Source organism: Streptomyces sp. NPDC018019 (genome assembly GCF_044327805.1).
Lineage (GTDB): Bacteria > Actinomycetota > Actinomycetes > Streptomycetales > Streptomycetaceae > Streptomyces.
Genome location: NZ_JBIRGD010000008.1, coordinates 1 through 57,671 on the forward strand (window position 1 = coordinate 1; position 57,671 = coordinate 57,671).

Sequence of the window (57,671 nt, forward strand, 5' to 3'; positions counted from 1 at the left end):
GCGTCTCTGATTCACTCACGGACCGTGTAACGCCCAGATCCCCGAAGCGTCACCTGACCTGCAGAAAGAACTAAACTAGTTCAGTTAACGAGACGCTCTGCATGCCGTCGTCGAAAGGCACCGGTTCGAACGGTTCGCAGGTGAGGTCTACTACGAGGAGGTTCCGACACGGGCTGCCACGCTGCTGGAAACCATGGTGCTCCTGCGGCCGTTCGAGGATTACAACGGCATCATCGGCGCCGCGTGCGCCTGGACGTACATGGAGGATTCCGGCGAGGACATTGCGCCGCCCCCAGGCGCCATGTCGCAACTGGTACGCGATCTCCGTGAGAAGCGGACGGACCTGCTCGACGCCGCGCGGCGGCTGCGGAGCTGGAAGTCCTAGGAGTGGCGGCTCGCGCGGACAGTGACCGCGTGGGCCGCCGCGCGTAACGGGCCTATCGGGACAGTCGCTGTCCGATTCTTCCGTGGTGCTTGTGTTCATGGGCGGGGGCTCCATAGCGTGCTCGCGTTCGGATCCCGGACGCCCACCGGAAGGAAACCTCGCCATGATGTTTTCCCCGACAGGCCGCCACCGAGCCCCGCGTCGCCGCTGCGGCGCGGGGCGATTACTCACCCGCGCCTCGACCGCCGCGGCCACCCTCGCACTGCCGGTCGTCGGCGCGTCCGTCGCCTCCGCTGCGGACGGCGGGACGTACACCGTCGCCCCGGGGGACAGCCTCTCCGAGATCGCCGCGAAGCACGGGGTCAAGGGCGGCTGGACGAAGCTGTACGCGAGCAACCGCTCGGTGGTCGGCGGTGATCCCGACCTGATCAAGGCCGGTACGAAACTGAAGCTGAGCGGTACGGCCGCCACCCCACAGCGGCACACGTCCCGCTCCGCCGCCCGGTCCTCCGCGCGCGCCGCGGCCGGGGCCGAGGCCGTCCGGCCGGTCCGGGGCGGCACCCTCACCGCCGGGTTCGGGGCCGGCGGCAGCCACTGGGCGAACGGGCACACCGGGCAGGACTTCGCCGTACCGGTCGGCACCGCCGTGCGCGCCGCCCGCGGCGGGACCGTCGTCAAGGCCGGCTGGGGCGGCGCGTTCGGCTACGAGGTCGTCATCCGGCACCACAGCGGTTCGTACACGCAGTACGCCCATCTGTCGCAGATCCGGGTGCCGGTGGGGGCCACCGTCGGCGCCGGTGAGCGCATCGGGCGGTCCGGAGCCACCGGCAACGTCACCGGACCGCACCTGCACTTCGAGGTCCGGTCGACCCCCGCCTACGGGTCGGCCGTGGACCCGATGGCCTGGCTGCGCCGGCACGGCGCGTTCGACTGACCCGCGGGGAACGGCCGCGTCACCGCCTGCCCTTGCGGGCCGCCCGTACGTACTCCCGGTTCATCTTCGTGATGCTGAACAGCGGGATGCCCTTCGGGCAGGCGGTGGCGCACTCCCCGGTGAGGGTGCAGCCGCCGAAGCCCTCCTCGTCCATGGTGGCGACCATGTCCAGGACCCGCGTCTCGCGTTCGGGCGCGCCCTGCGGCAGGACGTTGAGGTGGTTGACCTTCGCCGAGGTGAACAGCATGGCCGACCCGTTCGGGCAGGCCGCCACGCACGCCCCGCACCCGATGCACTCGGCGTGCTCGAAGGCGGTGTCGGCGTCCGGCTTCGGCACGGGCGTGGCGTGGGCCTCGGGCGCGGCGCCGGTCGGCGCGGTGATGTAGCCGCCGGACTGGATGATCCGGTCGAAGGCGGAGCGGTCCACGACCAGGTCCCGTACGACGGGGAAGGCCGCCGCACGCCACGGCTCGACGTCGATCGTGTCGCCGTCCTGGAAGGACCGCATGTGCAGCTGGCAGCTGGTGGTGCGCTCCGGGCCGTGCGCCTCGCCGTTGATGACGAGGCTGCACGCGCCGCAGATGCCCTCACGGCAGTCGTGGTCGAAGGCGACCGGGTCGTCGCCCGCGAGGATCAGCTGCTCGTTGAGGGTGTCGAGCATCTCCAGGAAGGACATGTCGGGCGAGATGCCGTCCACGTCGTAGGTGGACATGCCGCCGTCGGCGTCGGCGTCGTGCTGTCGCCAGACGCGCAGGGTGAGCTTCATGCGTAGCTCCGCTGGGTGGGGTGGACGTACTCGAAGACCAGGTCTTCCTTGTGCAGGACGGGAGCGGCGCCGGTGCCGGTGAACTCCCAGGCGGCGGCGTAGGAGAACGCCTCGTCGCGGCGGGCGGCCTCGCCGTCCGGCGTCTGCGACTCCTCGCGGAAGTGGCCGCCGCAGGACTCTTCGCGGTGCAGCGCGTCCAGGCACATCAGCTCGGCCAGTTCCAGGTAGTCGACGATGCGGTTGGCCTTCTCCAGGGACTGGTTGAACTCCTCGCCGGTGCCCGGCACCTTGATGCGGCGCCAGAATTCCTCGCGGATCTGCGGGATGCGGTCGAGGGCCTTGCGCAGGCCGGTTTCCGTACGGGCCATGCCGCACAGCTCCCACATCAGCTCGCCCAGTTCGCGGTGGAAGGAGTCGGGGGTGCGGTCGCCGTCGACGGACAGGAGGAGGTTGAGCTGGTCCTCGACCTCTGCCACGGCCTCCTGGACGGCGGGGTGGCCGGCGGTGACCTCGTCGTGGTGCGGGTTGCGGGCCAGGTAGTCGTTGATCGTGGACGGCAGGACGAAGTAGCCGTCGGCCAGGCCCTGCATGAGGGCGGAGGCCCCGAGCCGGTTGGCGCCGTGGTCGGAGAAGTTGGCCTCCCCGATGGCGAACAGGCCGGGCACGGTGGTCTGGAGGTCGTAGTCGACCCACAGCCCGCCCATCGTGTAGTGCACCGCGGGGTAGATCCGCATCGGCACCTCGTACGGGTTCTCGGCGGTGATCCGCTCGTACATCTCGAAGAGGTTGCCGTACTTCTCCTCGACCGCCCTGCGGCCCATCCGGGCGATGGCGTCCGCGAAGTCCAGGTAGACGCCCTGGCCGCCGGGGCCCACGCCGCGCCCCTCGTCGCAGACGTTCTTGGCGGCCCGGGAGGCGATGTCGCGCGGGACGAGGTTGCCGAAGGAGGGGTAGATCCGCTCCAGGTAGTAGTCGCGCTCGTTCTCGGGGATCTCGGCGGGCGGGCGCCGGTCGCCCTTCGCCTTCGGCACCCAGATGCGGCCGTCGTTGCGCAGCGACTCGCTCATCAGCGTCAGCTTGGACTGGTGGTCGCCGGTGCGCGGGATGCAGGTGGGGTGGATCTGGGTGAAGCAGGGGTTGGCGAAGTACGCGCCGCGCCGGTGCGCCCGCCAGACCGCGGTGGCGTTGGAGTTCATGGCGTTCGTCGACAGGTAGAACACGTTGCCGTAGCCGCCGGTGGCGAGCACGACGGCGTCCGCGAAGTACGTGTCGATCCGACCGGTGATCAGGTCCCGGGCGACGATGCCGCGCGCCCGGCCGTCGATGACGAGCAGGTCCAGCATCTCGGTGCGCGGGTGCATCTCGACGTTGCCGGCCGCGATCTGCCGGGAGAGCGCCTGGTAGGCGCCGAGCAGCAGCTGCTGCCCGGTCTGGCCGCGGGCGTAGAACGTACGGGAGACCTGGACGCCGCCGAAGGAGCGGGTGTCGAGCAGGCCCCCGTACTCCCGGGCGAACGGCACGCCCTGCGCCACGCACTGGTCGATGATCTCCACGGAGATCTGCGCCAGCCGGTGCACATTGGACTCGCGTGCCCGGAAGTCGCCGCCCTTGACGGTGTCGTAGAACAGGCGGTGCACGGAGTCGCCGTCGTTGCGGTAGTTCTTGGCGGCGTTGATGCCGCCCTGCGCGGCGATCGAGTGGGCCCGGCGCGGCGAGTCCTGGTAGCAGAACTGCACGACGTGGTAACCCTGTTCGGCGAGCGTGGCGCCCGCGGAGCCGCCGGCCAGGCCGGTGCCGACGACGATGACGGTGTGCTTGCGGCGGTTGGCCGGGTTGACCAGCTTCGCCTGGAAGCGGCGGGTGTCCCAGCGCTCGGCGACCGGGCCCCCGGGCGCCTTGGTGTCGGCGACCGGCTCTCCGGTCGCGTACTCGGTGTACGGACGGTACTGGGTCATGGTCAGCTCACTGCTCCGGTCACGACGGCCACCGGTACGGCGACGAAGCCCGCCGTCAGCACCAGGGCGAGGAGGTTGGCGACGGTCTTGAGCGCGCGGTCGCGGGCGGCGCTGCCCACGCCCAGCGTCTGCGCGGCGCTCCAGAACCCGTGCCGGATGTGCAGGCCGAGGGCGAGCATCGCCACGATGTAGAGCGTGGTGACGGGCCAGCGGTCGAAGGACGCGATCAGGTTCTGGTACGGGTGTCCGGCCTCGGCGCGCGGGTTCACCGTCAGCGTCGTCAGGTCGAGGATGTGCCAGACGATGAACAGCGCGAGGATGACGCCGCCCCAGCGCATGGTGCGGGTGGCGTAGCTGGTGCGCGCCTTCTTGTGTACGTACTTGCTCGGCCGCGCCTTGATGTCGCGGCGGCTGAGCTGGAAGGCGGCCACCCCGTGCGTGATGACGGCGGCCAGCAGCACCACCCGTGCGATCCACAGGAACCACTCGTGGTGCAGGAAGGGTTCGCCGACGGTCCGCAGCCAGTGCGCGTAGCCGTTGAACTCGTCGGAACCGAAGAAGATCTTGAGGTTGCCCAGCATGTGCGCGACCAGGTACAGCAGCATCACCACGCCGCTGACCGCCATCGCGGTCTTCTTGCCGACGGTCGAGCGCCACAGCAGGCCCGCGAAGGACGGCCGTCGTTCCGTCCGGGTGTCCAGTGCCATGGGTCCCGACGGTAGGGACCGAGCGGCCCATCAGTCCAAGACATGGTACGGCTGATCTCCATAGGCTCTGCCTATCGACGCCTATCATCGGGGCCATGCAGCTCCAGCAGCTCCGCTACTTCGCGGCGGTCGCCGACACCCGCCACTTCACCCGCGCCGCCGAACGCGAGCACGTCGCACAGCCCTCGCTGTCCCAGCAGATCAAGGCCCTGGAGCGGGAGCTGGGCGCCGACCTGTTCCACCGGGCGCGCGGCCACATCACCCTCACCGACGCGGGCCGCACCCTGCTGCCGCTGGCCCGGCGCATCCTCGCCGACACCGAGACCGCGCGGCGCGAGGTGCAGGAGGTGGCGCAGCTGCGGCGCGGGCGGCTGCGGCTCGGCGCGCCGCCCAGTCTGTGCGCGAGCCTGGTCCCGGACGTCCTGAGCATCTTCCACGCCGCCTACCCGGGCGTGGAACTGGTCGTCCACGAGGACGGCTCGCAGGACCTGGTCCGCGTGCTGGCGGACGGCGCGCTCGACCTCGCCCTGATCATCACGCCGCTCCCGGAACAGGCCCCGGCGCTGGCCACCGCCGAACTGCTGCGGGAGGAACTGGTCGTGGTCTCCGCCCCGGACCGCCCGACCCCGGTGGGGCGGGGGCGCCGGATGCGCGTCGAGGACCTGCAGGGCCACCCGCTGGCGATGTTCCGGCGCGGCTACGACCTGCGGGAGTTCACCGTGGCGGCGTGCCGGGCGGCCGGTTTCGAGCCGGTCTTCACCGTCGAGGGCGGCGAGATGGACGCGGTGCTGGGGTTCGTCCGCGCCGGACTGGGCGTCGCGGTGGTGCCCAGCATGGTCGCCGCACGTTCCGGACTGCGCGTCACCCGCTTCGCCACCCCCGCCATGCACCGGGTGGTCTCGGTGGCCCACCGGGGGGACGTCTCGCCGCCGCGGGCCGCCCGCGAACTCCGGCGCATCCTGATGGCGCACCTCGGGCTGGAGGCGCCCGGCGGCCTCGACGGGGCGGAACGGACGCGGTGAGCACCCGGAGGACGGCGGGCCCGTGCCGAAGGCCCGGCGGGCTTACAGACCGAGCTTCGCCTCCAGCACCCTGGCCGTCGCGTCCTTGTCCCCGTCCAGCTCGACGCGGGCCGCCTGCTGCCGGCCGTAGACGAACAGCAGCAGCTCGCCCGGCTCGCCGGTGGCCGTGACGACGGGGGTGCCGCGGTGGCCCACCGCGGTCTGGCCGTTGGGGCGGCGCAGCACCAGCCCCACCGGCGACCTGCGCCCCAGCAGCCGCGCCATCTTCTCCAGCCGCGACCACAGCGCGTCCGAGAAGACCGGATCCAGCTCGCGCGGCGTCCAGTCCGGCTGCGCCCGCCGGACGTCCTCGGCGTGGATGTAGAACTCGACGGTGTTCGACGCCTCGTCGATCTGCTTCAGCGCGAACGGCGACATCCGGGGCGGGCCGGTCCGGATGAGCCGCAGCAGCTCGTCGTACGGCTTCTCGGCGAACTCCCGCTGCACCCGCTCCAGGCGGCTCGCCAGCGGCTTGAGGAGCAGGCCCCCGGCCGCGTCCGCGCGCCGCTCGCGCACCACCACGTGGGCGGCGAGATCCCGGGTGGTCCAGCCCTCGCACAGCGTCGGCGCGTCGGGCCCGGCGCCCTCCAGCAGGTCCGCCAGAAGCAGCCGTTCACGGTTCGCATGGGTCGACATGCGCCCAGCCTACGACCGGGGACCGGCGGGTGCCACGGTGCCGCGCGCCCGTCCGCACCGGGGCGCCGGGATCGCGTCACCTGGGGGCGCCGCGGCCGTACGCCGTCAGCTCCGCAGCAGCAGGACGGCGGCGACCAGCAGTCCGGCGACGAAGACCGCGAGCAGCACCACCGACGCGACCTTCGCCGTGCGATCGGCGTCCGGAGGCGGCGGCTGGCGGGTCATGGGTGCAGCATGCCGTACGCCACCCGGTCCGCGTGCGCCGCCGGGGAGGCACCGTCCGCGTGCGGCGCCGGAAAAGCACCGCCTGCGTACGGGTGCGCCGGGGAAGCCCCCGGCGCACCCGGCCCGCCCCGTACCCGGGCAGCGGCGGCGGACCCGCGCCGCGGCGCACGGCACAATGGAGCCATGAGCAGCCGCGTCCTGGATTCCCAGCTCGACCCCGCCGTCGCCGCCCGCCTCAAGCGGGACGCCGACGGCCTGGTCCCCGCCATCGCCCAGCAGTACGACACCGGCGAGGTGCTGATGCTCGGCTGGATGGACGACGAGGCGCTGCACCGCACGCTCACCACCGGCCGCTGCACGTACTGGAGCCGCAGCCGCCAGGAGTACTGGGTCAAGGGCGACACGTCCGGACACGTCCAGCACGTGAAGTCCGTCGCCCTGGACTGCGACGCGGACACGATCCTGGTCAAGGTCGACCAGACCGGCGCGGCCTGTCACACCGGCGCCCGTACCTGCTTCGATGCGGATGTGCTCCTGGAAGGGCAGTAGGCTCCGCGCCATGACCTCGGGAACCACCGGCACCGCCACACCGGACCTGGAGAACTTCCGTACGCTCGCGAAGGACCGCCGGGTCATCCCCGTCACCCGGCGCCTGCTCGCCGACGGCGACACCCCGGTGGGCCTCTACCGCAAGCTGGCCGCCGAACGCCCGGGCACCTTCCTGCTCGAATCGGCCGAGAACGGCCGCACCTGGTCCCGTTATTCGTTCATCGGCGTCCGCAGCGCCGCCACCCTGACCGTGCGCGACGGCCAGGCGCACTGGCTGGGCACCCCGCCGGTCGGCGTGCCCACCTCGGGCGACCCGCTCGCCGCGCTGCGCGCCACGGTCGAGGCGCTGCACACCCCGGCGACCTCGCGCGGCGCGGGCGGCGCCCCCACCCGCGACCTGTTCGAGGGCCAGGGCCTGCCGCCCTTCACCGGCGGCATGGTCGGCTACCTCGGCTACGACATCGTGCGCCGGCTGGAGAAGATCGGCGACAGCACCGCGGACGACCTCGGACTGCCCGAGCTGACCATGCTGCTCACCTCCGACCTGGCCGTACTGGACCACTGGAACGGCACGGTCCTGCTGATCGCCAACGCCATCAACCACAACGACCTGGAGACGGGCGTGGACGAGGCGTACGCGGACGCCGTGGCCCGCCTGGACGCCATGGCCTACGACCTGGCCCGCCCGGCCCCCGCCGGCGCCTCGGCCCTGCCGCCCTCCGAACTGCCCCCGTACACCGCGAAGTGGGGCGGAAAGTCGTACCAGGAGGCGGTCGAGACCATCAAGGAGCGCATCCGGGCCGGCGACGCCTTCCAGGTCGTACCGTCCCAGCGGTTCGAAACCGCCTGTACCGCCTCGGCGTTGGACGTCTACCGGGTGCTGCGGGCCACCAACCCCAGCCCGTACATGTACCTGCTCCGCTTCGAGGACGGCGTCGACGTGGTCGGCTCCAGCCCGGAGGCACTGGTCAAGGTCGAGAACGGGCAGGCCACGCTGCACCCGATCGCGGGCACCCGGCCGCGCGGCGCGACCGTGCCCGAGGACCAGGCGCTCGCCGACGAGCTGATGGCCGACCCCAAGGAACGTGCCGAGCACCTGATGCTCGTCGACCTCGGCCGCAACGACCTGGGCCGGGTCTGCGAACCCGGCAGCGTCGAGGTCGTCGACTTCATGTCCGTCGAGCGCTACAGCCACGTCATGCACATCGTCTCCACGGTGACCGGGCGGCTGGCGCCCGGCCGCACCGCCTTCGACGTGCTCACCGCCTGCTTCCCCGCGGGCACCCTCTCCGGCGCGCCCAAGCCGCGCGCGATGCAGATCATCGAGGAGCTGGAGCCGAGCCGGCGCGGCCTGTACGGCGGCTGCGTCGGCTACCTGGACTTCGCCGGCGACTCCGACACCGCCATCGCCATCCGCACCGCGCTGCTGCGGGACGGCACGGCGTACGTCCAGGCGGGCGCGGGCGTCGTCGCGGACTCCGACCCGGTGGCGGAGGACACGGAGTGCCGCAACAAGGCGGCGGCCGTGCTGCGGGCGGTGCACACCGCCAACGGGCTGGGAGTCTGAGCCGGGGGCGGGGGTACCGCGGGCGGCGGGCGGACGCGCCGCCTCCGTACAGTGGTAGGCGTGACTGCCGTAGACCACCCCCGCACCGGCGCGACCGCATCCGCGTCGGCTCCGCCGGCCAAGCCCGCGCGCCGCGCGAAGAGCCTGGCGTTCGCGCTGCTCTCCGGCGCGGCCGGCGCAGCCGTCGTCCTGCTGGCCTCCGGCCGCACCTGGGCCACGGCGACCGCCGTCGTCGCCCAGGGGCGGCTGCCGCAGACCGCGTCGGGCCAGGACGTGACGGGCGTGCCCGGCGCGCTCGCCATCGTCGGCCTCGCCGCCCTGGTCGCCCTCTTCGCGGTGCGCGGGGCGGGCCGGACGGCGGTCGCCGCGCTGCTCACCCTCAGCGGCCTGGGCACCGTCGTCAGCGCGTACCTGGGCATCTCCGACACCGCGGCGCTGCGCGAGAAGGCCGCCACCGCCACCGGACTGTCCGACGCCGGCGTGCAGGACGTCTCGCACACCTTCTGGCCCTGGGCCGCGGTCGTCGGCGGCCTCCTGCTGCTGGTCGCCGGGGTGCTGGCGCTGCTGTACGGGCGGCACTGGCCCGCGATGTCCGGGCGCTACGAGCGCGCCGGGGCGGCCCCCCGCGGCCCGCGCCGCTCGGCCTCCGCCGACCCGGACCGGCCGGAGGAGATGTGGAAGTCCCTGGACCGCGGTGAGGACCCGACCCGGTAGTGGCCGCCCCCCGGCCATCGGGGACAATGGACGCGAGGGATCACCGCGCCCCGACCCGGGCGCGAAAAAGCTACGAGGAGCACTCATGTCGAGCAGTGGCCACGGACACACTCCCGCCGCCTGGACCGGCGTCATCATCTCGTTCATCGGCTTCTGCGTCGCCGGCGCCTTCACCGTGCTGGCGAACGTGCCCGGGTTCTGGGCCGGCATCGTCCTGATCGGCCTGGGCGCCGTGGTGGGCGGCGTGATGAGCGCGGCCGGCATGGGCCAGTCGGGCAAGAAGGGCACGACGGCACGTGCCCAGGCCAAGGCCCGGCCCCAGGAGGGCTGAGTCCCTGCCGGGCCCGGCCCGGATCCTGTGACGGCGCGGCTTTCCGGCCCGTACGCGTGAGGTGCCCGGCACCACCCGTACGGCGGCCGGGGGGACGCGCCGTTTCCTGTGGGGCGGGGGAGAAGCCCGGGCGGCCCCCCCGGATGGCCGCCCATAAGCTGCGCCGTTGCCCGTACGGCGGCACCATCGGCACCGTGAGTGAACCGGTGGGCCCGGTCAGTGGGCCAGTTCCCGTACCCGGTCCGGTCCGGCGGCTGCGGGCACCGCTCGGCACCCTGGCGGCCGTCGTCGCCGCCTTCGCCTACGTGGGCGCCGTCGATCCCCACGAACCCGGCCACTACCCGGTGTGCCCCCTCCGCGACCTCACCGGCGTCTTCTGCCCGGCCTGCGGCGGACTGCGCAGCGCGCACGCCGTCGCGCACGGCGACCTGGCCGCGGCCGCCGGTGCGAACCTCCTCGCGGTCGTCGGTTATGCCGCCTTCGCCCTGTTCTGGGGAGTCTGGATCGTCCGGGCCGCGCGCGGCCTCTCCACGGCAGGGCCGCGGCTGCGAGCGGCCCACTGGTGGGCGCTGGGCGGGCTGCTGCTCGTCTTCACGGTGGTCCGCAACCTGCCGTTCGGCGCGGTGCTGACTCCGTAGAGCGGTGCGGGGCGCGGTGGCGCGCTGCGATACGGCGCCGACTGCGTGGACCGGTACGGCGCGGGTGGCGTGGGTGGTGCGGTCCGGTACGGCGCGGGCGGTCGCGGGGCCGGGCCGGGGAGGGGCGGCCTCCGTTTTCCGGGCCGTGGCGGGACGGTGTCCAGGGGCCCGGTGAGGCGCCTGGTCTGGGCGTGGCGAAGCCGCTTGCCGGGGCCGACAGAACGTCGCTGACCTGCTGTTTTCCGGTCGCTCCCGGACTCCGCCCGTCCACCTGGTGGGACCGTCGTCAACCGGATGTGAGACCTTTGCCCCTCGCCGGATACCATCGGAGAGCCTGACAGGGCGACACTGGTCCAGAAGGCGACTGTCACCCTCCACCGCTCAAGAAGGAGGCCGCTCGCGTGAGTGTGCTCGACGAGATCATCGAGGGAGTCCGCGCCGACCTCGCCGAGCGGCAGGCGCGCGTCGGCCTCGACGAGCTCAAGGAGCGGGCCCTCAAGGCGCGCCCGGCCCAGGACGGCGTCGCGGCCCTCAAGGGTGACAGCGTCACGGTGATCTGCGAGGTCAAGCGCTCCAGCCCGTCCAAGGGCGCACTCGCCGCCATCGCCGACCCGGCGGGGCTCGCCGCCGACTACGAGGCGGGCGGCGCGGCCGTCATCTCCGTACTGACCGAGCAGCGTAAGTTCGGCGGCTCGCTCGCCGACCTGGAGGCCGTACGGGCCCGGGTCGACATCCCCGTCCTGCGCAAGGACTTCATCGTCACCGCCTACCAGCTGTGGGAGGCCCGTGCGTACGGCGCCGACCTGGCGCTGCTGATCGTCTCCGCGCTGGAGCAGGAGGCGCTGGTCTCGCTCATCGAGCGCGCCGAGTCGATCGGCCTGACGCCGCTGGTCGAGGTGCACGACGAGGAGGAGGTCCAGCGCGCCGTGGACGCGGGCGCGCGGATCATCGGGGTCAACGCCCGCAACCTGAAGACCCTTGAGGTCGACCGCGGGAACTTCGCGCGGATCGCGCCGGAGATCCCCGACCACATCGTCAAGATCGCCGAGTCCGGTGTGCGCGGGCCGCACGACCTGATCGCCTACGCCAACGAGGGCGCCGACGCGGTGCTGGTGGGCGAGTCGCTGGTCACCGGCAAGGACCCGAAGACCGCCGTCGCCGACCTGGTCGCGGCCGGTTCGCACCCCGCCATCCGGCACGGACGGGGCTGACGTCCTCCCATGGCCTCCGCCCGCCTCCACCGCCCCGGCCCGGGACCGCTCCCGGGCGCGGCCGGCGTGCTCGCCGCGGCCGGTGCCGCGCGTGATCCGCACGCGGCGCTGGGGCGCGGGTGCCGGCCGCGCGGCTGCCGCGCGCCGGCGCGCCGGGTGCGCGGGCGGCGGGTCAGGTATCACATCGGCGCGGAGCCGGGCCAGATCAACGGCCGGCGATGGCGTCGTAACGGCGCGCTGTAGCCGCTCCTTGCCGGGTGCGGGTGATTGATCCCCTCGTGGGGCTTCCGTCCGTTCCGTCCCCGGCGTCGGCTCGTTCACGCCGTGTCGGCCTGTGTGCCGTTCCGTCCCGCTCCCTGCCGTCCCGGCGGGGTGTCCCGAACGGTCCGCCCACCGGCCGTGGCGTGCGCAGCGCTCCCGCAGCCCCGCCTTCCCCGCCACCTCGCCGTACGCGTGGTACGTGCGCTGTGCGCACTACCTGCGATACGCGCGTGACATGCGAAGGGGTTCACCGGGCCCGTGGGGCGCACCGCACACCGTGATGCCCGTATATCCATACTTCCGGGGCACCTGCCCCGATCGAGGAGTACGTCGGATGTCTTCTGAATTCTTCATCCCGGACCCGGAGGGTCAGGTCCCCAGCGCCGGAGGGTACTTCGGCGCCTTCGGCGGCAAGTTCATCCCCGAGGCGCTGGTCGCCGCGGTGGACGAGGTGGCCGCCGAGTACGAGAAGGCCAAGGCGGACCCGGCCTTCGCCGCCGAGCTGAACGACCTGATGGTCAACTACACCGGGCGGCCCAGCGCCCTGACCGAGGTGCCGCGGTTCGCCGAACACGCCGGCGGCGCCCGGGTCTTCCTCAAGCGCGAGGACCTGAACCACACCGGCTCGCACAAGATCAACAACGTGCTGGGGCAGGCGCTGCTCACCAAGCGCATGGGCAAGACCCGCGTCATCGCCGAGACCGGCGCGGGCCAGCACGGCGTGGCCACCGCCACCGCCTGCGCCCTGTTCGGCCTCGAATGCACCATCTACATGGGCGAGGTCGACACCGAGCGGCAGGCCCTGAACGTCGCCCGGATGCGGATGCTCGGCGCCGAGGTCATCGCCGTGAAGTCCGGCAGCCGCACCCTCAAGGACGCCATCAACGAGGCGTTCCGGGACTGGGTCGCCAACGTCGACCGCACCCACTACCTGTTCGGCACGGTCGCCGGACCGCACCCCTTCCCGGCCCTGGTCCGCGACTTCCACCGGGTCATCGGCGTCGAAGCGCGCCGGCAGCTCCTGGAGCGCACCGGACGCCTCCCGGACGCCGCGGTGGCCTGTGTCGGCGGCGGTTCCAACGCCATCGGCCTGTTCCACGCGTTCCTCGCGGACGCCTCCGTACGGCTGATCGGCTGCGAGCCCGGCGGCCACGGCGTCGAGACCGGCGAGCACGCCGCCACCCTCACCGAGGGCACCCCCGGCATCCTGCACGGCTCCCGCTCCTACGTCCTCCAGGACGAGGACGGCCAGATCACCGAGCCGTACTCGATCTCCGCCGGCCTGGACTACCCCGGCATCGGCCCGGAGCACTCCTACCTCAAGGACACCGGCCGCGGCGAATACCGGGCCGTCACCGACGACGCGGCGATGCAGGCGCTGCGGCTGCTGTCGCGGACCGAGGGCATCATCCCGGCGATCGAGAGCGCCCACGCGCTGGCGGGCGCGCTGGAGATCGGCCGCGAACTGGGCGAGGACGGGCTGATCCTGGTCAACCTGTCCGGACGCGGCGACAAGGACATGGACACCGCGGCCCGCTACTTCGGGCTGTACGGGGCCCCCGCCGACGCCACGGTGGAGGCCGACGACACCGACGCCACGGACACCGCGCTCGGCGCGCACGACGAGGGGAGCAAGTGATGGCGGGCAACGTCGGACTGCTCAGCAGCACCCTGGCCGCGGCCAGGGCGGAGAACCGGGCCGCGCTGGTCGGGTACCTGCCGGCCGGCTTCCCGACCGTGGACGGCGGCGTACGGGCGGTCTCGGCGATGATCGAGGGCGGCTGCGACATCGTCGAGGTCGGGCTGCCGCACAGCGACCCGGTCCTGGACGGTCCGGTCATCCAGACCGCCGACGACATCGCGCTGCGCGGCGGCGTCAAGATCAAGGACGTCATCCGTACGGTCGGCGAGGTACACGCCGCGACCGGTGCGCCGGTGCTGTGCATGACGTACTGGAATCCGGTGGACGCGTACGGGGTCGAGCGCTTCGCCGCCGACCTGGCCGCCGCGGGCGGGGCCGGGTGCATCCTGCCCGACCTGCCGGTGGAGGAGTCCGGGGTATGGCGCGCGGCAGCCGAACAGCACGGTCTGGCCACCGTGTTCGTGGTCGCGCCGAGCAGCCGGGACGCACGCCTGGCGAAGATCACCGAGGCGGGCAGCGGGTTTGTGTACGCGGCCTCGCTGATGGGCGTCACGGGCACCCGCGAGTCGGTCGGCCGCGAGGCGCAGGACCTGGTGCGGCGCACCCGCGCCACCACCGATCTGCCGGTCTGCGTCGGCCTCGGCGTCTCGAACGCCGAACAGGCCGCCGAGGTCGCGCAGTTCGCGGACGGCGTCATCGTCGGGTCGGCCTTCGTCAAGCGGCTGCTGGACGCCGGTGACGACCTGGAAGCCGGCCTCGCGGGCGTCCGCGAGCTGGCCGGCGACCTGGCGGCGGGCGTGCGCAAGCGCGGCTGACGTACGGGGTCCACGGCGTGGGGACTCCGGCGCCGGCCGGGGCACGTGTCCCTCGTTAGGACGAAGAACGCGGCGGAGGGGTGCGAGGGCACCCCTCCGCTTCGTTGTTCAGGGGCGTGAGCGAGAACAATCAAGACAAAAAGAGCAGCGCCCGTGAGCGGCTCCAGGCCCAGCGCGCGAAGGAGAAGGCCCGCGAGCGCCGCGGCCGGCAGCTGAAGGTCGCCGGAGCGGTGGTGGCGGTGCTGGTCGTCGCCGGTGGCATCGGCGTGTGGGCGGCCTCCTCGGGGGACGATTCGGGCGGCGGCAAGGTGGCCCTGCCCAAGGGCGCCCAGGACAGCGACAAGCCCGCGGTGCCCGTCGGCAAGAAGGAGGCCCCGTCCACGCTCACGGTGTGGGAGGACTTCCGCTGCCCCGCGTGTGCCCAGTTCGAGAAGGGCTTCCGCGACGCCATCCACGAGCTGGAGGACGCCGGACAGCTCAAGAGCGACTACCACCTGGCGACGATCATCGACGGCAGCATGGGCGGCAAGGGGTCGGTCACCGCCGCCAACGCCGCGCTCTGCGCCCAGGACGCGGGCCGCTTCCGCGAGTACCACGACGTGCTGTACGAGAACCAGCCGCCGGAGCAGCAGGACCGGTTCGCTGACAAGAAGTACCTGATCCAGCTGGCCGGAAAGGTAAACGGGCTGGTCAGCGACACCTTCACCCAGTGCGTCGACAAGGGCACGTACACGGACTTCGTCTACAAGTCCAACACCGCCTTCACCAACTCCGGTTACCGGGGCACCCCGACGGTCCTGCTGAACGGCAAGAACCTCGCGGAGGAGAAGAACCTCACCCCCGACGGGCTCAAGCAGAAGGTGCGGGACGCGGCCAAGGACAAGAAGGCGGGCGGCGGGTCGTCCGGCGACAAGCCGTCCGGTGCGCAGTCCGGCAGCGGGGCGGCGAAGAGCGGGCCGGCGGGCGTCTCGGCGGGCAGCGCGGCCGGGCACTCCGCGGGCGCGGGCACCACCGCAGGGGCGGGCCACAGCGCCGGGGCCGGACAGGGCGCCGGAACCGGACACGGGACCGGGCACGGGACCGGGCACGGTGCCGGAGACGTGGCCGGGGCCGGTACGGGACACAGCGCCGGGGCCGGTGCCGGGCACTAGGGCGGGAGCGCGGAGGGCCGGGCCCCCGCACCCGTGACGGGCGGGGGTGAGGGGATGATGTGGCTGCCGGGCCCGGTAGGGCAGCGGCTTTGCCCGTTCGCGTAACCGACCGCCGACAGTGACGGTCGTTACACAGCCGTAGCCGGGTGGGTTGTCGCCGTGCCCACCTGGCGCGGTAGCGTCATCCCTGCCATGGACCTCGCATTCATTCCCAGCCCCTCGACGGGTGTCGTACACCTCGGCCCGATCCCCCTGCGCGGCTACGCCTTCTGCATCATCATCGGCGTCTTCGTCGGCGTCTGGCTCGGCAACAAGCGCTGGATCCAGCGCGGCGGCCGCTCCGGGACGGTCGCGGACATCGCCGTGTGGGCCGTGCCCTTCGGGCTCGTCGGAGGCCGCCTCTACCACGTCATCACGACGTACGAGCCGTACTTCGGCAAGGGCGGCCACCCCCTGAACGCCTTCAAGGTCTGGGAAGGCGGCCTCGGAATCTGGGGTGCCGTCGTGCTCGGCGCGGTGGGTGCCTGGATCGGCTGCCGCCGGCGCGGCATCCCGCTGCCCGCGTACATGGACGCGCTGGCGCCGGGCCTCGCGCTGGGCCAGGCGATCGGCCGGTGGGGCAACTGGTTCAACCAGGAGCTGTACGGCCGCGCCACCGACCTCCCGTGGGCGCTGAAGATCAGCGACGACCCGTCCATCGGCCGGGTCGGCGGCACCTACCACCCGACGTTCCTGTACGAGTCGCTCTGGTGCATCGGTGTCGCGCTGCTCGTGATCTGGGCGGACAAGCGCTTCAAGCTGGGACACGGGCGGGCGTTCGCGCTGTACGTGGCGTCCTACTGCGCCGGCCGCGCCTGGATCGAGTACATGCGGGTCGACGAGGCCCACCACATCCTGGGCCTGCGCCTGAACGTGTGGACCGCGCTCATCGGCCTCGTCCTGTCCATCGTCTACATCGTCGTCTCCGCGAAGAAGGTGCCGGGACGCGAAGAGGTCGTCGAGCCGGGAGCGCAGGACGCGGCCGAGGACGGCGCCGACGCGACGAAGGACGGCACGGGCGCCGAGCGCGCGGAGGAGAAGAGCCGCAAGGAGGCCAAGACTCCCAAGGCCGCGGGCAGCGGCGAGGAGACTGCCGCGAAGGGCGCCGCGAAGCTGACGAAGGACGCCGGGTCCGGGAGCCGGAGCGGCAAGGAGTCCTGACGCACGGCGGCGTACCGCCCGACCTGCACGGAGGCCGTCCGGACCCAGCGGGGTCCGGGCGGCCTCCGCCGTGTCCGGCGGGCTCATCGGCCGTCCCCGTACCGGGGCCGGCGGGCCGCCAGCGCGAGGGTCCGGCGGGCGTCGGCGACCACCGCCGGATCGACGAAGCGGCCGTCCGGCAGGGCACAGGCACCGGGCTGACCGGCCGCCGCCCGCACCGTCTCCCCGGCCCGCTCGACCTCTTCGGGGGTGGGCAGATAGGCCCGCTCGATCACCGGCAGCTGGCGCGGATGCAGCGCGGCCCGGCCGAGGAAGCCCAGGGCCCGGCCGCGCGCGCAGGAGGCCGCCAGTGCCCCCGTGTCGCGCAGGTCGGGGAACACCGACTGCGGCGGGGGCGGCAGCCCGGCCGCGCGGGCGGCGACGACCGTACGGCCGCGGGCCCAGCCGAGCCCGTCCTCGTCCCGTACGCCCAGCTCGGCCCGCAGATCGGCCTCGCCGAGGGAGATCCCGCACAGGGCCGGATGCGCGGTGGCGACGGCGAAGGCGTGCTCCACGCCGAGGGCGGATTCGAGGAGGGCGTACAGCGGTGGCACCTCTTCCGGGCGCCCGGAGCCGGCCGCGGCGGCCCAGGCCGCGGCACGGCCGATGTCGGCGGCCCCGCTCACCTTGGGCAGCCGGAGCCCGGCCAGCCCGGGCAGTGCCGCCAGCATCCGGATCTCCGTCGCGGAGCGTGGACCGGTGAGCGCGTTCACCCGGACATGGAGGGCCGGGGCCGGAGCGGGGCCGACCGGTCGTGGTGCGGCGAGCAACTCGGCGGTGGCCCGCAGGGCGTAGGACTTGCGGTCGGCGGCCACCGCGTCCTCCAGGTCGATCACCACCGCGTCGGCCCCGGAGGCCAGCGCCTTGGCGACCACCGCGGGACGGTCTCCGGGCACGTACAGCCAGGTCAGGGGCGGTACGGCGGCAGGAGACGCGGCCGGCGACGCGGTGGCCGTCATACGGCACCGGCCGCACGCAGCGCGGCGATCCGTGCCGGGGACAGGCCGAGCAGACCGGACAGCACCGCGTCCGTGTCCGCGCCGTGCGGGCGGCCCGCCCAGCGGATGGCGCCGGGTGTCGCCGAGAGGCGGAAGAGGACGTTCTGCATCCGGACCGTGCCCAGCTCGTCGTCCGGCACTTCGGTGATCGAATCCAGCGCCCGGTACTGCTCGTTCTCCATCACCCCGCGGATGTCGCAGACCGGCGCCACCGCCGCCTCGGCCCGCTCGAACGCGGCCACCACCTCGTCCCGGCCGTGGCGCGCTATCCAGCCGCCCACCGCCGCGTCCAGCTCGTCGGCGTGCCGGGCCCGCCCCGCACCGGTCGCGAACCACGGTTCGGAGATGAACTCCGGGCGGCCGACCAGGCGCAGCAGCCGCTCCGCCACCGACCGGGTGGCGGCGGAGACGGCCAGCCAGGTGCCGTCGGCGGTGCGGTAGGTGTTGCGCGGCGCGCTGTTGGCGGAGCGGTTGCCGGTACGCGGCTGGACATGGCCGAGCTGGTCGTACCAGAGGGGCTGCGCGCCGAGGACGGTCAGCATCGGCTCGATGATCGCCAGGTCCACGACCTGCCCCCGGCCGGTGGCCGCGCGCCCGTGCAGCGCGGCCATGACGGCGTACGCGGTGGTCAGCGCGGCGACGGAATCCGCGAGCCCGAAGGGCGGCAGCGTCGGGGGGCCGTCCGGCTCGCCGGTGAGCGCGGCGAATCCGCTCATCGCCTCGGCGAGGGTGCCGAAGCCGGGGCGGTGGGCGTACGGCCCGAACTGGCCGAACCCGGTGACCCGGGCCAGCACCAGCCCCGGATCGGCGGCGGCCAGCTCCGCCGGGCCCAGACCCCACTTCTCCAGGGTGCCGGGCCGGAAGTTCTCGATCACCACATCGGCGGTCGCGGCCAGGCCGAGGAGAACGTCCCGGCCGCCCGGGGTGGCGAGGTCGGCGGTGACGGTCTTCTTGTTGCGGCCGAGCAGTTTCCACCACAGCCCGACGCCGTCCTTGGCGGGGCCGTGCCCGCGTGACGGGTCGGGCCGCCGCGGGTGTTCGACCTTGATGACCTCGGCCCCGAAGTCCCCGAGCAGCGTGGCGGCGAGCGGCCCGGCGAACAGCGTGGCCAGGTCGAGCACCCGCAGCCCCGCGAGGGGACCGGGAACGGGATCAGCCGGGGCGGAGGAGGTGGAGGGAGGAGTGCTCTCGGACGGTTGTTGCTGCATGGTGTGCCTCGCTGTTCGGAACTGGGTGGGTGCCTCGCTGTACGGAACTGGTGGGAGCCGGGCCGGGGAGGGAAGCGGTCAGCGGCCGTCACCTCCTGGTGATGGGCGGGCGTCTTCTGCCGATGGGTGGGTGCCTTCTGGCGATGGTCGGGCGCCTCCTCGTGAGGGACGGGCGCCGTGGCCGACGGCCAGTTCCGTGGTCCGCTCCGCGAGGGCGTCGAAGCCGATGCCGTTCAGATCGCTGACCGTGGTGGTGAGCCGGTTGCGGAGCGGCGCGGTCCAGCGGGCGGGCAGGGCCTCCGGCGCGCCCGCGAGGAGACCGGCGAGCGAACCGGCCGTCGCGCCGTTGGAGTCGGTGTCCCACCCACCGGACACCACCCGGCACACGGAGCCGGTGAAGGAGCCGTCCGCGTGGGTGAGGGCGGCGGCGAGCAGGGCCGCGTTCGGGAGGACGTGCACCCAGTGGTGGTGTCCGTACGCCCGGTGGAGCCGGTCGACGACATCCGCGAAACCGGCGTCCGACCCGGTGGGTTCGGCGCGTGCCGCCTCGATGCCGGACCGTACCGCGCGGGCCAGACGGGACCGTTCCGGTACGACGGCGAGCCCGGCCCGCAGACAGCCGTGCACGTCGGTGTGGCCGCCCGCCGCCGCGGCGATGGCGGCCGCCGCGAACATCTCGCCGTACACGCCGTTGGCGGTGTGGGTGAGCGTCGCGTCCCGCCAGGCGGCCTCCGCGGCGCCGCCCGGATCGCCCGGGCGGGTCCAGCCGAAGACGTCCGCCCGGATCAGCGCGCCGATCCACTCCCGGAAGGGGTTGCGGTGGGTCGCCGTGTGCGGCGGCTCGATGCCGTCAAGGAGGTTGCGGTAGGCCACCCGCTCCGCGGTGAACGTCCGCCCGGCGGGCAGCTCGTCGAGCCAGAGCCGGGCCACGTCGGCGGTGCGGAAGCCGTGGCCGTGGCGCTGGAGGAGGAGCAGTCCGAGCACGGGGTGGTCGAGGTCGTCGTCCTCGGGCATGCCGTCGATGTTCTCGGCGAGCGAGGTGGTGCCGCTGCGGCCGTGCCACGGATACCGGGCGGCGACGGCGGGGTCCAGACCGGCTTCCGTGAACCACTCGCGCAGCGGCCAGTTGCCGGTGGCGCGGGCGAGGGCCCGGATTCCGGCGAGCGGCAGCGTCTCGACCGGCTTGCCGAGCAGACACCCGGCCGCCCGCCCCAGCCACGCGGCCTCCAGGCGGGGACGCAGCGATCCGGGCGCGGGCAGGGGACCGGGCACGGCCGGCCAGGCGGGGCAGGCCGCCTTGATCGCGGGGAGGTCGGTGGGCTCGTCATCGGCCAACGGGGAGGGGAGCGCGGCGAGTTCGTCCAGCAGCTGGACGGCCAGAGCGCGCAGGTACGGGGTCGCCGGGCGCGGGGAGGCACCGGCCCGGTCGGGGGCCGGGTGGCCGCCCGCCGCGCGCCAGCGGTTCTCCACGGACGAGGCGTCGCGCCCGTCCTCGGCGGCCTGCCGCAGTTCGTGTCCGATCAGGTCCTCGGGCTGCACCCAGGTCAGACGCAGCGCCGCGGGCCGCTGGTCCGGGGACTCGGCCGGCTGCCGGCGGGCCATCACACACCCCCGATCGCGGCGAAGGCGTGCTCATGGTCGAGCCGTCGCCGTCGGTCCCGGGCGAAGACCTCGCGGGCGACCTGGGCGAGGGCCGTGCCCGGCGTGCGCAGGTCGAGCCGGCTCGCCCGGGAGACCTCCGCGCCCCAGTCCCCGGGGACGGCACGCTCGCCGTGCAGGGCCCCCGCGACCGCGCCGCCCATGGTGGCGATCGAGTCGCAGTCGCGGCCGTAGTTGACCGAGCCCAGCACCGTACGGCGGAAGTCGCCCGCGCCGACGAGCAACATGCCCAGGGCGATGGGCAGTTCCTCGATCGCGTGCAGCCGGGAGGGACGCCGGGCGCCGAGGGAGGGCTCGCGGTAGGCGGGACCGACGGTGTCGAAGGGCGCGACGGCCGTACGCAGCGGCTTCAGCGCGGACTCGAAGTCCGTGTACCGTCCGGCCACCGTGCAGACGGCCTCTATGGCGGCGCGTGTCCCGTCCTTGGCGAGACCCAGCACGTCCTCGACGACGGAGGCGGGTGTGGCCCGTGGCTTGAAGGCGGCGGCCACCGCGGCCGCGAAGACGCCCGCGGCCTCCCGCCCGTACGAGGACTGGTGGGCACCGGCGATGTCCACGGCCTCCGCGTAAGCGCCTGCGGGGTGACCGGCGTTGACGATGCCGACCGGGGCCATGTACATCGCGGCACCGCAGTTGACGATGTTGCCGACGCCGGCCTCGCGCGGATCGACGTGCCCGTAGTGCAGCCGGGTCACGAGCCACTTCTCGGCGAGGAAGAGGCGGTGCAGCGGAAGTGCCTCGGCCTCCAGCTCGGGGATCCAGCGGGGCGCGCCGATCAGGTCGGGCACCAGGTGCTCGGCGACGGCGTAGGCGTCCAGGTGGTCGCGGACCTTCTCGTAGACCCGTACCAGCGCATGGGTCATGAGGGTGTCGTCGGTGACGTGCCCGTCGCCCTTGTGGTACGGCGCGAGGGGCCGCGCGGTGCGCCAGTCCTCGTGGAAGGGGCCGACGATGCCGGTGACGCGGCCGCCGTGCCGGGCCACGATCTGCTCCGGGGTGCAGCCCTCGACGGGACCGCCGAGGGCGTCGCCGACGGCGGCACCGAGCAGACAGCCGACCGCGCGGTCGTCCAGAGCGGGGCCGGCGGGCGCTGAGTCGGCGGGGGCGGAACCGGTGGGCGCCGGGGCGGCGGGCGCCGGGCGGGCGGCTGCCGGGCCGGGCGTGGGCTCACTCGGCCGGTCCGGTCGTGGGGTGGGGGGGACGGGTTGGGGCATGGCCGGTCAGTCCTTCCAGGATTCGGGGTCTGACGTGCGGGAATGGTGCGCGGTCGGTTCCGGGGCGGTCAGTTCGGTACGGGCCAGCCGCGCGGCCAGGCCGACGAGGTCGGTGCCGGCCAGCCGGGGCAGTGCGCAGCCGGAGAGGGTCCGGCAGGCGTCGCGCCAGGTGCCCGGGACACCGGACGCCCCGCCGAGCGCGCCGGTCAGCGCGCCGGTGAGAGCGGGGGCCGAGTCGGCGACGCGGGAGAGACAGGCGGCGGCGGGCACCGCCTCGGCCAGCCGGCCGCCACCCGCGATGGCGAGGGCGAGCGCCACGGGAACCGTCTCGGCCGCGGCGATGCCGTAGCTGTAGACGTGATCGACGATCTCGTGCTCCAGGGTGGGCACGAGGACGAACGCGTTGCCGGGGCGGCTGGGGTGGTCGGGGCGAGCGGAGCGATCGGGGTGGCTCGGGTGGTGCGGGTGGCTCGGAGGAGCGGGGGCTGTGCTGAGACCGGAGACGTGATCGGAGTGCGGGCCTTGGCCGGTGCTGGGGCCGGAGTTGTGGGCGGGGCCGGAGCCCGCGCCGGGGCCGGAGCCCGCGCCAGGATCGGAGCCGTGGCCGGGGTGGCCGGTGGTCACGGTGCGGGCGAGGCGCACGGCGTGCAGGGCGTTGCGGCGGATTTCCGTGCCCTCCGGCAACTGGGTCAGTGCCACCTCCGCGCAGGCGTCCGCCGGGGCGCCGCCGAGCGCCGCCGCGACCGCCGCGGCCATGGCGCGGGCGCCGTACACTCCGTCACCGTCCTGGGTGTAGCGCGCGTCGAACTCGGCCAGCTCCGCGGCGGCGAGCGGGTTGCCGGGGTGCACGACGGCCAGGACGCAGGCCCGTACGCATGCGGCGTCGTCGAAGTAGTGCGGATTGTCATGGCCGGTGGCGGGCGGGCGCAGCCCGGCGGCGAGATTGCCGAGCCCGGCCCGTACCGAGATGCGGGCGCGCAGCGGGAGCACCGCCGACTCCACCTCGGGTGCCCGCTCGGCGGCTGCGGCGATCTCGTCGGCCAGCGCGTTCCACGCGAGGTCGAGGGCGGTACGCAGCCGGCGGTCCCGGCCGAGGTCACTGAGCGGCGCGCCCGCGGCGGTCAGTACGGCCTCGGCGGTGAAGGCCGCCCACTCGGCGTCGTCCGACGGGCCCAGGCGCAGCGGCTCGGGCGGCTGGTTGAGCGCGATGGGCACGGGCAGGGTGGTGGTCGCGTTCTGCTCGGCGAAGGTGTCCAGCTCGCGGGTCAGCCGCCGCGTCCACTCGGGCATCCGCGCGGCCCGGTGCCGGGCGGCCGGCCACCCGGCGGCGTCCCCCGCGGCCAGCCCGAGCAGCAGCCCCTCGATACGGCGGGGGTCCGCGGCGCCGTCGGGCGGGGGACCGGTGGCCCGGCCCCTGGCGGCACACCGAGCCGGAGCGTCGCCGTGCGCCGCCGCAGCGGGCCGGGCGCGGGGTGTCGGCGGCTGCGAGCTTCCGGGTGTCGGAGGCTGCGTGCTCCCGGGTGGGGGAGGCGGCGTGCTTCCGGACGGGGGCGGGTGGGCGTCGGGTGGTTGTACGCCGGGTGGAGTCGCTGAGCGGTGCCACCGGTCGACGGCAGCTGCCGTACGGGTGCGTGGTGCCGTAAGTGCGGTGTCCGCGACGGCTGTTGGGTGTGCGCGCTCCCGGGGCGGGAGAGGGCCGCCGGTCGGGAGGGGGCCGGGCATCGGGAGTGGTTCGCGGGTCATGATGCCGTCACCTCGTCGGACAGGGGAGTGAGCAACTCGGCGATGTCCAGGACGTGGTAACCCGCCATGGACGGGAGGCAGCTGCCGCGGGCCGGGCCGATGGCCCGGGCCCAGTGGTCCGGGACGGCACCGGCGCCGCCCAGCGCACCCGCCAGCGCACCGGCCACCGCCGCCGTCGTGTCGGCGTCCCGGCCCATGTTGACGGCGGTCAGCACCGAAGCGGGGAAGTCGCCGCGGGACGCCGCGAAAGCGCCGAAGGCCAGGCCCACCGCCTCGGGTGCGAGGTCGGTCCACGGATAGCCGCCGATGACGACGGCGGAGCGGACCGCCCGTTCGGTGCCGAGCCGGGTGCTGCCCGGGGTGAGCCGGGAACGCTGGGCGGCGGCCACCGCGCGGCGCAGTGAGCGGGCGGTCCAGGAGTCCTCGGGCACCACGGACAGCGCCGCGGCGATGACGGCGTCCGTGGACCCGGACACCATGGCGGCGGCGACCCCCGCGGCCACCGCCCGGCCCCCGTAGATGCCCTCGCCGTCGTGGCTGACCGTGCCGTCCACGGCGACCAGCCGGGCGGCCTCGGCGGGGCGGCCGGCGGCGAAGACGCCGAAGGGGGCGGCGCGCATGGCGAGGCCGTCGCTCCAGGCGTGCCGGTGCTGGGCGGAGATCGGGGCGGCCAGGCCCCGGCGCAGGTTCTCCAGGGTGCCGCGTTCGCTGAAACCCGCGCCGCGGAACGGGCCCTCGTCCAGGTCGGCGATCCACTGGTGCCAGGCCGCCTCGACATGGGCCACGGTGAGCGACGAGCCGTGCTCGGCCAGCATCAGCCCGGAGAAGATGGCGTACTCGGTGTCGTCCGTGCCGACCGGGTCGTCGGTCACGAAGCCCTCGATGCGGCCCCAGCGTTGCCGGATCTCGGACGGTTTCATGTTCTCCGCGGGAGCGCCGAGGGCGTCCCCGACGGCGAGACCGAGCAGCGCGCCGCGCGCCCGCTCCCGCAGATCGGCGGAGCACCCCGCGGGCCGGGACGGCGGGACGGTGCGCAGCGGCGGACGCCGGGCGGACGGGGGGCTCGGGAGCGGGAGGTGCAGTGCGCTCATGTGGGTGCCGATCTGTTGATCCGAGTGCGTGCGGGTGCAGGCGCAGGTCGGTGGAAGCGTGAGTCCGGGGCGCGGGTTGCGGGTTGCGGGTTGCGGGATGCCGAATGGCGGGTGCGGGGGTGCGGGGGGCGGGGGGGGGCGGGCGCGATACGCGGGTGTCCCAGGCGGCCGGGACCGGTGGCCCGACGGCGGTTCAGGCTCGTCCAGCCGCCATGCCGGCCCGGTCCCCGGTCACCCGCCATGCCGGCGCCCGGTCGCTCCGCATGCCGGCCCCCGGCAGGCACCCCGCAGGCCGGCCCTCGGCACCCCGCAAGCCGGCCCCCGCCCACCCCTCATATGGAGGCGGCAGCCGGTGCCGAGGACGCGCGGACCCTCAGGCGCGGCATGACGGTCTCCCGGCGGGCCGGGGCGCGGGGTGCGCCGACGGGCCCGCGCAGCCGGTCCAGCAGCATGCGGGCGGCTGTCCGGCCGCGCTCGGCCGAGCCGAGGTCCACGCTGGTCAGCGGCGGCCAGCCGGCGCGGGCCAGGACCGTGTCGTCCATGCCCACCACCGCCACGTCGTCCGGGATGGACCGGCCGCGCGCGTGCAGCGTCTGTGAACCGCCCAGCGCCAGCTGGTCGTTGGCGCAGAAGACGGCGTCGATGTCGGGCCGGGCGTCGAGCAGGCCGTGCAGTGCGGCGGCGCCCGCCTCGACGGTGAAGTCCGTGGTCGCCGTCAGCTCGGGCTCGGGGCGGAGACCGCAGGACTCCAGGGCCGTGCGGTAACCGAGGGCGCGGTTGCGGCCGGGGACCGTGTCGGCGGGGCCGTTGACGAACGCGATGCGGCGTCGGCCCGTCTCGACGAGGTGGCGCACCGCCATCTCGGCACCGGTCACGGAGTCGGCGCGGACGCTGTCCACGAGCGGGCCGTGCGGCATGTCGTCGGGGAGCGAGCCGATGACGACGACCGGGCGCGCGGCCCGGGCGAGGGCGTCCAGATGCCGGGGTGTGATGCGGATCGGGCACAGGACCAGCCCGTCGCTCGTACGGTCCGCGAGGCTGTGCAGGACGGCGAGTTCGTCCTCGACGACGGCGTCGGTGGAGTGGAGCAGCAGGCGGTAGCCCGCCGGTTTCATGACGGCCTGTATCTCGCGGACCATGGAGACGTACGCCGGGTTGCCGATGTCCTGCATGGCGAACGTGACCTGCATGGCGCGGCCGCCCTTGAGGGACCGGGCCACCGCGTTGGGGACGTAGCCCAGCTCGGCGGCGGCCCGCTCGACGCGGGTGACCGTGTCGGGACGCGCGCCGTGCCCGTTCAGCACCCGCGACACCGAGGCGATGGACACACCGGCCCGCACCGCGATGGTCTCCACCGTCGGCGCTCCGCCGGGCCGCGCATCCGCACCACCGCCCAGCGCCCCGCCCGTACCACCGCCGTTCCCCGCAGCGGATACCCGACCGCCTCCCGTCCGGCTTCCGTCCACCCCGCTTCCGTCCGCCCGGCCCCCACTCGCCCCACCCCTGCCCGCCCGCTTCCCCATCCCCGGTCCCATCTCCGCCGCCCCCTCACGCATCGGCTACTGAAAACGTTTACAGAATCCCGCCTCCGTACCCCCGCCGCACTGAGGTTTTCCGCAGTTTTCTGTACGGCTTTCCGCACCCCGCCCCGTCCCCGCGCTGTGATCCACCCCTCACCCGCCGCCACCGCATCCGCAAAACCGCAGGTCAGCGGGGTAAGTTCGGCCTTCCTTGCTAGCGCGGCGGGGCAAGTGACGCATAGCGTCGAGGTGTTGGAGGGGGAAGCGCCGAGATCGGCCCACACCTCGCAAGAAGGGAACGGGTCCCCACATGTCCGTCATGGAAGTCATGGACGCCTCGGCGCCCACGCACATCGCCCACCGCGACAATCACACCCACCGCGACGTGAACGGCGGCTGGCTGCGCCCCGCCGTCTTCGGCGCGATGGACGGGCTGGTGTCGAATCTCGCGCTGATGACCGGCGTGGCGGGCGGCGCGGTCTCGCAGCAGACCATCGTCATCACCGGCCTGGCGGGCCTGGCGGCCGGTGCCTTCTCGATGGCGGCCGGCGAGTACACGTCGGTGGCCTCCCAGCGGGAGCTGGTCCTCGCCGAGCTGGACGTGGAGCGGCGCGAGCTGCGCAAGCACCCCACGGACGAGCTGGAGGAGCTGGCCGCGCTGTACGAGTCGCGCGGTGTGGAGCCGGAGCTGGCCCGCGAGGTGGCCCGGCAGCTGTCGAAGGACCCGGAGCAGGCGCTGGAGATCCACGCCCGCGAGGAGCTGGGCATCGACCCGTCCGACCTGCCGTCGCCGATGGTCGCCGCCGTCTCGTCCTTCGGTTCGTTCGCGCTGGGCGCCCTGCTGCCCGTGCTGCCGTACCTGCTGGGCGCCTCCCGGCTGTGGCCCGCGGTGCTGCTGGCGCTGGTGGGGCTGTTCGGGTGCGGTGCGGTCGTGGCCCGGGTGACGGCCCGGTCCTGGTGGTTCAGCGGGCTGCGGCAGCTGGCCCTCGGCGGGGCCGCGGCGGGTGTGACGTACGTCCTGGGCGCACTGTTCGGTACGGCCGTAGGGTGACGCCCGGTGCAGCGCTATGCGGGTGCTCGCATAATTAAAGTGTTACTTGGCGGTTTCATGCCGCCGGGGGCCGGGCATAAGGCCCAGGCGCTGCGGGCAATGTCGCCTGCTCGGAAACGACGCGCACGGCGCCGGTGGTGGCCGATCCGTCCGCCCGCGCCATCGATCCACCGTCACGAGCGGTGTCCGCATGCTGGAAGGCTCTATCCGCTTTTCGAGAAGCGAGCCATCCTGTAACCTGCACGAAATTTCGCGGAGGGCCAACGTCGTCCCTCGGCACCAGACATGCCACGACGACGTTGGGAGAGCCGATGCGTTCCGCGTCCACGCACTCCGCGACCACCGGCAGCGCCGGCGCCGCCTGGTCGCCCATGGACGGGCGCCCCGCCCCGCAGGGAATGTACGACCCCCGCAACGAACACGACGCCTGCGGCGTCGGCTTCGTGGCGACCCTCACCGGTGAGGCCGACCACGCGCTGGTCGAGCAGGCCCTCACCGTCCTGCGCAACCTGGAGCACCGCGGTGCCACCGGCTCCGAGCCCGACTCCGGTGACGGCGCGGGCATCCTGCTCCAGATTCCGGACGCCTTCCTGCGCGAGAGCGTCACCTTCCGGCTCCCCGAGGCCGGCGCGTACGCCGTCGGCATCGCCTTCCTGCCGTCCGTGGCGGAGGACGCCGCGGCCGCCGTCTCACGGATCGAGACGATCGCGTCCGAGGAGGGCCTGGACGTCCTCGGCTGGCGGGTCGTCCCGGTCGCCCCGGAGCTGCTCGGCAACGGCGCCCGCGCCACGATGCCCGCCTTCTCCCAGCTGTTCGTCGCCGACCGGCACGGCAAGGACACCGGCCTGGCCCTGGACCGCAAGGCGTTCGTGCTGCGCAAGCGCGCCGAGCGCGAGGCCGGGGTCTACTTCCCGTCGCTGTCCGCGCGCACGATCGTCTACAAGGGCATGCTGACGACCGGGCAGCTGGAACCGTTCTTCCCGGACCTGTCCGACCGCCGCTTCGCGACCGCCATCGCGCTGGTCCACTCGCGCTTCTCCACCAACACCTTCCCGAGCTGGCCGCTGGCCCACCCGTACCGCTTCGTCGCCCACAACGGTGAGATCAACACCGTCCAGGGCAACCGGAACTGGATGCGGGCCCGCGAGTCCCAGCTCGCCAGCAAGCTCTTCGCGGACGCCACCGGCAACAGCGACAACCTGGAGCGCCTGTTCCCGGTCTGTACGCCGGACGCCTCCGACTCGGCGTCCTTCGACGAGGTCCTGGAACTGCTGCACCTCGGCGGCCGGTCGCTGCCGCACTCGGTGCTGATGATGGTCCCGGAGGCGTGGGAGAACAGCCCCTCCATGGACCCGGCCCGGCGCGCCTTCTACGCGTACCACTCCACGATGATGGAGCCCTGGGACGGCCCGGCCTGCGTCACCTTCACCGACGGCACCCAGGTCGGCGCGGTCCTGGACCGCAACGGCCTGCGCCCCGGCCGCTACTGGGTCACCGACGACGGTCTGGTGGTGCTCTCCTCCGAGGTCGGCGTGCTGGACATCGACCCGGCCAAGGTCGTCCGCAAGGGCCGCCTGCAGCCCGGCCGGATGTTCCTGGTGGACACCGCCGAGCACCGCATCATCGAGGACGACGAGATCAAGGCGCAGCTCGCCGCCGAGCACCCGTACCAGGAGTGGCTGGACGCGGGCCTGATCGAGCTGGCCGACCTGCCCGAGCGCGAGCACATCGTGCACACCCACGCCTCGGTCACCCGCCGCCAGCAGACCTTCGGCTACACGGAGGAGGAGCTGCGCGTCATCCTGGCGCCGATGGCCAAGGCCGGCGCCGAGCCGATCGGCTCCATGGGCACGGATTCGCCGATCGCCGCCCTCTCCGAGCGCCCGCGGCTGCTGTTCGACTACTTCACCCAGCTGTTCGCGCAGGTCACCAACCCGCCGCTGGACGCCATCCGCGAGGAACTGGTCACCTCGCTGATCTCCTCGCTGGGCCCGCAGGGCAACCTGCTGGAGCCGACCGCGGCCTCCTGCCGCAGCGTCATGCTGCCCTTCCCGGTGATCGACAACGACGAGCTGGCCAAGCTCATCCACATCAACGCCGACGGTGACATGCCGGGCATGAAGGCCGTCACCCTGTCCGGCCTGTACCGGGTCTCCGGCGGTGGCGAGGCACTGGCCGCCCGGATCGCCCGGATCTGCGCCGAGGCCGACGCCGCCATCGAGGACGGCGCCCGCCTGATCGTGCTCTCCGACCGCCATTCGGACGCCGAGCACGCGCCCATCCCGTCCCTGCTGCTGACCGCCGCGGTCCACCACCACCTCATCGGCACCAAGCAGCGCACCCAGGTCGGCCTGCTCGTCGAGGCCGGTGACGTGCGCGAGGTGCACCACGTCGCGCTGCTCATCGGGTACGGAGCCGCCGCCGTCAACCCGTACCTGGCCATGGAGTCCGTCGAGGACCTGGTCCGCGCCGGTACGTTCCTGCCGAAGGACACCGACCCCGAGGCAGCGATCAGGAACCTGATCAAGGCGCTCGGCAAGGGCGTCCTGAAGGTGATGTCCAAGATGGGCATCTCCACCGTCGCCTCCTACCGGGGCGCGCAGGTCTTCGAGGCCGTCGGCCTGGACCAGTCCTTCGTGGACGCCTACTTCCACGGCACCACGACGAAGATCGGCGGCGCCGGCATCGACGTCATCGCCAAGGAGGTGGCCGCCCGGCACGCCAAGGCGTACCCGGCCACCGGCATCGCCGCCACCCACCGCGCGCTGGACATCGGCGGCGAGTACCAGTGGCGCCGCGAGGGCGAGCCGCACCTGTTCGACCCGGACACGGTCTTCCGCCTCCAGCACTCCACCCGCTCGCGTCGCTACGACATCTTCAAGCAGTACACGGACCGGGTGAACGAGCAGTCCGAGCGCCTGATGACGCTGCGCGGCCTGTTCTCCTTCAAATCCGACCGCCCCGCGGTGCCGCTGGAGGAGGTCGAGCCCGCCTCCGAGATCGTCAAGCGCTTCTCCACCGGCGCGATGTCGTACGGCTCCATCTCCCAGGAGGCGCACGAGACCCTCGCCATCGCCATGAACCAGCTGGGCGGCAAGTCCAACACCGGTGAGGGCGGCGAGGACCCGGAGCGCCTGTACGACCCGGCACGCCGCTCCGCGATCAAGCAGGTGGCCTCCGGCCGGTTCGGCGTGACCAGCGAATACCTGGTCAACTCCGACGACATCCAGATCAAGATGGCGCAGGGCGCCAAGCCCGGCGAGGGCGGCCAGCTGCCCGGCCACAAGGTTTACCCGTGGGTGGCGAAGACCCGGCACTCGACGCCGGGCGTGGGCCTGATCTCCCCGCCGCCGCACCACGACATCTACTCCATCGAGGATCTCGCCCAGCTGATCCACGACCTGAAGAACGCCAACCCGCAGGCCCGCATCCACGTGAAGCTGGTCTCCGAGGTCGGCGTCGGCACGGTCGCCGCGGGCGTCTCCAAGGCGCACGCGGACGTGGTCCTCATCTCGGGACACGACGGCGGTACGGGCGCCTCCCCGCTGACCTCCCTGAAGCACGCGGGCGGCCCCTGGGAGCTGGGCCTGGCCGAGACGCAGCAGACGCTGCTGCTCAACGGCCTGCGCGACCGCATCGTCGTACAGACCGACGGCCAGCTCAAGACCGGCCGCGACGTGGTCATCGCGGCCCTGCTGGGCGCCGAGGAGTACGGCTTCGCGACCGCGCCGCTGGTGGTCTCCGGCTGCGTCATGATGCGGGTGTGCCACCTGGACACCTGCCCGGTCGGCATCGCCACCCAGAACCCGACACTGCGCGAGCGCTTCAGCGGCAAGGCCGAGTACGTCGTCAACTTCTTCCAGTTCATCGCGGAGGAGGTCCGCGAGCTGCTGGCCGAGCTGGGCTTCCGGTCGCTGGACGAGGCGATCGGCCACGCCGACCTGCTCGACACCTCCAAGGCCGTGGACCACTGGAAGGCGCAGGGCCTGGACCTGGCCCCGCTGCTGCACGTGCCCGAGCTGCCCGAGGGCGCCGTACGCCACCAGATCGCCGTCCAGGACCACGGCCTGGAGAAGGCGCTGGACAACGAGCTGATCAGGCTGTCCGCCGACGCGCTGGCCGCGGACACCGCCGAGGCCGCGCAGCCGGTACGGGCCCAGGTGGCGATCCGGAACATCAACCGGACCGTCGGCACCATGCTCGGCCACGAGGTGACCAAGAAGTTCGGCGGCGCGGGCCTGCCCGACGACACCATCGACATCACCTTCACCGGCTCGGCCGGCCAGTCCTTCGGCGCGTTCCTGCCGCGCGGCATCACGCTGCGCCTGGAGGGCGACGCCAACGACTACGTCGGCAAGGGCCTGTCGGGCGGCCGGATCGTGGTCCGCCCGGACCGCGGCGCCGACCACCTGGCCGAGTACTCGACCATCGCGGGCAACACCCTCGCCTACGGCGCCACCGGCGGCGAACTGTTCCTGCGCGGCCGGGTCGGCGAGCGGTTCTGCGTCCGCAACTCCGGTGCCACGGTGGTGTCCGAGGGCGTCGGCGACCACGGCTGCGAGTACATGACCGGCGGCCACGCCGTCGTCCTGGGCGAGACCGGGCGCAACTTCGCGGCCGGCATGTCCGGCGGCATCGCGTACGTGATCGACCTGGACCCGGCCAACGTCAACCCTGAGCTGACCGCCGCGGTGACCACCGAGCTGGACGCCACGGACCGGCAGTGGCTGCACGACGTCGTGCGCCGCCACCAGGAGGAGACCGGCTCCACCGTCGCCGCCAGGCTGCTGGCCGGCTGGGACGCCGCGCTGACCCGCTTCAGCAAGGTCATTCCGGCCACCTACCAGGCAGTGCTCGCCGCCAAGGACGCCGCCGAGCGAGCCGGGCTCTCCGAGTCCGAGACCCACGAGAAGATGATGGAGGCGGCGATCAATGGCTGACCCCAAGGGCTTCCTGACCACCGGCCGCGAGGTCGCCAAGACCCGGCCCGTCGCCGAGCGCGTCAAGGACTGGAACGAGGTCTACGTCCCCGGTTCGCTGCTGCCGATCATCAGCAAGCAGGCCGGGCGCTGCATGGACTGCGGCATCCCCTTCTGCCACAACGGCTGTCCGCTGGGCAACCTCATCCCCGAGTGGAACGACTACGCCTACCGCGAGGACTGGACGGCCGCCAGCGAGCGGCTGCACGCGACCAACAACTTCCCGGAGTTCACCGGTCGCCTGTGCCCGGCCCCGTGCGAGTCGGCGTGCGTGCTGGGCATCAACCAGCCGCCGGTGACCATCAAGAACGTCGAGGTCACCATCATCGACAAGGCGTGGGACAACGGGGACGTCACCCCGCAGCCGCCCGAGCGCCTGTCCGGCAAGACCGTCGCCGTCATCGGCTCCGGCCCGGCCGGCCTGGCCGCCGCCCAGCAGCTGACCCGGGCGGGCCACACCGTCGCCGTCTACGAGCGCGCGGACCGGATCGGGGGACTGCTCCGCTACGGCATCCCCGAGTTCAAGATGGAGAAGCGCCACATCAACCGCCGTATCGAGCAGATGCGGGCGGAAGGCACCAAGTTCCGTACGGAGGTGGAGATCGGCCGGGACATCGACGCCGCCAAGCTGCGCAAGCGCTACGACGCCGTGGTGATCGCGGCCGGCGCCACCACCTCCCGCGACCTGAAGGTCCCCGGCCGCGAGCTGAACGGCATCCACTTCGCGATGGAGTACCTGCCGCTCGCCAACAAGGTGCAGGAGGGCGACCTGACCGTCTCCCCGATCACCGCCGAGGGCAAGCACGTCGTGGTCATCGGCGGCGGCGACACCGGCGCGGACTGCGTCGGCACGGCGCACCGCCAGGGCGCGAAGTCCGTCACCCAGCTGGAGATCATGGGCAAGCCCGGCGACGAGCGGAACCCAAACCAGCCGTGGCCGACCTTCCCGATGCTCTACAAGGTCACCTCCGCGCACGAGGAGGGCGGCGAGCGGCTGTACTCGGTCTCCACCACCCACTTCGAGGGCGACGAGGACGGCAACGTGCAGTGGCTGCACCTGGTCGAGGTGGAGTTCAAGGACGGCCGCCCGGAGCCGAAGCCGGGCACCGAGCGGAAGATCCCGGCGCAGCTGGTCACCCTGGCCATGGGCTTCACCGGCACCGACCAGGAGAACGGCCTGGTCGAGCAGTTCGGCCTGGAGCTGGACGCGCGCGGCAACATCGCCCGCGACGCCGATTTCGCCACCAACGTCCCGGGTGTGTACGTTGCCGGTGACGCGGGCCGCGGCCAGTCGTTGATCGTGTGGGCCATCGCCGAGGGCCGCTCCGCAGCGCGCGGCGTGGACCGCTACCTCGCGGGTGCCAGCGCGCTGCCCGCCCCCATCAAGCCGACGGACCGCGCACTGACCGTGTAACCGTCCCCGGCTCACAGATGTCCCGCACAACGGTGTGCGGAACACCGCGGCGCCTGTCCCCCTCCCCGACCGGAGGGCAGGCGCCGCATTCCTTTCCGTGTCCGCGCACTACTCGCCCACCTGCGTGATCCGGTCGTCGCCCAGCCGTGCCTGTACGTCCTGGAGAAGCAGCTTCAGCAGCTCCCTGAGCTGAGACTGCTGGTCCGGCGTCAGGCCGCTGACCAGTTCCGCCTCCCGGTGCAGTACCTGGTCCACGGTCTGTTCGACCAGTTCGTGGCCGGCCGGGGCCAGTTCCACCCAGACCGTGCGGGGGCGGCCCTCGCCCGCGCGGCGTACCACCAGCCCCTCGCGCTCGGCGCGCGCGACGCGCTGGGAGATCGCGCCGGCCGTCACCATGGAGCGCGCCGCCAGCTCGCGGGTGCTGAGCGTGTACGGGTCGCCGGCCCGGCGCAGCACGCTGAGCAGGTCGAGGGTGGCGGTGTCCACCCCGGCGCGGGCCAGTACCCGGCGCCGGTCGTCGCCGAGCAGCTTGGCCAGCTGCCAGACCGGCGTGACGATCCCGATGGCCGAGACGGGGGTGCCGGGGCGCTCGCGTTCCCAGGCGTCGGCGATCTCCTGGACGGGGTACGGGGCGTCCGTACTTGCCATGGGCCCTCCTGACGGTGTTACGTTTAGACCTAAATTTAGACCTGAATGAATGACGTCGGGAGCTACCTTATGTCACGCACCATCCTGGTCACCGGCGGCGCCACCGGTATCGGCCTGGCCGTCGCCCGCCACTTCGCCGAGCAGGGCCACGCGGTCACCGTCACCGGCCGCCGCCCGGCGCCCCTGGAGAAGGCCGCCGAGGAGACCGGCGCCCGCGCGGTCGTCTGCGACCACACCGACCCCGCCGCGCTGGCCCGCCTCCTGGCCGAACTGCCCGAGTCGATCGACGTCCTGGTCAACAACGCCGGCGGCAACACCGACCTGGACGACGCGCCGGGGGACGACCTGGCCTCCTACGCCCGGGCCTTCCGGGCCAACCTGGACGCCAACCTGCTCACCGCCGCCCTCACCACCAAGGCCGTCGAGGCCCGGCTCGCCCCGGGCGGCGCCGTGGTGCACATCGGCTCGATCGCCGCGGACCGGGGCGCGGGCTCCCTGGGCGCGTACGGCGCGGCCAAGGCCGGGCTGACCACCTGGAACCTCGACCTGGCGAACGCGCTCGGCCCGCGCGGCATCACCGCCAACGTCGTCTCGCCCGGCTACATCGCGGATACCGAGTTCTTCCGGGACCGGCTCCCCGACGAGCGCCGCGCGCAGCTGGTGGAGGAGACCGCGACGGGCCGCGCGGGCCGGCCCGAGGACATCGCGGCGGCCGTGGCCTTCCTGGCGTCCGAGGGGGCGCGGCACATCACGGGGCAGGTGATCGGCGTCAACGGGGGCGCGCACAAGACCCGTTGAGCGGGCGGGCGGACGCGGGCCCGGGGCCGGCCAGGGGGTCAGTTCCCGGCCTCGTCCGCCCGGGACGTGCCGCCGCCGGTGTCCCCGTCCCGGTCCTCCTCCTCGGCGAGGCGGGCCGGGAAGCCGCCCGTGGCGATCGGCCCCCACCGCAACGGCGTCACCCGGATCAGCGACTTGCCCTGCTTGAGCATCGCGGCACGGTACTCGTCCCAGTCCGGGTGCTCGCCCGCGATGTTGCGGTAGTACTCGACCAGCGGTTCGACCGAGTCCGGCGCGTCCACGACCTCCGCCTCGCCGTCCACCTGCACCCAGGGGCCGTTCCACTCGTCGGACAGCACGAGCACGCTCACCGAAGGGCTCCGGCGGGCGTTGCGCACCTTGGCGCGCTCCGGGTACGTCGCCATCACCAGGCGCCCGGAGTCGTCGACGCCGCACGTCAGGGGCGATGCCTGCGGGGTGCCGTCGGAGCGGCGGGTGAGCAGGACCGCGCGGTGCCGCGGGCGGACGAACTCCAGCAGGCGGTCGAGATCCACACGGGTGTTGGTGGCGATGGAAGGGCTCATACGGGCGAGCTTAGTGCTGGACCGCGGGGAGGCACCGGGCTGCCTCGGCCGGTGGCGACGGCTCGGGCGGCGGTCTGTCGTGTGCGTGCTATTGACTAAAAGTCAGTCCGCGACGACGCTGCTGGGCAGCCGTCGTAGCCGCATCCCGGGAGGACCGGTGGGTACAGACCCAGGTACAGACGCACGTGCCGGCGCGGGCCCCGACTTCCCGGCCCTGCGGGAACTGGCCGAAGCGCTCGGCGCTCCGCCGCCGCCCGGCCTCGCCGCCGCCGCACCCGCGGAACTCGCCCTTCTGGCACGCGCGGTGCGCACCCGCCGGGAGAGCCACGCCGCCGGTCTCAACGACGCGGCCGAAGAGGCGCTGAAGCTGGTGCCCGCCCTCGCCCGCGGCCCGGTACGCCGCATCCTCTTCCGCTAGGTCCGCCGGCTCCGCTAGGGCCGCCAGCCCCGCCGTTTTCCGCAGCTCCGGCAGCTCCGGCAGCTCTGCCAGCTCCGCCAGTCCTCCTGATTCCGCCGACCGGACGGTGACCCCGATGGACACGCTCAGCAACCGCGCCGAGGCGCAGAAGATCGCCCAGCTGCTCGACGTCCTGCCGGAACAGCTGGACTTCCTGCACGGGCTGCCCGCCGAGGACGTACGGCAGCTCCGTGCCCGTACCGTCGACGCGCTCTTCGACGACGTACCGGACATGCTCGACCGCATCGCCGCCGCCACCAAGCTCGTGCCGGCCGGGGTCGCCGCCGCGATCTCACAGAAGGCGCTCGGGCCGCGGCTCGCCGCCTCCGTGGCCGGGCGGCTGGAACCCGGGCGCGCCGCCGACATCATCGAGAAGCTGCCGGTCGCCTTCACCGCCGAGTCCTGCGGCCACCTCGACCCCCGCCGCATCGCCGGAATCGTCGACCGGCTGGACGAGGACCTGGTGGTCCGCATCGCCGTCGCGCTCGCCGAGCGCGGTGACCACCTGACGATGGGGCGCTTCGTCGGCCATCTGCGCGAAGGCGCACTGGAACGCATCCTCCGGCTCATCGACGACGGCGTGGTGCTGCGCGTCGGGTTCTTCATCGACATGCCCGAACGCCTCGACGCCATCCTCGACCTGATGGGGGAGGAGCGGCTGGCGTCGGTGGTGGCCGCGGCCGGGGACGGCCGGTGGCCGGAGGCGCTGGCGGTCGCCGGGCTGGCCGGGCCCGAACGGCGCGCCCGGATAGCGGCCCTGGCCGCCCGCCAGGACCCCGTACGCCTGGACGGACTGGTCCGCACCGCGCACGAACAAGGACTGTGGGAGGCGCTGCTGCCGCTGGTGGCGCTGCTGTCCGAGGAGGACCGGCGCGCGGTCGCCGCGCTGCCCTCGCTGCGCGACGCCCAGGTGCTCGGCGCGGTCGTGCGGGCGGTGGTGGCGACCGGGCTGTGGGCGGAGTTCCTGCCGCTGGTGGACGTGCTGCCGCCGGAGTCGCGCAAGGCGGTGGCGGACGCGGCGGGTACGCTGCCGGACGCGGAGCTGGACGCGATGGTCCTGGACGTCGAGAAGCGGGACCTGTGGGACGCGGTGCTCCCGCTGGTGGAGCTGATGGACGAGCCCGCCAAGGAGCGGGTGTTCGCGCTGCCGGCCTTCCAGGAGCAGGGCCGGGACCGGTAGGAGAGCAGGGCGGCAGGGCCGGACCAATCGGCCCGGCGGTGCGGCGCGGGGCGTTCGCTGTGTGCTCAATACGCCCTCGGCGCAAAGCGGATGGCCTCGCGGGGCCCGCCCGTTAGCGTCCGTGTCATGGATGCCTCTCCGGACACCACAGCGCCCACGGCCGCCGCCCCCGATGCTTCACCCGACCCGTCCGACACCGGCCCCATACCCATCACTCCGGACATTTGGCACGTGCCGTTTCCGGTGGGCCACGTCTATCTCGTCCGGCTGTCCGGCGGCGGCTACGCGGCCGTCGACACCGGCGTACCGGGCTCGGCCCCCGCGATCCTGGACGCTCTGGCCCGTATCGGCGGACGGCCGGACGCGCTGCGGCAGATCGTGCTGACCCACTACCACGTCGACCACATGGGGTCCGCCGCCGACCTGGTGGCCGCCACCGGCGCCCGCGTCCTGGCGGGCGCGGCGGAAGCCCCGTACATCCGCGGCACCGCCTGCGAGCCGCCGCCCGAGCTGTCCCCCATCGAACAGGCCCTGCACGAGCAGGCCTTGGCGGCACTGGCCGCGGCGGGCACACCGCCGCTCCAGTCCGTACGGGTGGACACCGAACTCCACGACGGCGACACCCTCGACGACTGGCCGGAACCGGCCCGCGTCCTGCACGTTCCGGGCCACACGCCGGGCAGCACCGCGCTTCACCTGCCGACCGCGGGAGTGTTGTTCACAGGTGACAACATCTGCGTGGGTCCGGACGGCCGGGTTCTCCTGGGCCCCTTCAACGTCGGCCGGGACCAGGCCATCGCCTCCTTCCGGCGGCTGGCCGCGCTGCCCGGCGTGGACACCCTGTGCGTACCGCACGGCGCCCCGCTCCGTACGGGCGCGGCGTCCGCCCTCCAGGCGGCCACGCCGGAGACCGACTGGCTGTGAGGCCGGGACGGCGCCCGGCCGCCTTCGCCGGGGGCGGGCGCCGAAGTCCGCGGGGGCAGGAGGACAGAATGGGGCCGGTGCGCTGCCCGAACCGCGGCGCCGGACACGACAGAAAGGCCCCGCCATGCAGTTGCACACCCACGAGTGGGGAACCGGCGACCGGGTCGCGGTCCTGGTCCACGGCATCATGTCGGACCACCGCACCTGGCGCCGGGTGGGCCCCGAGCTGGCCGACCGCGGTTACCGGGTCATCGCCGTCGACCTGCGCGGCCACGGCGCGAGCCCGCGTGGCCCGTACGGCGACACGCTCTTCGCCGACGACCTGGTGGAGACCCTGCCCGCGGAGGTGGAGCTGGTGCTGGGGCACTCGCTCGGCGCGATGGCGCTGTCCCTGGCGGTGGAGCGGCTGCGTCCGCGGCGCGCCGTCTACTCGGACCCGGCCTGGACCCTCGGCAACACCGAGCTGCCGATGGACCCCGCGCTGTTCGTCGAGTTCAAGCGGGCCTCCCCGCAGATGCTGCGCAGCTTCAACCCGCGCTGGGAGAAGGCCGACATAGAGCTGGAGCTGGCGACGATCGACGCCTGGGACCCGGCCACCGCGCTCGCCCTCTCCGGCAGCCACTTCAAGGAACGCATACCGGAGCGGGCGGTGGTGCCCTCCCTGGTGCAGGTGGCCGGGGAGGGCTTTCTGTTCACGGAGGGGGACAAGGAGCGGGTGGCGGCGCGCGGCTTCGAAGTCCGTACGGTCGAGGGCGCCGGGCACACCATCCACCGTGACGATTTCGAGGGCTTCATGAAGTCGCTGGACGGCTGGATCTAGCCGGCCGGCGTGCCGCGGCGCCGGGGGAGTCCGCAGCGCCTGCCGGAATTGCCGCTGAATGTTCAAAGTTGCACCACTTGGCGTATGGCCGGAAGTGGTGGCGGGGCACCGGTGTGGTGCCGGGGTGTTTTGCCGCGCTCGGCGACGGCTGATTAGGGTGTGGTCCGTGGTAGTGGCAACCACCCGCCCCGGCCTGCGGACCGGCGTCCCGAAACCCCCTGAGGCAGCACGACGATGACCGAACCGGCGACATCGGCCCGATGCCCTGCCGCCGCGCCGGAGCGCCCCGGACCGGTCTCCCCGCCGCCCACGCGGCCGTTCCCCGAGGACCGCATCACCAGCCTCGTCCTGAGCTACCGTCAACCGCTGTTACGGTACGTCACCGGCCTGCTGCCCGCCGATCCGCAGCGCGCTGAGGACGTCGTCCAGGAGACGCTGCTGCGTGCCTGGCTGGAAAGCGACGTCTCCCGCGTCCGCGACACCCGGCGCGAGGCCGGGTGGGAACCGGGGCTGCCCTGGCTGTTCAAGGTCGCCCGCAACGTTGTGATCGACTGGAGCCGGCGCGACAGCTCCCGGCCCGTGGTCCCGACCGGGCTGCCGCCGGAGACGGCCGGCCCGGCCGACGAGGTCGCACGCGTCGTGGAGCGGACGCACGTCGTCGAGCTGCTCGCCCAACTGTCCCGCCCCCATCGAGAGGTTCTGGTGTACACATACCTGCTCGGCTGTTCCGGCCGCGACACGGCGCACGCGCTGGGCATACCGCCCGGCACGGTGAAGTCCCGGCTGCACCACGCGATGCACCACCTGCGGCGGGCCGCCGCGCCCGAGGTCGGGGAGCGCGGATGAGCGGCGCGGGCCCCGCGGCGCCGCCGGGCACGGCGGCCGTCCCGGCACCGGCGCAGTCCCCGGTGCCGCTCGCCCTCGGCATGCCGGACCGCACCTCGTGGCTGATCCTGATCGGCTTCCTCGTCGCGCTCATCCTGATCCTCTGGCTCATCGGCCGCGCCGTGCGCAAACAGGGCGGTTTCCGCCGCACCTGCCGCCGGATCGGCTGGGAGGTCCGGATGACCGCGCGGGCGTTCACCGCGCCGCTGCGCGCCTACCTGCGCCACCGGCGCTGCGCCCGGACGCTGGCCGCGTACTTCGCCGACCCGGCCGCGTACGACACCTCGCGTGCCGCGCTGGACCGGGCGGACGCGGACGCGGGCGACGGCTGCTACGCGCCGACCGTCCAGCTGGCGCAGACCCGCGACCGGGTGCGCGTCGTCGTCGCGGGCCGCGACCCGGCCGGTTCCGCCGGTCCGGTCCTGCCCTGGGCGGACGCGGCGGACGAGCCGGGGGAGTGGACCTGGTCCGCACCGGCCGACGCGGTACGGGGACGCCCGGCGGGCCACGGCCGGGCCGTACGGCTGCCGCTCGTCCTGGGCGTGGACCGCAAGGCGCCGGGCGTGGTGCTCGTCGACTGGCTGCGCGGGCCCGCCGCGCTGGGCGTCGAGGGCGACCCGCGGGTGTCCCGCAGCGTGCTCCAGGCGCTGGCCGCGCAGGTGGACCGGCTGCCGGACGGGCCGCCGGTCCTGGTCACCGCCGGTGTCCACCCGCGCTTCCCGGGCCGCTCGCTGGACGACGTCCTCGCGGAACTCGCCGCACGTCCGGAACCCGAGGTCCCGGACGGGGTGACGGTGCCGGTGGTGGTCTGCTGGGCGCCCACGCCCGAACAGGCGGCACGGCTGGCGGAGCTGTGCGCCCGGGGACGGGCCCGCGCGCTCGTCGGCGGCCGGCTGCCGGGCGCCTGCTGGGTCCTGCACGCCGAGCCGGACGGGCGGCTGCTCGGCCCCGGGCCGCGGGTGGACGTGGAGTCGCCCGCACTCGGCCGGGCCGTGGCCCGCGCGGTACGGCGGCGGCAGCCCGTGCCGTACTGCGTGCTGCCGGGTGCCGGTACGGATACGGGCACGGACCAGGGAACGGCCGCCGGTCCCGGCACCGCGGCCCGGCCCGTACGGGAACCGGCGCCCGCGCAGCCGGACTTGCGGAAGCCGGAGCCTGCCCCGGCGACGCGCACGCCGGAGCCCGCGCCGGACCCGCGCACGCCGGACCTCGCGCCGGACCCACGTACGTCGGCCCCCGTGCCGGACTTCAGTGAGCCGATGCCCGCCCCGGGCTTCGGCGAGCCGATGCCGCAACCGGCGGCGGCCGCCCGCGCGCCCGAGCCCGGCCCCGCCGCGGCGCCCGCGCACGCGGACCACGGCGGCGACCGGACCCGCGCGGACGACGCGCCCCGCGAAGCCGCCGCCCCGAACGCCGACTTCACCGAGCCCGAGCCGGACACCGCCGCCCAGGCCCCGGCCTCCGCCCCGGCCCCGGCACCCAAGGCAGCCACGCCCGCCCCCCGCCCGGCCGACGCCCCGGCACCCCCCTCCGGCACCGCCGGCGCCGACTTCGCGGAGCCGGACCTGGCCGAGCCCGGGGCCGCCGCGCCGCCCGGCCTGGCCGGGGTGTCCGCCGCCTCCGGCACCTCCGACGCCGACTCCGACCCCGCCGCCCCCGGCGATCCCCAGGAACGGACTCCTCGTACCCCGTGAGACTCTTCGTCACCATCGCTCCGGCCGCCCCGGAAGCTTCCGCTCCGGCCCGGTCCGGCTCCCCGCACGCCGCCCCGGAGCGGCGCGACCTGGTCCTGCACACCCCGGGTTCGACCACCGTCGGCGCCCTGGCCGCACGCCTCGCCGGGCGGCCCGCGACCGATGACGCGCCGCCCGCGCTCTTCCTCGGCGACCGCGAACTGCCCCCCGAGCTGCCGCTGTCCGCCACCGGCATACGCGACGGCGCCACCCTCGGCCTCGGCGGTCCCGTACCGCCCGAGCCGGACGGCGGGCACGGCCCCGAGCGCCACGAGCTGCCCCCGCCGTCCCGCTCCGCCGACGGCGAGCGGCTGCCGCGCCCACCCCGCGTGGAACTCCAGCTGATCGGCGGACGCGGCGCCGGACGCGTCTGGCCGCTGGACCTCGGTACGCACACCATCGGCCCGGCCGCGGGCAGTTCGGTGCGCCTGACGGGCCGCGACGTGCCCGCCGCCGGCATCCGCGTCACGGTCCGCCCGGACGGCACGGTGCTGCTCGACGCCGGCCCGGCGGCCCGCAAACCCGCGGAGCCCGACGGCGCGGCGCCCGGCGGCACCGCCGCCGCGTCCGCACACCGCACCGACGTGAGCCTGTCCGTGCCCGAGCCGCCGCCCGCCCGGCCCCGCGCCGACGCCGCCCCGCTGCCGCCCCCACCGCCGCCCGAACTGCCCGACCCGTACGCCGACACCCACCAGCCGCTGCCCGAGGGCTGGGTGGAGTGGCCGCTCGGCGGCGAGCTGCGGCTGGGCGAGTTCCTGCTGCGGGTGGCCGAGCCGACCGAGGCGGACGCCGCCGTGACGGCCTCCGAGGACGGCGCCCACCTCGACTTCAACCGGCCGCCGCGGATCGTGCCGCCGCTGGTGCCGGAACGGTTCACCCTGCCCTCGCCGCCGGTACCGCCGCCCCGGCGCACCATCCCGCTGCTGGTGGTGATCGCGCCGATGTTCATGGGCGTCGGCATGGTCGTCTTCCTGCACTCGTACTTCTACTTGATGTTCGCGTTCTTCAGCCCGGTGCTCGCCATCGGCAACTGGATCAGCTCCAAGCGCAGCGGCTGGCGCGACTTCCTGACCTCGGTCGCCAACTACCGCGCCCGCCGCGCCTCGCTGGAGCAGGACGTCAAGGGCATGGTCGACCGCGAACGCGGCCTGCGGGTCGCCGCCGGGCCCGACCCGGCCGCGGCCGGCATGTGGGCCGTCGGTCCCGGCGCCCGGCTGTGGGAGCGCCGCCGCGGCCACCCCGACCATCTGCTGCTGCGCGTCGGCACCGTCCGCCAGGCCTCGCTGCTGACGATCGAGGACAGCTCCCGCGAGGACAACCACCGCTCGGTGAACTGGCAGATCCCCGACATGCCGATCGGCGTGGACCTGTGCGGGGACGGCGTCGTCGGCATCTCCGGCGAGACCGACGCGGCCCGTGCGCTGGCCCGCTGGACGGTGGCACAGGCCGCGATCCTGCACAGTCCGCGCGACGTACGGATCACCGTGCTCACCGACGCGGCGGGCGCCCGGGCCTGGGAGTGGGTGCGCTGGCTGCCGCACGCCCGCCCCGGCGCGGGCGGCGTCGCCGCGCCGCCCTCCGGCGGCCCCACCGTGACCGTCGGCAACGACCCGGAGACGGTGGCCAACCGGGTCTCCGAACTGGTCTCCGCGATCCGCTCCCGGGCCCGTTCCCGGGAGACCGCGATGGGCGGCGCGCTGCTGGCCGAGCCCGACCTCGTGGTGGTGCTCGACGGCGCCCGGCGGCTGCGCGACGTGCCCGGCGTGGTGCAGGTCCTCAAGGAGGGCCCGGCCGTACGGGTCTTCCTGATCTGCCTCGACCAGGAGGAGCGGATGCTCCCCGAGGAGTGCGTCACCGTCTGCGCGGTCGGCGCCCGCGAGGTCACCCTGCGCCGTACCGGCAGCGCCGACCTCACCGGCATCCGCCCCGACCTGGTGGACACCGGCTGGTGCGAGCGGATCGCGCGCGCCCTGGCACCCGTGCGCGACGTCACCCCGGACGGCTCGGACGGCCTGCCGGACCGCGTCAAGCTGCTCGACCTGCTGGGCCTGGAGCCGCCGCAGGCCGCCGAACTGGCCGCGCGCTGGACCAAGCGCCCGGCCTCCACCGGCGTCCTGCTCGGCGCCGGATACACCGGCCCGGTCACCTTCGACCTGGTCAAGGACGGCCCGCACGGCCTGATCGCGGGCACCACCGGCGCCGGCAAGTCCGAGCTGCTCCAGACGCTGGTGGCGTCCCTGGCGGCGGTCAACCGGCCGGACGAGATGACGTTCGTGCTCGTCGACTACAAGGGCGGCAGCGCCTTCGCGGGCTGCGAGCGGCTGCCGCACGTGCTCGGCATGGTCACCGACCTGGACAGCCACCTGGTCGAGCGGGCCCTGACCTCGCTGACCGCCGAACTGACCCGCCGCGAACGCATCCTGGCCGACGCGGGCGCCAAGGACCACACCGAATACCGGGCGATGCGCCGCCGCGACCCCGCGATGGCGCCGCTGCCGAGGCTGCTGCTCATCATCGACGAGTTCGCCACCCTGGCCCGCGACGTGCCCGAGTTCGTGCCGGGCCTGGTCGGCATCGCCCAGCGCGGCCGGTCGCTCGGCCTGCACCTGCTGCTCGCCACCCAGCGACCGGCCGGTGTGGTCACCGCCGACATCCGCGCCAACACCAACCTGCGGATCTCGCTGCGCGTCACCGACGCCCTCGACAGCCAGGACGTCCTGGAGGTCAACGACGCGGTGTCCATCTCCAGCGACACCCCGGGCCGCGCCCTGGCCCGGGTCGGGCACCGCTCGGTGCTGCCGTTCCAGACCGCCTTCGTCGGTGCCGTACGCGACGGCGCACCGGCCACGGCCCCGGACGGCGGGGAGACGCAGCAGGACGCACCGGCGGGGCCGCAGCCCGAGGCCGACGTGTGGACCAGCGAACTCTCCTGGTCGCTGCTGGGCCGGACGGCGGCCGAGCCCGCCGAGGAGACCGCGGACCTCTTCGACGCCATCCAGGAGGCGATGGACGACCGCGACGCGCCGACCGACCTGACGGTCCTGGTCGACGCGGTCCAGGAAGCCGCGGCGCAGCTGGAGATCGAGCGGCAGCCCAGCCCCTGGCTGCCCGCGCTGCCGCACGCGGTGAGCCTGGCCGAACTGCCCGAGCGGCCCGACCCGGCCGACGGCCGCCTCGCGCCGGTCGTCTGGGGACTGGCCGACCTGCCGGGCGCCCAGCGCCAGGAGCCCCTGGAGCTGGACCTGACCCGCTTCGGGCACCTGTACGTGCTGGGCACCCCGCGCTCCGGCCGCTCCCAGGTGCTGCGAACCATCGGCGGCGCGCTGGCCCGGCGGCACTCCTGCGCCGACGTGCACCTGTACGGCATCGACGCGGCCGGCGGCGCGCTGGCGGCGCTGTCCGAACTGCCGCACTGCGGCGCCGTCGTACCGCGCGCCGACCTGGAAAGGCTGGGCCGCCTGCTGACCCGGCTCACCGCCGAGATGAGCGCACGCCAGGAACTGCTCACCTCCCACGGCGCGGCCAACCTCACCGAGCTGCGCGCCCTGCTGCCGCCCGCCGAACGCCCCGCCCACGTCGTCGTCCTGATCGACGGCTGGGACTCGCTGGCCGCCCTGCTCGGCGACCACGACGGCGGCCGTCCGGTCCAGGAGCTGACCGCGCTGATCCGTGAGGGCGCGCCGATGGGCCTGCACGTCATCGCCACGTCCGAACGCGCGCTGATGACCGGCAAGGTCGCCTCGCTCAACGACGAGCGCCTGCTGCTCCGGATGAGCGACCGCAACGAGTACAGCCTGGCGGGCATCCCGCCCAAGCAGGTGCCGGCCGTCGTCCCGCAGGGCCGCGGCTGGCGCGGTGGCAGCGCCACCGAGGTGCAGGTCGCGCTGCTCGGCGAACAGGCCCCACAGGGACAGGGGGCACCGGTCACCGGCCGCGACCAGGCCGAGGCGCTCAAGCGGATCGGGGAGCGGGCCGCGCGGCGCGACCGCGACCTGCCCGCCGCCCGGCGCCCCGCGCGTGTCCTGAGCCTGCCCCGTCAGGTCTCGTTCACCGACGCGTACGAGAAGGTCCCGGCGGCCGACCGGCGCCCGCTGTGGGGCCTGCTCGGTGTCGGCGGCGACGAACTCGGCGCCATCGGCGTGGACTTCGCGGCCGACGCGCCGTCCTTCCTCATCAGCGGCCCGCCCGGCAGCGGCCGGTCCACCGCGCTCACCACCCTCGCGGTGTCGCTGCTGGCCGGCGGCACCCGGGTGGTCGCGCTCACCCCGCGCGAATCGCCGCTGCGGGGCCTGGCGCGGCACCCGCGGGCGGTGGTCATCCAGGACCCCGACCCGCTGGCCGACGAGGTGAGCGCGGCGCTGAACGCCGAACCGGGACCCGCCGTGGTCCTGGTGGACGACGCCGACCTGCTCTCCCAGCTGCCCGCCGCCGACGCGGCGCTGCGCGAGGTCGCCACCACCGGCCGGGACCGCGGCATCGGCCTGGTCGCCGCCGCCACCGCCGAGACGCTGACCTCGGTCGGCATCGGCTGGCTCGGCCTGGTACGGCGGGTCCGCAAGGGCGTGCTGCTCTCGCCGCAGTCGCCGGGCGAGGGCGACATCCTCGGCGTACGGATCCCCTACGACCTGCTGCGCGGGCGGCCGACGCCGGGCCGCGGCCTGACCGTCGACCCGGTCACCGGCGCGCTGGTGTCGGTGCTGGTACCGGAGACGGTGCTGCGCGACGGGGACGCCGGCTGACCGGCCACAGGGCACACACGACGGTGCCCCGCCACCGGACGGGAGGTCCGGCGGCGGGGCACCGTCGTGTGGTGCGGCAGGTCAGCCGGCCTTCTTGGCGCCGGCCGCGATGTCCGCGTCGATCTTCTCGATGTTGTTCTTGATCTGGTTGAACTGGTTGGCGAAGGAGTTGATGGACTCCACGGCCTTCTGCAGCGACGCGGTGAGGTTGTTGTACGACTCCTTCAGCGCCGGGCTGCTCTGCTGCATGAACATGCCGTTGTCCAGCAGGCCCTCGACGGTGGTCTTGGTGCTCAGCAGCAGCGGGTTGATGTCGTTGACGGCCTGGTTCATCACGCCGGAGACGCGCTGGATCTCGTTGTAGTCGAGGTTGATGTTGCCTGCGGGCATGGTGCTGACTCCCTGGATCGGTGTGGGAATGGGTGGGGATGCGGACGAGGTCCGGGGGGCGGGGCCGTCAGTCGTCGGACTTCTTCGGCTTCCAGCCGGTGTCCCCCTTGGCGTCGTCGCTCGTCCACTCCTCCGTCTTGCCGTCGGTCACCACGGTCTTGGTGCCGCTGCCGTCCTCGTTGACCTCGATGGTGGTGGTCACCTCGTGGCCGTTGAGGTCGACGGAGGAGTGGGTGGTGCCTTTCACCGTCTGCTCTTTGCCGTCCTCGTCGGGACCGACGGTGGTGTAGGTGGTCTTCGTGTCGCGGTGACCGGTCTTCTGGTCGGTGACCGAGGTGGTGGTACCGGTGGTGGTGCTCTCCTTGCCCTCGGTGTCCTTCGTCTTGCTGGTGAAGTCGTCCGTGGTGGTCTTGTGCTCCGGCGTCTCGGTCATCGTCGAGGTGCCGGTGGTCTTGGTGACGTTGCCGTAGACGTCCGTCGACTCGGAGTCGTACGTGCCGTCGGGGTGGTAGTTCGTGGTGTCGGTCGCCTTCAGGCCGGTCTTGGTCTCCATCGTCGTGGTGACCTTCGTCGGCCTGCCGTCCGGGCCGTACTCGTACGTCGTGGTGGTCTTGTTGCCGTGCCCGTCGTCGGTGGTCCACTCGTGCGGCCGCTCACCCGGCTTCTCGGGTTCCTTCGGCAGCAGGGACGGATCGAGGTCCGGGTGTTCCTGCTTGGCTTTCGTGACCGCCTCGTGCCAGGCGTTCCACTCCTTGTTGCGGGCGTCCCACAGGTCGGAGGAGATCTGGGCGCTCTGCTTCGCCGCCTTGTTGGCCAGGTCGAAGTCCCAGTCGGCCCACTTCTTCGCCACGCCGTCATAGAGGTTCTTCAGCTTCTCCAGCTTCTCCTCGGAGCGCTTGAAGGAACCTTTCCACGTCGAGTAGTACTTGCGGATCGCCGTGACCGCCACCCGCGATCCGACCTCGTCGACCGAGTACTCCTGCTTGCTCTCACGGGCCTGTTTGACCTCGTCCTTGAGCTTGCCGGCCTTCTGCGCGACATCGTTGAGCAGCTCGTAGTCAACGGCTATGTCGGACACGGTCACACCCTTCGCGCACTCGGAGATCACTTCACGTCTCTACCGGTCAAACGCAACTCGGAGCCGATCGGTTCACCCCGGGAGCGACGAAGCGGGACGAAGTGATGTCGTTCACACGGTGAACCGATCGGCCCGAAGATACGTAAACGTAGGTGAGGTGTCCTACGGGCCCGGTGCGCCGAACGCGCCGGACGTGACACACGTGAACGATCCACCGCGGGAGAGGAACAGGCTTGGCTACGCGTCCCGGTGACTGGGGTGCCCTCGGCCTCGACGGCGACCCGACCCCGGGTGACGCCGCCGCCATCACCACCATCGCCGACGCGATGCGCGACCTCGCCACGCACGCCGGCACCATCAACCAGGGCCTCAAGGCCCTCCAGCAGACCGCCGGCGACGGTCAGCGCTTCATCGGCAAGACCGCCGACCAGCTGCGCGACATGGTCGACGACCACCTGCACAACTTCGTCGGGCACGTCGAGGAGTCGTTCCACCAGGCCGAGGCGGCGCTGCGCACGTACGCCACCGCCGTCACCAACGCGCAGGCCGACGCCGACGCGGCGCTGACCGCCATCCAGGGCCTGGCCGACGACGACCCGCAGCGGCAGACCCACATCGACCGGGCGGACGAGGCGAAGTCCGCGCTCGGCAGCGCGGCGAGCACCCTGGACAAGGCGCTGACCTCGGCCGGGTCGCTGATGGTCCAGCCGGTCAGCGACTGCGACCTGTTCTGGGAAGCCTTCGAATGGCTGACCATCATCCTCTCGGTCATCGCCATCTTCACCGGCGGTGTCCTCGCGGTCCTCGCCTGGGGCATGAACGCGGTCCTGCTGATCAAGACCATCGTCGACTTCAGCCAGGGCAAGGCCAGCGGTCTGGAACTCGGCCTCGCCTTCCTCGGCGTGCTCTTCCCCACCACCAAGGCCCTGCCGGTCGGCTCCATCATCAAGGGCCTGGGCAGCGCCCTCAAGGGCGGCTTCCAGGGCATCGCCGGCGCCGGGAAGAACATCCTCGCGGAGATCGGCCACTTCTCCTCGCTGCACGGCATCCCGAAGGTCGTGGTGGCGCCGATCGTCCTCGGCATCCACGCGGCCCCCGCCTTCAACGTCGTCAACGGCCTGAAGGGGCTGGGCAACCTCGGCAAGGGCGGCTGGGAGTCGCTGGTCAAGACCGTCGCCAAGGACTGGGCGGACGTCACCAAGGGCGTCAGCGGGGACTGGGGCAAGATCGGCGCGTACGCGAAGGCCAACTTCGAGCGGCTCGGCCGGGCGGGCATCGCCACCGTCCTGCCCCTGGACTTCACCGAGATGGGCGTCCTGGGCTTCGGCGGCGCCGCGCGGCTCGCCTTCGCCGAACGGGTGCTGGGCATCCCGCAGAACGACCTGCGGGAGCTGCTGGCCAACGCGGGACGTACGGACGCGGCGGTGCGCAACGGCACCTTCGGGATCGGCGCGCTGGCGCCGTTCCGGCCCGTCGGCGGGAGCGGCGTGCACTTCGCGCCGGGCGGCTTCGTGGACCTGTCGGCCCTGCACCTCGTCCCCGGCGGCTTCCACGGCACGTCCTTCCCCCCGGTGCACATCCCTTCCGTATCGCCCGGCGGCCTCACCAAGTTCCCGGGGGCCGTCGTCCCGAACGGCATCGGCGGTGTCTCCCTGGACGGGCTGGGGGCGTTCCGGCCGGCCGGGCTGGGCACGTTCACCATCAGCTTCCCCGGCAACCTGGTGCCGAACGGCCTGGGATCGTTCGGGCACGGCGCACTGAACCTCAACCTTCCCGGCAACCTGGGCAACTTGGGCAATGTCGGCAACCTGGGAAATCTGGGGATCAAGGGGCTGGGGCCCATCCCGCACACCGGCGTGAACGTGCCGCACGGAATCAGCACGCCGAACACGGTCAGTACGCCGAAGGGGATCGGCGCGCCGCACGGCATCACCGTGCCCACCGGCTCCTTCACGCCCACCGGCGTGCACTTCGACCAGCCCGCGCTGGTGACCACCACCCCGCACCTGCCCGGCACGACCACGCTCGACAACGGCCTGACCGTCCCGGACGTACATGGGGCCGGTGCCACCCGGCTCATCCAGCAGACCGACTTCGCGGCGGGCAACGTCCGGCTGGACAGCAACCTGCTGCTGTCCGCCGACACCGCCATCGACCTGCTCAAGGACACCCACGTGTCGTCCCCGCTCTCGCACGCGGGGACGGAGGTCACCAACGTCCGCGTCCCGGAGGTCTCGTTCGACAGCGGCTTCGTCCACGGCATCGGCGACGGCCACTCGATGGCCCGCGGCGCGATCGGGCACGGCGAGGCGCTGGAGGACATGACCTTCCCCGAGCTGACCGCGCTGGCCAACGGGGACGTGTCGGTGACCTCCTTCCACGCGGACGGCATCAGCTTCCGCATCGGCGAGGCGCCGCCGCGTACGATCACCGCGGAGCACCTGGCGAACACGGTGCCCGGCGGTCCCGTGCGGACGGACCTGACGGGTCTGCAGGACGCGGCGGCCACGCGCGTTCCGGCGGGTGCGCAGCACCTGCCCGGCACGCAGGGGCTGCCGGGCGCGCCCGGCGTTGCGGAAACGATCCGGCCGACGGGTGCCGGCGCGCACGTCGAAACCGCCGGCCTGCAAGGCGCCGTACCCCCGCCCCGTGATCTGGCCAAGGGCGTGGCCGACCTTCCGGCGACGAACAGCATCCCGGGCCCGCTGCGGGCGACGACTCCGGACGCCGTACCCCACACCAAGACGAGCGCGGCGCCCGGCGCCGGTGCCACGGCCAAGGCGGCGCCCCAGCCGGCCGTCGACGAACACGACCTGGCGATGAGCCTGCTGGACACCGGCGACCGCAAGCCGGTCCCGGCCACCGGCCACAGCGCCACCGTGGACAGCGGCCCGTCCGGTGTGTCGGCCCGCCCGGACCTGGACGGCGCGGGCGCGTCCGGCGCCGCGGACCACAGCGCCCTCGACCTGATCGCCCACCCGGGCGGCGGCCTGTCCAAGGCGGAGGACGCCGCGGCCGTACCGGTCGCCCTCAAGGCCACCGAGCACACCCCCACGCCGACGCCGACGCCCCCGCCTGCGCCGAAGACCGGGGCCGTGCCCACCCCGGAGGCCGGGGCGAAGGCGGCCGGACCCGTCACCGCACCCCCGGGCAGCCGTTTCGGCGGCTTCTCCGGTGTCGCCGCCATGAACCAGCGCCTGCGCGCCCGGGACGACCTGATCCTCGGCGGTTCGACCGGGCCCGAGGCCGGGGCGAAGCTCAACGCGTGGGCCGGGTACGAGCACGCGCTGTCGCAGCTGGGGAAGGCCGAGCGGAAGGTGGACGAACTGACCCCGCCGCCCGGCGCCGCCCCCGCCGAGCCCCCGCCCGCCCTGGCCGAGGCCCTGGACGAACTGGGCGTCAAGCGCGCCGAGGTCGCCAAGGCGGAGGTCCGCCTCGACGAACTGGGCATCGACGCGCAGCGCACCCGCAAGCAGATCAACGCCCTCACGGGTGGCATCTTCGGCGAGCACGGCCTCGGCGGCGGTCCCCTGCCGCACCCGCAGCCGCAGGCGGTACCGACCGCGGACATCGGCAAGGGCACGGCGGACATCGCGGAGCCCGGCCCCGTCCCGCACGTCGACAAGGGCAAGGGCAAGGCCGACTTCACGGACCCCGCGCCCGTCCCGCACGTCGACAAGGGCAAGGGCAAGGCCGACTTCGCCGAGCCCGAGCCCGTACCGGTCACCCCCGTCCCGGTCCGCCCGGGGCCCGAGGAACGGCTCGGCCACGGCCCCGGTTCCGGGATCGGCGGCCGTGCCCGGGCCAATGACGAGATCATCACCGGCGGTACGGCCGGGCCGCAGGCCGAACTGCGGCTCAGCGCCTGGGAGCAGTACCAGCGCGCGTCGCACGACCTGGCGCGCGCCCAGGACAAGGTGGACGGACTGGTACCCAAGACAGGGCAGCCCGGACCGTCCGAGCTGTCCGCCACGGCCCGCGGCGCACTGGACGACCTCAGCGCCCGCGAAGCCGAGATGGCGGGGGCCGAGGCCCGCCTCGACGAGTTGGGCATGGACCCGAACGCCATCCAGCGGCAGATCGACGACGCCAAGCACGCCATCGCCATCGACCGTGCTCAGCGCGGCGAGTACGTCGGCGCGCTCGGCGGCGCACCGGCTCCGCACTCCGACGTGCCGGCCCCGCATCTGGACGAGCCGCTGCCGCTCGGACAGCACGACTGGTCCCCCGACCCGCAGGCGCCGCACGCCCTGTGGCCCGAGCCGGGGACCCACGGGGCGGGCCGCACCATGGTCAACCGGCCCTTCCGCGACCTGCCGTACGCGGGCCACCACCCGCTCACGGCGGGCGACTACCTGAAATGGATGCGGGAGAGCACGGGGGAAGGCCGGCCGCTGTCCTTCGTGGTCAACACCATCGCCCCGTACAGCGAGATCGCGACCCCGGGCCGGCTCCAGGACTTCCTGAACTCGGTCACCCGCGGGCTGGACGGCTACGACGGCCGCCTCGGCGTGGTGATCGGCGTCAACGGCAAGGCCGAGGACCTCGCGGCCATCCACCGCGCGATGGACCAGGCCCTCGGCTCGGTGCACTTCGACCACCCGCTGGCGCTGGTGGCCACCACCTTCTACGGCGAGACGTTCCCCTACGGCACCGTCCGCAACCACACCATGACCAGCCCGGCGGCCCGGTCGATGGCGCACTCGATGATGCACGGCGGCGGTGCGGGCGGCCCCAGCCACCCGTACTGGGCCTTCATGGACTTCGACGTGTACGAGCACACCGTCCCCAGCGGCCGGCACATCTTCGACCACTTCGACCGGGAGCTGAACCTCGGCGCGGGCGGCGCCGTGGACGACTGGGCCAAGAAGCTCCCCGAAGACACAGGTGCCGGGGGGAAGGCGGCCGACGACCCGGCGGCGGTGGCGGACGTGCCCGACACCCCGCCGCTGCGCCCGCTGGTGATGACCGGCGGCTACCGGGTGCCCGCGAAGACCGGCGAGACGGTGATCGTCGACGGCGTCGAGGTGGACCGCTCGGCCGTGGACCTGATCCAGGCGACCAAGACCCGCGACGACACGCCCGAAGGCATGGTCTTCACCCAGCAGCTGGTGGACAAGTTCGCCTCCGTCGTCGACTCCGATATGCGCATCCGCGCCAAGATGGCCGGCTTCCACGGCCTGCTGCCGTACGGGCCCGAGCCGAACCTCTTCGTGGACGCCGCCATCACCATGCTGGACGACGTGCGGCTGGCCGAGGGCGTCTGGCGGCCGGTCCGGTTCGGCGGCGGCACCGGTGAGTACAAGGGGCTGCGGGAGCGGCTCAATTACTTCAACGCCTGGGAACTGGACCAGACCCTGCCGGACCTCCCGGGCAACACGGTCGCGCGGGAGATCGCCGCCGCCAACTCCGTGCTGCCCGACCGGGGCACCGCGTTCCTGGCCGACTTCGTCGACGGCGCCGTCCCCACCGACCTCTCGCGTCTGATGTCGGGCTACTACAAGCACGGCAAGGCCGGCGGCGTCGGCAACATGCCGCAGGAGCACCTGACCCCGAAGAACGTGGTGGAGCACGTCTTCGCCCGGGACACCTTCGACCTGGAACCGAGCCTGTCGCGCGCCAAGGACGACACGAAGTTCAAGGAGATCCGCGAGGACCTGGCCAAGGGGAAGTCGCCGGAGCAGGCCTTCAAGGACGATCCGCTCAAGCCCATCGGCATCGACGGGCGGCGGCCGGAGTTCAACGAGCACCCCCGCGCCACCGTCGAGCGGCTGGGCGCCGGGCTGGGGGCCGACCACAACACCCTCGGCCTGAACATCTCCATCCGCGTACCGGGCAAGCCGGACGGGCTCGTGGTGGGCATCGTGCCCGCGGACAAGCGGTTCATCAGCCACGCGGTGGCCACCGCCCCCGAGGAACTGGCGTACAAGCGGCTGCAGAACTACGTGATCGCCGAGGTACTGCCCCAGGGCGGCCTACCGCACGACTCGCTGCTGCGCGCCCTGCCCGAACCGCCCGTGGGCGGCTCCGGCCCGAAGGGGCCCGGGATGAAGCCGGGCACCATCCTGGACGCCCCGGCGCTGCTGACGCAGGTCCAGCGGCAGATGGGCAAGAACGGCGTCGAAAACATGATCAACGACGCCTACGCCCAGGGCATCGACGGCCGCGCGCTGGCCGTCGGCCTGCTCTCCGGGCGCCTGGGCCCGGATGTGTCGGACCTCGGGCCGATCGAGCAGATCATGCTGGACCGCTATGCCACGGCGCTCAACCGGCCCCTGGAGATCCGGGGCGCGGACGGCACCACCCACACGGTCGACATCAAGACCCGCAGGCCGGGCCGGCCGCTGTACGTGACCTGGGTCCCGGACCACGGCGGCCCGCAGCCCGGACACTGGGAGGTGGGCGACGACGTGCCCGCGCCGCCGCCCGACAAGGGCAACGGCGCTCCGGGCGGCTCCGGCACAAAGGGTCCCGGCTCCACCACCCCGCCGCCCGCGCCGGACCGGCTCGGTCACACCCCCGGCTCCGGGATCGGTGACCGTGCCGCGGTCCGGCACGACATCGTCACCGGTGGGACGAGCGGCCCGCAGGCGGAGCTGCGGCTCGGCGCGTGGGAGCGGTACGAGCGGGCGTCGTTCGACCTGGCGAAGGCCCAGGACCGGGCGGACGGGCTGGTGCCCGAGGCCGGGCAGCCGGGTCCGTCCAAGCCGTCCGCGGCGGCCCTGGAGGCGCTGGACGAACTGCGCGCCAAGCGCGCCGAGTTCGCCGATGCCGAGGCGCGGCTCGGCGAGCTGGGCATGGACCCGCACGCCATCCGGCAGCAGATCGACGACGCCAACACCGCGATCGCCGTCGACCGGGCGCAGCGCGGGGAGTACGTCGGCCCGCTCGGCGGCGCGCCGTCCCCGCGTGCCGGGGGCCCGAGCGGCTCGCACGACGTCGAGATGGCCGACGCGGCACCGGGAGCGTCGGCCCCCGGCGGCAACCACACCATGCCCGCCGGGCTGCAGTGGGACCGCGACCTCAGCCGGGGGACCGTCACCGGCGACATCCGGGTCAACACCGCCTTCCGGGACCTCCAAGGGCACAACCAGCGGCCGCTGTCCGAGACGCAGTACCTGGACAACCTGCGGCAGAGCCTGGACGAGCGGCGCCCGATCTCCTACATCGTCAACGCCGTCGTCAAGTACGACGAGTTCGGCCCCGGCCAGCTGGAGGACTTCCTGCGGGCGGTCCGCACGAACATGCCCGGCAGCTTCGACGGCCGCTTCGGCGTGGTCATCGGCGTCAACGGGCCCGCGGCGGAGATCGGCCGGATCAACGCCGCGGTGCGCCAGGTCCTGGACGACGTGCACACGGACTTCCCGCTCGCCGTGGTCGGCGTCGGCTGGAACGGCGCCGATTTCCCTTTCGGCGCCGTCCGCAACAGCGTCATGACCAGCCCGGCCAGCCGGTCGATGATCCACACCATGATGACCGGCGGCGCCGACGGCACGGGCGCGACCCATCCGTACATCGCCTTCATGGACTTCGACAACTTCGAGCACATCGTGCCCAGCGGCCGGCACATCTTCGACTTCTTCGAGAAGAGGTTCGAGATGCGGGGCGTCGAACGGGCCGGCGAGCCGTCCTCCGCCCCGCCGCTGCGCCCGCTGATGATGACCGGCGGCTACCGGGTACCCGAGCCGCCGGCCGCCGGACTGCCCGACCCGCTCCTGGTCAAGACCGACGAACACCTGGCCAAGGCCGAGGCGAAGGCCGCCGAGGAGGCCCTGGCGGCGGGCGCCGCGAACAAGCTGCCGGACGACGCCGGCCCGTCGTCCGCCGCCGACCCCGGAGGGGCCAAGGGCAAGGGGAAGGGCAAGGCCAAGGCCGTGGCGCCGCCGCGCCTGCCGGGCGAGCTGCGGGTCACGCCGGACGACCGGAAGGTCTTCGTCAACCGGATCGACGCGGACACCCTCGCCCGCGTCGGCATCGCCGGCCTCCACGACCTGCTGCCGTACGCGCCCGAGCCCAACCTCTTCGTGGACGCCTCGGCGACGCTGGTGGACACCGCGCCGGTCAAGAACTGGACGCCGCTGCGCTTCGGCCCCCGCGGCGCCGAGTTCCACCAGATGAGCCGCGCGCTCAACACCTTCAACGCCTGGGAGCTGGACACCACCCTGCCGCGGCTCACCGAGGCCGACTTCCCCCGGCTGGAGGGCGAGAGCCGGGACGACTGGCTCAAGCGGGTGGAGGACGGCATCACCGACCGCGACGCGCAGCGCGCCATCGCGGCCGGCAACCACACCCTGCCCGACCGCGGCGCGGCCTTCGTCACCGAGTACGTGAGGGCGGCCATCCCCACCGACCTGTCCCGGATCATGGCCAAGTTCTTCGGCAAAGAGAAGAAGCTGCTCCAGGACCACGCCGGACTGTCACAGCTGGAGCGCCTGGTCGAGAACAAGGACGCCAAGTCCGGGCTGGAACTGGCGGATGTCCGCGACCACCGCTTCAAGCTGTCCCCGCAGGCGGCGGACGACATCAATCCGTTCCGGCCCGTCCTGGGGCCGGACCAGGAAACGCCCCGCGAGGTGGCCGCGCGGCTGAGCGACGCGATGGGCTCGGACGCCAACCCGCTCGGACCCCAGGTCTCCGCCCCGCTGCCCAGCGAGCCGACGGTACGGGCCGGCATCAACCCGCAGGACATCCGGTTCATCACCCACGCCTACGCCCACAACTCCCAGGCGTCGCGGTTCCTGAACCACCTCGACCACGCCATCGTGTACCCCTCGCACCAGCCGCCGCCCACCTCGGTCTTCCACGCCTTCGAGCACGCGCCCGGCCGGCTGGGCCTGCCCTCACCGCAGGAGTTGCTGCGCGGCGTGCGCGACCAGCTGGAATTCCGCGGCAACACCAGGACCCGGATCGACGCCGCGATCAACGAGGCGATCGCGCGCGGGACCACCGGGCAGGAGCTGTACATCGCCCTGACCACCGGCCGGCTGCGCACCGCCAACTTCCTTCCCGACGGCCTCGCGGGACCCGTCGGCGGGCCCGCCCGGCACACCGCCGAGGACCTCGCCCTCCAGCGCTTCACCAACGCCCTCGGCCGCGAGCTGCACATCACCTTCGCCGACGGCAGCATGGCCACCTTCGCTCCCGACAACCTCCCGAAGAGGGTCAAGCGGCTGCCGCCCCCGGTGGAGATCGTCTGGACGGCCAGCCCGGACACCACCCGCTACCCGGACGGCGGATACTGGAGCATCGCCGACCCGGACGGGGCCCCGGCCGCCGGTGGCAAGCGCGGCCACGACAGCGCGGACGGACCGGGCGGCGACACCGGCCACCACAAGCGCCCGCGCAAGGGCAAGGGCCGGGCCGCCCCGCCCGCAGACCAGGACACGCCCATGGGAGACGCCCGATGACCACCGACCAGACGGCCGCGGGCGCCACGGTCCACCACGTGGCCCCCGGCCGGCCGGGGGCCCACGCCACCCTCGCCGCGGCGCTGCACGCGGCCGCGCCCGGTGACGAGATACGCGTCGCCGCGGGCGCGTACGAGGAGTCGCTGCGCGTCGACCGGGACGTGACCCTGCGGGCCGTGGACGGCGGCACCGTCACCCTCGCCGCCCCCGAGGGCGGCGCGCCCGCGCTCGAAGTCCTGCCCGGCGCCCGGCTGACGCTGGACGGGCTGACCGTACGGGGCGGCGCGGCCGACCGGCCCGCCGTCCTGCTGACCGGCGGCGTCACCCACTGGCACGGCGGCGGCACCGACCGCGGACGCCTCGAAGTGCTGCGCGACGCCGCGCT

The 57,671-nt window shown here is 73.5% G+C and carries 42 protein-coding genes (1 of these 42 running past the window's edge); 27 read left to right on the plus strand and 15 right to left on the minus strand.

The features are described from left to right. Positions 1–193 precede the first annotated feature (193 nt). Positions 194–385: a hypothetical protein gene (locus ACH4FX_RS15420; RefSeq protein WP_398479023.1), complete on the plus strand. Its 192-nt coding sequence runs from the start codon at positions 194–196 to the stop codon at positions 383–385. Between the two features lie 163 nt (positions 386–548). Further along, entirely contained in the window at positions 549–1,319 is a 771-nt protein-coding gene (locus ACH4FX_RS15425) for a LysM peptidoglycan-binding domain-containing M23 family metallopeptidase (RefSeq protein WP_398479025.1), read from the plus strand. Between the two features lie 19 nt (positions 1,320–1,338). On the opposite strand, the gene ACH4FX_RS15430 is transcribed toward ACH4FX_RS15425, so the two are convergent. Genes ACH4FX_RS15430 through ACH4FX_RS15440 form a run of 3 tightly spaced genes read right to left on the minus strand, consistent with a single transcriptional unit; the run spans position 1,339 to position 4,747 of the window. Continuing rightward, complete coding sequence (locus ACH4FX_RS15430) at positions 1,339–2,085, minus strand: succinate dehydrogenase/fumarate reductase iron-sulfur subunit (protein ID WP_398479026.1); 747 nt, start codon at positions 2,083–2,085, stop codon at positions 1,339–1,341. After that, entirely contained in the window at positions 2,082–4,040 is a 1,959-nt protein-coding gene (locus ACH4FX_RS15435) for a fumarate reductase/succinate dehydrogenase flavoprotein subunit (protein ID WP_398479028.1), read from the minus strand. The genes ACH4FX_RS15430 and ACH4FX_RS15435 overlap by 4 nt, the downstream gene beginning before the upstream one ends. A 2-nt stretch (positions 4,041–4,042) precedes the next feature. Further along, entirely contained in the window at positions 4,043–4,747 is a 705-nt protein-coding gene (locus ACH4FX_RS15440) for a succinate dehydrogenase cytochrome b subunit (RefSeq protein ID WP_398479030.1), read from the minus strand. A 95-nt stretch (positions 4,748–4,842) separates the two neighbouring features. On the opposite strand from ACH4FX_RS15440, the gene ACH4FX_RS15445 reads away from it, so the two are divergent. Next, complete coding sequence (locus ACH4FX_RS15445; RefSeq protein ID WP_398479032.1) at positions 4,843–5,769, plus strand: LysR family transcriptional regulator; 927 nt, start codon at positions 4,843–4,845, stop codon at positions 5,767–5,769. Positions 5,770–5,811: 42 nt separating this feature from the next. Here ACH4FX_RS15445 and ACH4FX_RS15450 read toward each other — a convergent pair whose 3' ends face one another. Continuing rightward, positions 5,812–6,444, minus strand: coding sequence for a TIGR03085 family metal-binding protein (locus tag ACH4FX_RS15450; protein WP_398479034.1), 633 nt, complete (start codon positions 6,442–6,444; stop codon positions 5,812–5,814). Positions 6,445–6,852: 408 nt separating this feature from the next. Between ACH4FX_RS15450 and hisI the strand changes: the two genes are divergently transcribed. The 11 genes from hisI to lgt all read left to right on the plus strand — a co-directional run bounded on the left by hisI (position 6,853) and on the right by lgt (position 16,748). Continuing rightward, complete coding sequence (gene hisI / locus ACH4FX_RS15455) at positions 6,853–7,218, plus strand: phosphoribosyl-AMP cyclohydrolase (protein ID WP_398479036.1); 366 nt, start codon at positions 6,853–6,855, stop codon at positions 7,216–7,218. A gap of 10 nt (positions 7,219–7,228) precedes the next feature. Next, the gene (locus tag ACH4FX_RS15460) at positions 7,229–8,785 is read left to right on the plus strand and encodes an anthranilate synthase component I (RefSeq protein WP_398479038.1); all 1,557 of its coding nucleotides are present in this window, start codon (positions 7,229–7,231) and stop codon (positions 8,783–8,785) included. 60 nt (positions 8,786–8,845) lie between these two features. Then, positions 8,846–9,499 (plus strand): TIGR02234 family membrane protein, encoded by a 654-nt coding sequence (locus tag ACH4FX_RS15465; RefSeq protein WP_398479040.1) that lies wholly within the window; start codon positions 8,846–8,848, stop codon positions 9,497–9,499. A gap of 85 nt (positions 9,500–9,584) precedes the next feature. Continuing rightward, the gene (locus ACH4FX_RS15470; RefSeq protein WP_398479042.1) at positions 9,585–9,830 is read left to right on the plus strand and encodes an HGxxPAAW family protein; all 246 of its coding nucleotides are present in this window, start codon (positions 9,585–9,587) and stop codon (positions 9,828–9,830) included. A gap of 194 nt (positions 9,831–10,024) precedes the next feature. Further along, positions 10,025–10,468: a DUF2752 domain-containing protein gene (locus ACH4FX_RS15475; protein ID WP_398479043.1), complete on the plus strand. Its 444-nt coding sequence runs from the start codon at positions 10,025–10,027 to the stop codon at positions 10,466–10,468. A 401-nt stretch (positions 10,469–10,869) separates the two neighbouring features. After that, positions 10,870–11,679 carry an indole-3-glycerol phosphate synthase TrpC gene (gene trpC / locus ACH4FX_RS15480; protein ID WP_398479045.1) on the plus strand — a complete coding sequence of 270 codons (810 nt, stop codon included), beginning with the start codon at positions 10,870–10,872 and terminating at the stop codon, positions 11,677–11,679. A gap of 9 nt (positions 11,680–11,688) precedes the next feature. Further along, positions 11,689–11,922 carry a tryptophan biosynthesis modulator TrpM gene (trpM, locus tag ACH4FX_RS15485; RefSeq protein WP_398479047.1) on the plus strand — a complete coding sequence of 78 codons (234 nt, stop codon included), beginning with the start codon at positions 11,689–11,691 and terminating at the stop codon, positions 11,920–11,922. Positions 11,923–12,274: 352 nt separating this feature from the next. Then, positions 12,275–13,579, plus strand: coding sequence for a tryptophan synthase subunit beta (gene trpB, locus ACH4FX_RS15490; protein ID WP_398479049.1), 1,305 nt, complete (start codon positions 12,275–12,277; stop codon positions 13,577–13,579). Next, the gene (gene trpA, locus ACH4FX_RS15495) at positions 13,579–14,397 is read left to right on the plus strand and encodes a tryptophan synthase subunit alpha (RefSeq protein ID WP_398479051.1); all 819 of its coding nucleotides are present in this window, start codon (positions 13,579–13,581) and stop codon (positions 14,395–14,397) included. Before trpB ends, trpA begins: the two co-directional genes overlap by 1 nt. A 116-nt stretch (positions 14,398–14,513) precedes the next feature. Further along, entirely contained in the window at positions 14,514–15,548 is a 1,035-nt protein-coding gene (locus tag ACH4FX_RS15500) for a DsbA family protein (RefSeq protein ID WP_398479053.1), read from the plus strand. Positions 15,549–15,740: 192 nt separating this feature from the next. Beyond that, a complete protein-coding gene (gene lgt, locus ACH4FX_RS15505; protein WP_398479055.1) occupies positions 15,741–16,748 on the plus strand; it encodes a prolipoprotein diacylglyceryl transferase in 1,008 nt (335 codons plus the stop codon). Positions 16,749–16,831: 83 nt separating this feature from the next. Here lgt and ACH4FX_RS15510 read toward each other — a convergent pair whose 3' ends face one another. The 7 genes from ACH4FX_RS15510 to ACH4FX_RS15540 form a co-directional block, all read right to left on the minus strand. Continuing rightward, a complete protein-coding gene (locus tag ACH4FX_RS15510) occupies positions 16,832–17,746 on the minus strand; it encodes an HpcH/HpaI aldolase/citrate lyase family protein (RefSeq protein ID WP_398479057.1) in 915 nt (304 codons plus the stop codon). Next, the gene (locus ACH4FX_RS15515; protein ID WP_398479059.1) at positions 17,743–18,993 is read right to left on the minus strand and encodes a CaiB/BaiF CoA transferase family protein; all 1,251 of its coding nucleotides are present in this window, start codon (positions 18,991–18,993) and stop codon (positions 17,743–17,745) included. The genes ACH4FX_RS15510 and ACH4FX_RS15515 overlap by 4 nt, the downstream gene beginning before the upstream one ends. A 78-nt stretch (positions 18,994–19,071) precedes the next feature. Then, on the minus strand, positions 19,072–20,595 hold the full coding sequence (locus ACH4FX_RS15520; protein WP_398479061.1) for an ADP-ribosylglycohydrolase family protein: 1,524 nt from the start codon (positions 20,593–20,595) through the stop codon (positions 19,072–19,074). Next, a complete protein-coding gene (locus ACH4FX_RS15525; RefSeq protein WP_398479063.1) occupies positions 20,595–21,866 on the minus strand; it encodes an ADP-ribosylglycohydrolase family protein in 1,272 nt (423 codons plus the stop codon). The genes ACH4FX_RS15520 and ACH4FX_RS15525 overlap by 1 nt, the downstream gene beginning before the upstream one ends. 6 nt (positions 21,867–21,872) lie before the next feature. After that, the gene (locus ACH4FX_RS15530; protein WP_398479065.1) at positions 21,873–23,156 is read right to left on the minus strand and encodes an ADP-ribosylglycohydrolase family protein; all 1,284 of its coding nucleotides are present in this window, start codon (positions 23,154–23,156) and stop codon (positions 21,873–21,875) included. Positions 23,157–23,605: 449 nt separating this feature from the next. Then, a complete protein-coding gene (locus ACH4FX_RS15535; protein WP_398479066.1) occupies positions 23,606–24,700 on the minus strand; it encodes an ADP-ribosylglycohydrolase family protein in 1,095 nt (364 codons plus the stop codon). A 332-nt stretch (positions 24,701–25,032) separates the two neighbouring features. Continuing rightward, the gene (locus tag ACH4FX_RS15540; RefSeq protein WP_398479068.1) at positions 25,033–26,055 is read right to left on the minus strand and encodes a LacI family DNA-binding transcriptional regulator; all 1,023 of its coding nucleotides are present in this window, start codon (positions 26,053–26,055) and stop codon (positions 25,033–25,035) included. Between the two features lie 484 nt (positions 26,056–26,539). On the opposite strand from ACH4FX_RS15540, the gene ACH4FX_RS15545 reads away from it, so the two are divergent. The 3 genes from ACH4FX_RS15545 to ACH4FX_RS15555 all read left to right on the plus strand — a co-directional run bounded on the left by ACH4FX_RS15545 (position 26,540) and on the right by ACH4FX_RS15555 (position 33,664). Further along, positions 26,540–27,271 carry a VIT1/CCC1 transporter family protein gene (locus ACH4FX_RS15545; RefSeq protein ID WP_398479478.1) on the plus strand — a complete coding sequence of 244 codons (732 nt, stop codon included), beginning with the start codon at positions 26,540–26,542 and terminating at the stop codon, positions 27,269–27,271. 311 nt (positions 27,272–27,582) lie between these two features. Then, positions 27,583–32,211, plus strand: coding sequence for a glutamate synthase large subunit (gltB, locus tag ACH4FX_RS15550; protein WP_398479070.1), 4,629 nt, complete (start codon positions 27,583–27,585; stop codon positions 32,209–32,211). After that, positions 32,204–33,664: a glutamate synthase subunit beta gene (locus ACH4FX_RS15555; RefSeq protein WP_398479072.1), complete on the plus strand. Its 1,461-nt coding sequence runs from the start codon at positions 32,204–32,206 to the stop codon at positions 33,662–33,664. The genes gltB and ACH4FX_RS15555 overlap by 8 nt, the downstream gene beginning before the upstream one ends. 108 nt (positions 33,665–33,772) lie before the next feature. Here the strand turns inward: ACH4FX_RS15555 and ACH4FX_RS15560 are convergent, their stop codons facing one another. Next, positions 33,773–34,312: a MarR family winged helix-turn-helix transcriptional regulator gene (locus tag ACH4FX_RS15560; protein WP_398479074.1), complete on the minus strand. Its 540-nt coding sequence runs from the start codon at positions 34,310–34,312 to the stop codon at positions 33,773–33,775. 69 nt (positions 34,313–34,381) lie between these two features. Here ACH4FX_RS15560 and ACH4FX_RS15565 point away from each other — a divergent pair, with 69 nt between their 5' ends. After that, positions 34,382–35,110 (plus strand): SDR family NAD(P)-dependent oxidoreductase, encoded by a 729-nt coding sequence (locus tag ACH4FX_RS15565; RefSeq protein WP_398479076.1) that lies wholly within the window; start codon positions 34,382–34,384, stop codon positions 35,108–35,110. Positions 35,111–35,148: 38 nt separating this feature from the next. Here the strand turns inward: ACH4FX_RS15565 and ACH4FX_RS15570 are convergent, their stop codons facing one another. Further along, positions 35,149–35,673 carry a PPOX class F420-dependent oxidoreductase gene (locus ACH4FX_RS15570; protein ID WP_398479077.1) on the minus strand — a complete coding sequence of 175 codons (525 nt, stop codon included), beginning with the start codon at positions 35,671–35,673 and terminating at the stop codon, positions 35,149–35,151. Positions 35,674–35,830: 157 nt separating this feature from the next. Here ACH4FX_RS15570 and ACH4FX_RS15575 point away from each other — a divergent pair, with 157 nt between their 5' ends. The 7 genes from ACH4FX_RS15575 to ACH4FX_RS15605 all read left to right on the plus strand — a co-directional run bounded on the left by ACH4FX_RS15575 (position 35,831) and on the right by ACH4FX_RS15605 (position 46,411). Continuing rightward, positions 35,831–36,091, plus strand: coding sequence for a hypothetical protein (locus tag ACH4FX_RS15575; protein ID WP_398479078.1), 261 nt, complete (start codon positions 35,831–35,833; stop codon positions 36,089–36,091). 115 nt (positions 36,092–36,206) lie between these two features. After that, a complete protein-coding gene (locus tag ACH4FX_RS15580; protein ID WP_398479080.1) occupies positions 36,207–37,310 on the plus strand; it encodes a hypothetical protein in 1,104 nt (367 codons plus the stop codon). A 231-nt stretch (positions 37,311–37,541) separates the two neighbouring features. Beyond that, positions 37,542–38,234, plus strand: a complete 693-nt coding sequence (locus ACH4FX_RS15585) for an MBL fold metallo-hydrolase (protein WP_398479082.1) — start codon at positions 37,542–37,544, stop codon at positions 38,232–38,234. A gap of 124 nt (positions 38,235–38,358) precedes the next feature. Next, entirely contained in the window at positions 38,359–39,054 is a 696-nt protein-coding gene (locus ACH4FX_RS15590; RefSeq protein ID WP_398479084.1) for an alpha/beta fold hydrolase, read from the plus strand. 234 nt (positions 39,055–39,288) lie between these two features. Next, the gene (locus ACH4FX_RS15595) at positions 39,289–39,900 is read left to right on the plus strand and encodes a sigma-70 family RNA polymerase sigma factor (protein ID WP_398479086.1); all 612 of its coding nucleotides are present in this window, start codon (positions 39,289–39,291) and stop codon (positions 39,898–39,900) included. Beyond that, entirely contained in the window at positions 39,897–41,633 is a 1,737-nt protein-coding gene (locus ACH4FX_RS15600) for a hypothetical protein (protein ID WP_398479088.1), read from the plus strand. Before ACH4FX_RS15595 ends, ACH4FX_RS15600 begins: the two co-directional genes overlap by 4 nt. Continuing rightward, positions 41,630–46,411 carry an FtsK/SpoIIIE domain-containing protein gene (locus ACH4FX_RS15605; protein WP_398479090.1) on the plus strand — a complete coding sequence of 1,594 codons (4,782 nt, stop codon included), beginning with the start codon at positions 41,630–41,632 and terminating at the stop codon, positions 46,409–46,411. The genes ACH4FX_RS15600 and ACH4FX_RS15605 overlap by 4 nt, the downstream gene beginning before the upstream one ends. An 81-nt stretch (positions 46,412–46,492) precedes the next feature. Here ACH4FX_RS15605 and ACH4FX_RS15610 read toward each other — a convergent pair whose 3' ends face one another. Beyond that, positions 46,493–46,801, minus strand: a complete 309-nt coding sequence (locus ACH4FX_RS15610) for a hypothetical protein (protein WP_030373296.1) — start codon at positions 46,799–46,801, stop codon at positions 46,493–46,495. Between the two features lie 67 nt (positions 46,802–46,868). Continuing rightward, entirely contained in the window at positions 46,869–47,879 is a 1,011-nt protein-coding gene (locus ACH4FX_RS15615) for a hypothetical protein (protein WP_398479092.1), read from the minus strand. Between the two features lie 233 nt (positions 47,880–48,112). Here ACH4FX_RS15615 and ACH4FX_RS15620 point away from each other — a divergent pair, with 233 nt between their 5' ends. Together ACH4FX_RS15620 and ACH4FX_RS15625 are read left to right on the plus strand one after the other, a co-directional pair. Further along, positions 48,113–57,286: a putative T7SS-secreted protein gene (locus ACH4FX_RS15620; protein WP_398479094.1), complete on the plus strand. Its 9,174-nt coding sequence runs from the start codon at positions 48,113–48,115 to the stop codon at positions 57,284–57,286. After that, positions 57,283–57,671, plus strand: the start of a protein-coding gene (locus ACH4FX_RS15625; protein ID WP_398479096.1) for a right-handed parallel beta-helix repeat-containing protein. It continues 2,428 nt past the right edge of the window; 389 of the gene's 2,817 nt are visible here — the first part of the coding sequence; it begins with the start codon at positions 57,283–57,285; the stop codon falls past the right edge of the window. The genes ACH4FX_RS15620 and ACH4FX_RS15625 overlap by 4 nt, the downstream gene beginning before the upstream one ends.

What these genes read in the sequence shown, in the direction of transcription:
- ACH4FX_RS15420 (WP_398479023.1), top strand. Translation starts at nt 194, where the DNA reads ATGGTGCTCCTGCGGCCGTTCGAGGATTACAACGGCATCATCGGCGCC.
- ACH4FX_RS15425 (WP_398479025.1), top strand. Translation starts at nt 549, where the DNA reads ATGATGTTTTCCCCGACAGGCCGCCACCGAGCCCCGCGTCGCCGCTGC.
- ACH4FX_RS15430 (WP_398479026.1), bottom strand. Translation starts at nt 2,085, where the DNA reads ATGAAGCTCACCCTGCGCGTCTGGCGACAGCACGACGCCGACGCCGAC.
- ACH4FX_RS15435 (WP_398479028.1), bottom strand. Translation starts at nt 4,040, where the DNA reads ATGACCCAGTACCGTCCGTACACCGAGTACGCGACCGGAGAGCCGGTC.
- ACH4FX_RS15440 (WP_398479030.1), bottom strand. Translation starts at nt 4,747, where the DNA reads ATGGCACTGGACACCCGGACGGAACGACGGCCGTCCTTCGCGGGCCTG.
- ACH4FX_RS15445 (WP_398479032.1), top strand. Translation starts at nt 4,843, where the DNA reads ATGCAGCTCCAGCAGCTCCGCTACTTCGCGGCGGTCGCCGACACCCGC.
- ACH4FX_RS15450 (WP_398479034.1), bottom strand. Translation starts at nt 6,444, where the DNA reads ATGTCGACCCATGCGAACCGTGAACGGCTGCTTCTGGCGGACCTGCTG.
- hisI (WP_398479036.1), top strand. Translation starts at nt 6,853, where the DNA reads ATGAGCAGCCGCGTCCTGGATTCCCAGCTCGACCCCGCCGTCGCCGCC.
- ACH4FX_RS15460 (WP_398479038.1), top strand. Translation starts at nt 7,229, where the DNA reads ATGACCTCGGGAACCACCGGCACCGCCACACCGGACCTGGAGAACTTC.
- ACH4FX_RS15470 (WP_398479042.1), top strand. Translation starts at nt 9,585, where the DNA reads ATGTCGAGCAGTGGCCACGGACACACTCCCGCCGCCTGGACCGGCGTC.
- trpM (WP_398479047.1), top strand. Translation starts at nt 11,689, where the DNA reads ATGGCCTCCGCCCGCCTCCACCGCCCCGGCCCGGGACCGCTCCCGGGC.
- trpB (WP_398479049.1), top strand. Translation starts at nt 12,275, where the DNA reads ATGTCTTCTGAATTCTTCATCCCGGACCCGGAGGGTCAGGTCCCCAGC.
- trpA (WP_398479051.1), top strand. Translation starts at nt 13,579, where the DNA reads ATGGCGGGCAACGTCGGACTGCTCAGCAGCACCCTGGCCGCGGCCAGG.
- lgt (WP_398479055.1), top strand. Translation starts at nt 15,741, where the DNA reads ATGGACCTCGCATTCATTCCCAGCCCCTCGACGGGTGTCGTACACCTC.
- ACH4FX_RS15510 (WP_398479057.1), bottom strand. Translation starts at nt 17,746, where the DNA reads ATGACGGCCACCGCGTCGCCGGCCGCGTCTCCTGCCGCCGTACCGCCC.
- ACH4FX_RS15515 (WP_398479059.1), bottom strand. Translation starts at nt 18,993, where the DNA reads ATGCAGCAACAACCGTCCGAGAGCACTCCTCCCTCCACCTCCTCCGCC.
- ACH4FX_RS15520 (WP_398479061.1), bottom strand. Translation starts at nt 20,595, where the DNA reads ATGGCCCGCCGGCAGCCGGCCGAGTCCCCGGACCAGCGGCCCGCGGCG.
- ACH4FX_RS15525 (WP_398479063.1), bottom strand. Translation starts at nt 21,866, where the DNA reads ATGCCCCAACCCGTCCCCCCCACCCCACGACCGGACCGGCCGAGTGAG.
- ACH4FX_RS15530 (WP_398479065.1), bottom strand. Translation starts at nt 23,156, where the DNA reads ATGCCCGAGTGGACGCGGCGGCTGACCCGCGAGCTGGACACCTTCGCC.
- ACH4FX_RS15535 (WP_398479066.1), bottom strand. Translation starts at nt 24,700, where the DNA reads ATGAGCGCACTGCACCTCCCGCTCCCGAGCCCCCCGTCCGCCCGGCGT.
- ACH4FX_RS15545 (WP_398479478.1), top strand. Translation starts at nt 26,540, where the DNA reads ATGGAAGTCATGGACGCCTCGGCGCCCACGCACATCGCCCACCGCGAC.
- gltB (WP_398479070.1), top strand. Translation starts at nt 27,583, where the DNA reads ATGCGTTCCGCGTCCACGCACTCCGCGACCACCGGCAGCGCCGGCGCC.
- ACH4FX_RS15555 (WP_398479072.1), top strand. Translation starts at nt 32,204, where the DNA reads ATGGCTGACCCCAAGGGCTTCCTGACCACCGGCCGCGAGGTCGCCAAG.
- ACH4FX_RS15560 (WP_398479074.1), bottom strand. Translation starts at nt 34,312, where the DNA reads ATGGCAAGTACGGACGCCCCGTACCCCGTCCAGGAGATCGCCGACGCC.
- ACH4FX_RS15565 (WP_398479076.1), top strand. Translation starts at nt 34,382, where the DNA reads ATGTCACGCACCATCCTGGTCACCGGCGGCGCCACCGGTATCGGCCTG.
- ACH4FX_RS15570 (WP_398479077.1), bottom strand. Translation starts at nt 35,673, where the DNA reads ATGAGCCCTTCCATCGCCACCAACACCCGTGTGGATCTCGACCGCCTG.
- ACH4FX_RS15580 (WP_398479080.1), top strand. Translation starts at nt 36,207, where the DNA reads ATGGACACGCTCAGCAACCGCGCCGAGGCGCAGAAGATCGCCCAGCTG.
- ACH4FX_RS15590 (WP_398479084.1), top strand. Translation starts at nt 38,359, where the DNA reads ATGCAGTTGCACACCCACGAGTGGGGAACCGGCGACCGGGTCGCGGTC.
- ACH4FX_RS15595 (WP_398479086.1), top strand. Translation starts at nt 39,289, where the DNA reads ATGACCGAACCGGCGACATCGGCCCGATGCCCTGCCGCCGCGCCGGAG.
- ACH4FX_RS15600 (WP_398479088.1), top strand. Translation starts at nt 39,897, where the DNA reads ATGAGCGGCGCGGGCCCCGCGGCGCCGCCGGGCACGGCGGCCGTCCCG.
- ACH4FX_RS15610 (WP_030373296.1), bottom strand. Translation starts at nt 46,801, where the DNA reads ATGCCCGCAGGCAACATCAACCTCGACTACAACGAGATCCAGCGCGTC.